The following is a 56,836-nucleotide window of genomic DNA, read 5'->3' as shown; positions in this document are numbered from 1 at the left end:
CAACGACGGGGTGGGCGGTGTCGCGCCCGCTGCCCGTGCTGGCTGGTCCAGCACTATCGCAGCGATCTCGGCCCACGGGACCAGCCGGTTGAGCCCGGCGACCCGCAGGTCCAGCCCGTCGGCGCCGATCCGGAACCGGAACGGCCGCAGCGACCGGGCGGTGGTCCAACCACCCATCAGCAGTGCGGCTCCGGCGAAGATCCAGACACCGGTCCCGGGTGATTCCTTGCCCAGCAGCAGCGACACCCCGAACGCGAGCAGCAGCACCCCGAGGGCCAGCGAACGCCGATTCCTGCGCAGCTCCACAGCGACACCTCGATCATCTGAGCGGCCGTGCAGAGCATGGCACGCCCACGCAACCGCCGCTGACCCCGCCCGCACCAGCCCACCGTCGATCGCTGACGCTCAGTCGGACGGGGCGCCCTGGCGGCGCTGGTCGGGTGGGTTGTCTTGGTGGCGTCGGTTGTCCAGCTCCGGCCAGCGGGCGATCAGGGCCGCGAGCTCGTCGAGTACCGCGTCCACAGCGGTGCGGTCGTAGCCCAGCTCACCTGTGGTCAACTCCGCCCGGGCCTCCTCGAAGCGCGCCCTGGCCCCCCAGCGCGGCAGCCACTCGTCGATGAGCAGCCCGTCCCGCCCCTGTCGGATCAACCCGTCCACCTGGGCCGGGTCGTAACCTCCCGGCCCGACTGCGAAGTCCAGCGCCTCGAAGCGTGCGTGACGGTGGTGGCGGACGTCGATGAAGCGGCTCCCGGCGAAGCGGGCAAGAGCCCCCGCCACCTCGTCCAACGACTGCTTGATGTCGGCGAGATCGAGCAGGACCAGCGCCGGCCGCCCGTCGATCGGGCTCTGCCCGTCGAACGGGCCGTCGATCGTCGAATCCGCCGCCGGCACCAGCAGCAGACCGGAGTAGGGGGGCTTCTTCACGTCGATCGTCGGCACGTCCTGGTCGAGGATGATCGCGTCGATCTCGGCCCACGGCACCGCCCGGTTGAGCCCGGCAACCCGGACGGCCAGCCCGTTCGGCCCGATGTCGAATTTGAACGGCCGGCGTTCGGCGAGGACGATCCCGCCGCCGATCAGCAGGGCGAGAAGGCCGATGATCCAGCCAAGTACGGTGAGCTCGAAGCAGCCCAGCAGGAATACGCCGGTCACGAAGAAGAACAGGCCGAGCACCAGCGGGCCACGGCTTCTCCGCAACTCCACATCGACCCCCTCGAATCAATGAGGCGTTGCGGAGAGCATCGCACGGGCCGACCGGTCGGAGTGTCCTCCCGGCGACTGTGATGCCCGGCGGGCCCGGCGGCCGGTCCCGGCGGGGCCGTCCCGAGGCCGTCCGGGGCGCCCGCAGCGGAGGCGGGTCAGGCCGCGCCGAAGTCGGGGATGGTGATGGTGCCGTCCGCGGCGATCGGGAAGCCCGGATTCCAGGCGATCTCCCAGAGGTGACCGTCCGGGTCGGTGAAGTAACCGGCGTACCCGCCGTAGGAGGTGTCGCGAGCCGGTTGGGTGACCACGGCACCGGCCTGGGCGGCGGCGGCCATCAGCTGATCCACCTCGGCGCGCTCGCGTACGTTGTGGGCCAGCGCGACCCCGGCGAACCCGCCCGCGCCCCGGTCCTCGACACCGGCGTCCTCGGCCAGCGACTGGCGCGACCACAGCACCACGGCGAGCCCGCCGGCCTGGAAGAACACGGTCTGTTCGACCTCCTGGCCCTGCCAGCCGAGCTGCCGGTAGAAGTCGCGGGACGCGGCCAGGTCGGCGACGCCGAGCGTGATCAGACTGAGTCGCTGTTCCATCGCAGCAAGGTAACCCGGATCTGCGACGGCTACCCGAGGGGGACCTGGACGGCGACGTCGTGTTTCGGGTAGAGCGAGGCGAACTGGTCGGCGCCGTACTTGTCGCGGAACATCGCCACGACGTGGTCGACCCGGTCGGCTTCGGTGATCGGGGTGGCGCTCGAACTCAACGCGGTGCCGTTGACCGCCAACTGGACCATCGGGGTCTGCCGGACGTTCTTGTACCACTGACTGTCCGAGCCGGTCACCGGCACCAGGAACACGTTGTCGTCCTCCTGCACGAACCACACCGGATGGGTGATCTGCCGCCCGGACCTGCGGCCGGTCACGGTCAGCTCGACTTCGCGTACGCCATCAAGTGCGTCACCTATCGCGTTGGTCATGGTTTCCCCCGCTGCTCGCCCCCGACGATGCCTCTGCTCGTCAGGCTAGGGACCGGCGTCGCTCCGCGTCGCCGGATCCGGCAGCTTCGCCGGGCGAAACAGAGAACTCCCGGTGCCGCGTCGCACGACACCGGGAGTTCCTGCTCAGGTCAGCTCAGCGGTGCGCCGCCGGGCTGGACCACGTTGTTCACCGTCAGGGTGTACGGCGCGTACTGGGTGACCTGCTCGGTCGGCTCGTCGTAGGCGACGATGGCGACCACCTTCGGGAAGGCGGTCAGCAGCGCCGTCTGGATCAGACCGAGGGTGAAGCCGGACTTGCCGTCGACCTCGACCTGGTAGGCCAGCTTGAGCTTCTCGTCGATGCCGACGAACCTGACGTTCCAGTTCGCCACCGGGGTCGGGTTGATCTCCGACGGCGAGTCGAACGGCTCAAGGCTCGAACCGTCGCTGACAAGCGTGCCGCCGACCGAGATGTCGTCGATCAGCAGACCGCCCTCGTTGACACCGCCGTCGCTTACGTACCGGAAGCTGACCAGCACGTCCTGACCCGCGTACGCGGACAGGTCGAACGAGTGCGGCTGGAAGCCGTCGGTGGTGCCGTTCAGCGCCGGGCCGAGCGGACCGGCGACGGTCTCCTCACCGGGGATGACGGTGTAGGTCTCGCCGCCGTCGGTGGAGACGCTGACGTAGCCGTAGTCGTAGCCGGCCTCGGCACCGTACTTCGCCAGGAAGGTGAGCGTCGGGTCGGCGGCCGGCACGCTCACCTCGGTGACCGCGGCGACGTCCAGGCTGTTGCCGTTGCCGGACCAGAGCACCGGGTTGCCGCTGCGGTCCGGGTCGTTGCTGACGATCTGCCAGGCCAGCGGGACCGCCGGTAGCGTCTTCGCGCCCTGGAACTTGATCGACCGCAGGTCACCCCGGCTCAGCGGCTTGCCGTTGGCCTTCTGCAAGGTGACGTAGTCGGCGCCGTTCGGTGCCGCGCCGCCGGCCGCGTACGAGGCCGGGTTGGCCAGGTTCACCGTGGCGTCGAGGCTGGCCGTGGTGACCCGGCGCTTGTCCACCCCGAGCATGACGCCCAGCTTGGAGTTCCCGACGATCCGGTCCACCAGGTTCATCGTCTGGTAGTCGTGGATCACCTTGTACATGTCCTTGACGCCCTCGGCCTTCAACGCCGCCTCAAGGCTGGCGAAGCCCTGAAGCTCACCGTCGCGGTGCAGCCGCGAGATGAAGTCCAGGCCGTAGCGGTCGTACAGGAACAGGACGAACGAGTAGACGTTGCCGTAGTCGGCGAGCACCCCACTTGAGGTACTGCCCTCGTTCCACAGGTTTATCGAGTTCTCCGGGCCGCCGCAGTCCCGTGGATTCGTGTTGTAGTCCGTCTGGACGATGCCGAAGCCCTGGAAACAGTGGATGTGGCTGTCCGTGCCCGGCTCGTCGACCCGGGCCGTGGCGTCGACATACCCGGCGAGCGTCTGCACGAAGTCGGAGAGACCCTCGTTCAGCCAGGTCGTCTCGAACGGGTCGGTGTAGTAGTGCGCCAGGTGCTGCCACTCGTGGATGAACGTGCCCTCGTACAGCTGCGGGCGGGCCGGGCGGCTGGTGCACAGGTCGTCGGTCGGCTCGTTCGGCGGGTTCGCGCCGGTGCGGTGCGCCCAGTCGAACGCGTCGACAGTCATGATGTTGCGGTCGAGCAGCTCGTTGAAGAGCGAGAAGTGGAACCCGGCAATGTAGCTCGGGGCGGCCGGGAAGTCGTAGAAGTTGTCGTCGCGGACGTTGTCGACGAGCGTGACGGTCCGGTTGCCGGCACCCGTGTAGTCCCCGTCGATCTGCGCGTTGCTGCCGTCCCGCTCCGGCGGGGTGCTGAACGCTGCGGTCGACTTCGGGTACATGTTCGTGTCGAACTCGTTGACCAGGCTCGCGACCTGCTCGTCGGTGACCACCGTCGAGTTCGGAACCTGCCGGCGGCAGTCACCCTCCGGGAACTCCGTGTCGTTGGCGACCCACACCTCGATGTTGTCGCCCACGCCGCGCAGCGTGTAGTCCTTCAGGTAGATGACGCCCTGGTAGTCGTCCAGGGCGAGCCACTGCCGGACCGTGCCGACCGGCGGCGTGTCGGCCGCTGCGGCCTTCGATCGGGCCTGGGTACGCGGCTGATACTGGGTCGGGGCCTCCAGACGCTGCCCGTTGAAGGTGAAGTCCTTGCGGGTCAGCTCACGGACATCGCTGGCGAGCCCGGTGGCCGGCGCCGGCACCGGCTTCACGGTCGCGGCCTCCGGGGTGGCCGAGGCCGGAGCCGGCTGAGCAATGACGAAAAACGGTAGGACGATGGCGCTGGCTGCTATCCCCGCGAAGCGGCGTCGTGCCACGAAACCTCCTCATAGGTGGAAGACCACCCGCCCCGGGGTGGCCCAGGCACCGGTGGATCTACGCACGCTGATCGAGCGTCTCCGTATCCTGTGCACGTCGTCACCGATCAGGCAACCCTTCACCGCCATCGATCAGCCGGAACGGGATGATCGACGAACATAATGCGAAGATCGAGGCCAGCTGTTCGAGGTACATCTGGTACAGCCGCAGACGGTCGCGTTCCGCGTCGGTCAGGTGGTCCCGGCCCAGGTAGCCGGGGAGCGGACCGGGCACCCCAGCCGGTTCGGCGAACACCGCGAGCGACACCAGCTCGGCGATAGGGTCACCGTAGAAGGCCCGCTCGCCGTCGATGATCCCCTCCACTGCGAAGCCGTCCCCGTCCGGCCGGACGAAGATGTCGCCTTGCAGATCTTCGCCGGTCGGCTGAGCCTGACCTGCCGTTCTGCAAGATCCCGTGGCACCTACGGCCGATGCCTCGGTGTTGATCTTTCCAGTTAACCTCTGCCGCACTGCCTGCTAGCTGGCAAGCAGAGCAGCTTCCTCGAAGCCCGTAACCCGGGTCGGTACGCAGACACCTTCATCGGTGTGGCGAACCACCCGCACCCGTACCCTTAGATCAGGAGCAAGTATGTCGCAGCCCGCAGTCTCCCCGCAGCAGCCGGTGCTCGTGCAAGTTCGCCAGAAGGAAACCGGCATCGCCTACCTGCTCTGGTTCCTGCTCGGCGTCTTCGGCGGCCACCAGTTCTACCTCGGCAAGGTCGGACGGGGTCTGCTCTACCTGTTCACCCTCGGCATCTTCGGCGTGGGCGTTCTGATCGACCTGTTCACGCTGCCGAGCCAGGTGCGTCAGGTCAACACGCAGCTCGCCGTCGGCACCCGCTGACCAACTCCGAGGCTGCTACCCGGCAGCGGTGAACGGTCCCGTGAGCTGCGGAGACGCACTCCGGGGCCGTTCTTGCCCGGGGCGGTCGAGCCCCGCCCGAGACCACCGGCCACCCGCGATGGCCAGTGGTCCACCCGAGGAGTAACCCATGACGGAACCATCCCCGCAGGCGATTGACAGCTGGGAGAGAGCTGAGCTGAACGCTGCCGCGTGGATGCGGCACTGGGGCTTTAGCGACGCACGCGTTACTAACGGTGGTGCCGATTCAGGCGTAGACGTCCGTTCACACGGAGCTCTAGCCCAAGTGAAATACGAGGCAGTCCAGGTTGGGCGGCCGGTGGTGCAGCGCTTGTTCGGCGCTTGGGGGCGTAGTGCCGAGAAGGCCTTGTTTGTCTTCTCTGGCGCTGGATTTTCCTCGCACGCTGTCAAGTACGCCAATGATGTGGACATCTGCTTGTTCAAGTACACGCTTACGGGCTCGATGAATGCCGAGAACCGCGCTGCTCGGGCTTTTCTGCAGCGGTTCGAGGCTCAGCGAGTTGCGGTCGAGCAGCAGCGCTTGGCCGTGCGGGCTGATGCCGAGCATGAGACTGCGGCGCAAGCGCGAATGCTGGCGCAGTTTGCCACCGGGCTGAGAGCCCTGGAGGCGAAACGAGTCTCCGCAGGCGTAAGTACGAGAGCAGGCGTGAGTACGAGAAAGGCCACCCCTCAGGGGCGGGTTCGTCTGGGGTGTGGCATCGCGTTGCTGCTGGCTTGGGTTTGTATGGCGGTTGCGCTTCAGTCACTCGGTGATGTGGTGGTCAGGACAGTCTGGATCGGCCTTTCAATCGTCTTGATCGTCTCGGGAATCGCTGCCTTGTCGCGCGGAACCGTCGAAGACTGAATGTCCACGAGACATGGCTGGGCAAGATGAGTAGGCAGAGCCGGAGCAAGAGCCTGACCTCAGCCGTTGATATCAGACTCGGGGCAGCCGCGTGTTCCTATGCGGAGCCTCTCAGCGCGCTCCGCCGGACAAGCAACTCACCTCATCGCCAACGTCAGGCGGCGATGGCGCGGGCAGCGGCGTACATGTCGGCGGGCAGCGGGTGCCGCAGCTCCCAGATGATCCGCATCGGACGGTCGCCGGTGTGCTCCTGGTACCTCATCGGCCCGGCGTACAGGTAGGCCGGCGCGCCCAGGTCACGCTCCGGAATCCTCGTCTCCCGCACGAAGAGGTGCACGGTGGAGCCGCGCGCGGCGTGGTGGATGTAGCGCTGGCCGGTCGCCGACGCCGACGACGTGGTGCTCTGGGACTCCCACTGGAACAGGGTGTCGGTGATGGCCCGGTCGGCGTACATCGTGGTGGGGGAGTAGTGCTGCTCGGACTTCACCAGGGTGACGAAGAAGATGTCAGCGTAGGCGTCCGGCAACCACTTCACCCCTTCCCGCAGCGACCCCGGCTTCGGCATGCCGAAGCCGGCGCACGCCTCGTTGCGGCTGTACCGGGCGTGCACGTTCAGCGGTAGCCCTTCGACCGGCACCGTGACCCGGTGGATGCGGTCCCGGAGCACCTCGGCCACTTGCCGCAGCTCCGCGCAGCGCGCCGGCTCGGCCCACAGCCGGGTCAGCCGCTCCTCCCGTTCGGTGAGCGGTGCGTTCGGCCCCCACAGGTCGAAGTGCAGCATGTCCCACAGCCGCCCGACCTCCGGCCGCTCGCCGGCCGCCACCCGGACCAACAGGTCCAGCCGGTCCGGGTCGTCCAGGTGCAGCATCCGCCCAATGGCCCGACCCAACTCGCGGTCGTCCCGGCCGCCCGGCGAGGCCTCCAGCCCGGCGAGCCGTCGCAGTCCGGTCCACCCGCCGACGCTCGCCGACCGGTAGACGTCCTCGATCTCCACGCCGGCCTCGTGCAGAAACACATCCAGGCCGACGTCGCCGAGCAGCCGTAGCTCCTTCGCCAGCCCGGTCTTCGAGGTCGGCATCGCCGAGCGCAGGTTGGCCAGCACAATGTCCTTGGCCACCCGGTCGAGCTGGATGTGGCAGCCGCTCGGCAGGGACGGGAAGTCGTCGCGTACCGCCTCGGTTATCGCGCGGCGGCTGACCCCGGTCAGAGCGCGCCAGCGTAGGTCGAAGCGGAAGTTGGCGTGCTGCCCGCCGATGAAGTCGAGCACGGTCAGGCACGGTTTGTCGTCGTCCAGGCGCAGCCCACGGCCGAGCTGCTGAAGGAAGATCGTGGCACTCTCGGTCGGCCGCAGCATCAGGATCGTGTCGACCATCGGCAGGTCGACACCCTCGTTGAACAGGTCGACGGTGAACAGCACCTGGACCGTGCCGTCCCTGAACTCCTTGAGTAGGGCCTGCCGACCGGCGGCGTCGACGCGGGACGTGATCGCCGCCGACGGCACACCGTGCCTGCTGAACCAGTCCGCCATGAACTCGGCGTGCCCGATGCTCACGCAGAACCCGAGCGCCCGCATCCGGTCCACGTCGACGCTGTCCCGTACCGCCCGCAGCACCATCCGCGCCCGCGCATCGTTGCCGGTGTAGACGCCGTCCAGCTCCGTCGGGTCGTACCCCTGCCCGCGCTTCCACCGCAGCTGCGACAGATCGACGTCGTCGTGCAGCCCGAAATACTGGAACGGCGCGAGCAGTTGCCGCTCCAACGCCTCCCACAGATGCAGCTCAACTGCGGCGCGACCCTCGAACCACCGCCGCACGTCGCCGCCGTCACTGCGGTCGGGCGTCGCCGTCAATCCCAGCAGTACGCGCGGCGTCAGCCGCTCCAGCAGCCGGGCGTACGTCGGCGCTTCCGCGTGATGGAACTCGTCGACAATCACCATGTCGTACGCCTCAGGGTCGATCTCCCGCCGGTGCAGCGACTGGATGGAGGCAAAGACGTGCCGCCAGTGCTGCGGCTCCCGGCCCCCGACGAGCGTCTCGCCGAAGCTACCGTCCCCCATGACCTGCCGGAATGTCGCCAGGCTCTGCCGCAGGATCTGCTCCTGATGCGCCACGAACAGCAACGAGTCGACGGCCTTCTCCCGGTGCAGCCGGCGGTAGTCGAGCGCCGCCACCACCGTCTTGCCGGTACCGGTGGCCATCACCACCAGGTTCCGCCACCGGCCGTGGACCTTCCGCTCGGCGTCCAGGTCGGCAAGCACCTCCGCCTGGTACGGGTACGGCCGTACGTCCAGGTTGGCGATCTCGGTCGACGCTTCGTCGCGCCGTTCCCAGCGCAGCGCGGTGCGCAGCCGCTCGGCGTCCCTGCCCGGTTGGTAATCCTCGAACGCCGGGTCGTGCCAGTAGTCCTCGAACGTGGCGGTGAACGTGTCGATGACGTACGGCTGTTCGACGTTGGAGATCCTGACGTTCCACTCCAACCCGTCGACAAGCGCCGCCTTCGACAGGTTCGACGAGCCGACGTAAGCGGTGGTCATGCCGTTGTTGCGGCGGAACAGCCAGGCTTTGGCGTGCAGCCGGGTGGTCCGGGTCTCGTAGGAGATCTTGATGTCAGCGCCGAGTTCGGCGAGGCGGTCGAGGGCGCGCTGGTCGGTCGCGCCGAGGTAGGTCGTGGTGATGACCCGGAGGCGGCCGCCGCGCTCGATCAGGTCGCGGATGGCCGGCTCGATGATGCGCAGGCCGTGCCACTTGATGAACGCGCAGAGCAGGTCGACCTGGTCTGCGGACGCCATCTCGTGCGTGACCTCGTGGCCGATCCGGGGTTGGTGACGGCCGTTGACCAGCAGCGCGCCGGTCGAAAGCGGGGTGGTGGGGCGCGGCGGAAAGACAGGCGCGGCCGGTGGGATGGGCGTGGCGGCGATGGCGTGTAGCAGGCGCTGAGCATCGGCGACCTGGTCATCGGCTCCGACTGCACGTGGCTCCAGCGAAGCGATGTACTCCGCAATGCGGTTGACGAAGTCGACCTGTCGGACGAGTTTGTCATCACCACCACCGACCGCCAGCAGCGCTCGACGGGCCAAAGCGGCAACGTGCATGGAGAGCAGGTCGTGCGCGTCGGCGGAGTCGAGTTTGGCATGCTGAGCCAGGCTCGCATCCACTTGCTGGAGCCGCCCGACCATGCCCTTAGTCAGTATGTGCTCGTAAATGCCGGGAGCATGATCAGCCACGGTGGGAGGCTAATCAGCTGCATCGGTTTGCGCTGTCCCCGATCAGTCACGACACGCGGGAGCATCAACGAAAGCTGACCATGGCTCCGGGGGTAGTGTGCCGCGACCGCTCGCCGTCGGGAGGCCACCGCATGCCGCCCCGCCACCACTGGCATGACGTGCCCGACAAGATCCGTCGCCAGGTCGAACAGCACGTCGGCGCAGTCCACGCTGCGTACTCAATCCCGACTGGAGCCTCCTGCCAGTTGTCCGCCGTCCTCGACACGGACACCGGACGGATCTTTTGCAAGGGCGGAACGAGTGACAGCCCTACCGCCTGGCTCTACCGCAACGAAGCCCGGGTCAATCCCTACCTGCCGGACGTGGTGCCGCGCCTCCGCTGGACGATCAACCAGGATGGTTGGCTGCTTCTCGGCTTCGACTACGCGGCCGGGCGACACCCGGATCTCGTGCCCGGATCGCCTGACCTACGTGTGGTGGCGGAGTTGCTGACCGCGCTGAGCCAGCAACTGACGCCCTCTCCGCTGATACCGGTTCAGCGGTTCGCCGACCGGTGGAAGGACCTCGTTGCACCCGAACTGGTCGACAGTCAGACGCTGCTGCACACCGATCTGACGCCGCGAAACTTCCTGCTCTTCGACCGTCTGCGGCTTGTCGACTGGTCCAGCCCGGCTTTGGGTGCGGCGTGGATCGACACGGCCTTCGTGCTGGTGCGTCTTATCCATGCCGGGCACACCCCGGCTGAAGCCGAGGCATGGGCTCGGCAAGTCCCGGCGTGGGCACACGCATCCGACAGCGCTGTCACCGGCTTCGCACACGGGTTGGTGCATATGTGGGAGCGGCGGCAGCGCTCCGATCCTGCTTCTCATCGCGGTCCGTTGCTTACTGCGGCACAGAGCTGGCTGAACCATCGGCATCAGGCGGACCGTTGGTAGTCGTTGGTCGCCTATCTCGGGACATTGAACTGGTCAGCAACCACTCGCCAGTTCAGCTCGGCCTCAAGTGGTTCCACGGCGACGCCTGCATCCCGTTGTACCCGCAGGTGTCTGTCGTAGCTTGGATGCCTGGCCAACGCCGGCTTGACGTTCGGAAGCGCGTGTACCGGGATTCCCGCACCTAGCGCCTCATTGAGGATGCCGAGTGCGAGGGTGTCGTTGATGCCCTGTGCCCACTTGTTGATGACGTTGAAGGTGGCGGGCACGACGGCGACGGCTGTTGCCGGGGGATGCGGCTCGGGCTCACCAGGCTTCCGCCATTCCGCCCGCACCGGGTACCCGGTCTGCTCGGCCAACGTCTCCCGGTCGATCCAGGTGGCGGCGGTCGGGGTTGCGGTAAGGCAGACCGTCCAGCCGTCTTCCTGTAGCAAGTCGATCAATTCGCCGATCCGTAGCACCGGAGGAGCTGCACAAACGACCAGGGCAAGGATCCGTCGGCTGCTCATATCAGGCGGTTTACCTCGCTAACATGCAGCCAGATATCGGTCGGCGGCGCTGAATAGGTCCCTTTCGATGCAAGCTCCGCTCGGAGACGACATCCCGGTCCGCCTTGGTGACGAGCACTTCGGGTGATTATTGCCGCACCTCTCCTGTCGCCCGCCGCGTGGCCGAGACCGCGAACGGCGGGTCACCGCGGTAAGCCCTCCGGCGATTCCTGTCCATTGGAAGGCAATGCGATGGTCAAGTTCCTGGTCAGGACCAGGAAATCCGGCGCATTCTCCCAGCTTGGCCGCAACCGGGCCTGCTGCGTCCAGCCCCACGAGCCGTACGCACGTCGGGCGATCGCGTTGTCGGGACGGACGAGCAGGGTGGCGCGCTGCTCGGTACGACCACTCAGTAGCTGGTCATGCAGTGCTCGCGCCACGCCTCGGCGCCGCCAGTCGGCCCGTACCAGCAGTTCGCTGATCGCGAAGGTCCGCCGGCCGTCCTCGTCGGTGAACCCAGCGGGTACATCCCCCGTGAGGCCCTCCCACCAGCGGGTCTGCGGCGGAAGCGGGAAGCCGTAGACGTAGCCGACCATCTCCCCGTCGACAACGGCGGTGACGAGCTGCCACCCGATGCGTTCCCGGTGTGCGCCGAGCTGGCGACGGTAGCGGTCCTCGCTGTAGAACTCACCCTCGTCGGCGTGCACCTCAAGGTAGAGCCCCACGAGTTCGTCGACGAGCTTCTCGGCCTCATCGGCGGCGTAGGTCTGTAGTACGAGGTTGGCGATCATCGTGTCACCTGCTGGTCGTATGCGCGTGTGAACTGTCGGACGGCGGCGGTCGGACGCTCCAGCCGGCCGAGGTTCGCCCTGACTCCGGCCAGGTGTCTCGCCACCCGCTGGGAACGCAGCTTGCTCACGGCGGGCAACGCGTCCAGCGCCATCCGGGCCGCCTGGTTGACGTCGCCCTGTTGCCGGGTCGCATCGATCAGGTGGACGGAGTAGAGGATCTGGTTGCGCCGGTGTGCCGGGGATGGATTCGTGGTGACCGCTCGAAAGGCGTCCGCTGCGCGACCTGGCTGGCCGAGGCACAGGTAGGAGAGCCCACGAATGCCCTGGACCTCCTGGTTGTTGACGAAGTGCACGAAACTCTGGTCGTCTTCGTGCGGGCCGCGGTCCAACTCGTGCCGGGCCTTGGCCATGGCCCGCTCGTAGCCACTCGCATCATTGAGCACAGCGAACGTGTGCGCCCGCCGGAGATGCAGGAGGCACCGCAGACGAGGGGTGGCCCAGCCGGCGGACGCCCGTAGCGCCGCCTCGGCGCAGTGCAGGGACTCGATCGGTTGTGCTTCGCGCATGAGCAACGCGAGGTGGGTCAGCGCGCGAACCTCGACCTGCGGGTCGTCGGCAATCCGTGCTCGGGTGATCGCCTCGTTGAGATATGGGCGGGCGGTGGCTCGTCGCTCCGAGTCGATCGCCAACCAAGCGGCCTCGACCGCGAGATCGGCGAGCGCGCTTTGCAACGCATCTCCCACCTCACGGCTGTACCGGGCCTTGGCGGCCCAGTTCAACAGGCGGGAGTGCACCTGGACGGCGACGTCGCAGAGCTCGTTGGCGCCTACGGCGGCGTCGGCCTGGCGAAGTTCGTTGACGAGGGCACAGGCAACGCGAACCTGTTCCATACCGATCGTGGAAGGCGGGTCGACGAACTCCGCCAACAACTCCAGGTGTGCCGCAGATGCCACACCGGCCAGAGCGGCAAGCGTGCTGAACTGTCGGCGGTCCGTGGTGACCACCTCCTCAGTCGGTGCTGCATTGACGAGATGGTTTAGCTCGTTCGGCCAAGACCCGACCACCGGTCCGGCAAGCGGCTGCCCCGCCGTGATCGATGAAGGCTCTGCGGCGACCCCGGTCTGCGGCGTCGTGGGTAGAGCGAACCATAAAAGTTTCGCCGGTAGGCGTAGCAGCTGTGCCCAATGTGTCAGACGATCAAGGTGCACCACGGGCGGGCCGTTCTCGATCCGGCTGAGCTGCGCCTGGGTGATGCCCAACCAATCCGCTACGGCGACCTGCGGCAGTGGGTTCCGACCGTGGTACGGGTGATGCCGGTACGCCCGGATCACCCGCCCGAGATGTCGTTGCGCCAGCGCGTCACGTACCGGCTCGTGCTCCCAGAATGACGACGGTACCGGCGGCGGCACGCTCAGCCTGTCGCGTTCGGCCGCGTGGCAGGGTGCGCAGCGTCCACTGTCGTTGTCCCGCGCCAGGCGGCTGCCACATCGAGGGCATTTCGCATGTCTCACCGGCGACCTCGCTGTTCGCGGTCGGCTGTGTCGATTGCGCTCAGTTGAGCCTATCTATTCAACCCGTCAGGACGGACTGCGATATGCGCGCTACGTATATCGATCATCTGAAGGCCGAGGGTCGCCGGAGTGCCGCAGCCGCGTCCGTCAGCGAGATGGCCATCAGTGAGACGTCACTGCTCGGTCTGGCAACCAGATGCGAAGTGTGCATGTCGGCTACTTCGCCCACGTCATACGGCTTGCCCTGCTGATCCACAACTCTGCCAGACATGGCCCGGGGCGGGTGCTGGGCTCCTGGCGGTGCCGACCCCCGACGGTCCGCCGTCCCCGCCCGCCCCGGTGCCGCAACCACAGCAGGGGAGGGACATGGATTCGATTGACGAGGTGCTCGGCGAGTTGCCGATGCCGCCGTACGTGACAGCAGAGGATGTCGGTTTCGCCGTGCGGGCGGTGACCGTACACGCTGCGGAGCAGTGGCCCGAGGGGCCGCGCTGCCGGAACGACCGCGCGCCACATCCGTGCCGGCTGCATCGGTGGGGGCGGCGGGTGCTGGACCGGCGCGGCCTCAGCGACCGGCAGGTGCAGGCGCTCATCGCCGAGCAGGAGGCACCGCGGCGATGATCTACCTGTCCGGGGAACGTCTGCAATCGCATCACGTACGCGCCGCCGAGTTCGACAGGCGCTGGCGGGGCCTGGACCCCGCCCAGGTGTACGACTATCTCGACCGGGTCGCCGACGAACTCACCCGGCTGCACCGAGAGTTGACCACCGCGAACACCGAGTCGGAGCGGATCCGGCAGGCGTTGCGGCAGTGGCAGTCCCGGCACACCGACTGCCGGCCGGCAACCCACGGCCACCCGACGGGGGAGCGGCGGTGAGCCGGGAGGCGGTGGCCCGTTGGCTGCGGCTGGTCGAGGCGGACGCGGAGCTGTCGGCGTACCTCATCGGGGTTGATCGGGACCGGCTCGCCGCGCACCTGGCTCGGCAGCTCGCGGCCGGCGGACAGGCGTTCGACGGCTGGCCGGGGTTGCCGGAGGCGCAGCGGCGGCGGGCCGCCGACTACCTGGCCGGGGTCCTCACCCCGGGTGATCAGGCGGTGATCAGCCAGGTTGCCGCGAGCTTCCGGGCCGGTCTGGAGGCGTCCTGCCCAGGGCTGCTGCCGGAGCGGGCGACGGCGCTCGTCGTTGCCGCGCTGGCCCGGCTGGTCGGCGGTGGTGGCGACCGGGCCGGGCGGTTGGCGCTGCTGGCGGTGCTCGGCCGGGTCCACCGCCGGTACCGGCTGCGCCCCGAGCACGGCCCACTTGTCGGTGCCGCGCTGGCACCTGTGGCACCACGACTCTGCCCGCCACAGGTCGGCTGGGAGCGACGGTGGCGGCGGGCCTGGGCGCTGATCGAGCGCGCCGCCGGGCGGGTGGGCGACGGGCCGGCGTTCTGGCCCGCCGAGGTGGTCGGCCGCGACCTGGCCGCCCAGGGCATCGTCATCCTGACCGTACGCCCGTCGCGGCGGCTACCGTTCCGACCCGGCCAGGCGGTGCCGGTGAGCCTGCCGCAGCATCCCGGCCGGTGGCGCTGGTACTGCCCGGCGAACGCGCCGCGCCCCGACGGCACCGTCGAGCTGCACGTCCGCGCGGTCCCCGCCGGCACCGTCTCCCGCACCCTCGTCCATGAGGTACGCCCCGACGACCTGCTCCACCTCGGCCCACCCGTCGACATCGGCCTGAGCCTGCCCACTGTCCCGGACCAGCCCCGGGATCTGTTGCTGGTGGCGGGTGGCACCGGGCTGGCCCCGCTGCGTGCCCTGGTCGAGCAGGTAGCCGCCGCGCCGGCCGGTCGGCGAGTCACCCTCGTCGTCGGCGTACGCACCATCGCCGACCTCTACGACGCCATCACCCTGGACAAGCTGGACCAGGCCCACTCCTGGCTGACAGTCGTCCCAGCCTTCTCCCACGATCCGTTCGTCACCCCCGCCGAACAGGGCGACGCGCTGAGCCTGGGGCTCTACCACCACCGCTGCGGCCAGCACCTCTACGTCTGCGGCCCGCCCGCGATGCTCGACCTCGCCCGGCAACTACTTCCCGCCACCGGGATACCCGCCGACCGGATTCACCTGCCCACGATTCATTGACGACCGCGCGTCCCCGGGGCTGTTACTCACATCGACAGATGTGAGACCTTGTATCGGTCAGTGACCGCCTCGATACAAGGGGTGATTGGCGTGGGGGTTGATGACGAGCCGTCGGGATGGTCAGTCGAGAAGTTCGGCCCTGACCTGGTCCGTGACCTGCGGGCGCGGATACCGAAGGCCCTCCAGCGGGCCGTCGAGCTGGCCCAGAGCGCACGGGAGGCGTCGGCGCTGGACACGGATCATGCCTTCGGCCCGACCCGCTGGAAGCAGCAGTACGAGTCGCTGCACGACCACCTGCGGGACCTGCCGGACGTGCAGGACGTGCATCCGCCCGGCGCACAGGTGCGCGTCACCATCTGCCGTAACCACCTGCTGTTGCCCTGGATGTACGCCAAGCGCCGCGGTCTCGACATGCGGCGCGTCCGGGGGCGGCTCAAGAACCAGCTTGTCCGTGACCTGCTGATCCTCTTCGGGCCGGAGCCTGGCTACGACGAGCCGACCCTGCCGGGCATGCCCGCGACGCCGGACGAGGCCCGTGACCGGACGCTGCTGCGCGAGGCCATCGAGGAACTCACCCCGCAGCCCAGGACGCTGCTCGTCGGCTTCGCCTGCAACTCGGACGAGGGGCTGCTCGGTGTCTCCTGGGGTGAAGCCGCTCTCGCTCCTGGTGGCGGGCTGGATTGGGGACCGGTCGAAGAGCTGTTCCGGCTCGCCTGACCGTTCTACGCGATGTGCTGGCCGCGCCGAGGCTGGCGACAGCTCACGCGTAGGTGTCGCCGTACTCGCGGATGTCGTTGACGTCGAGGGTGATCCGGCTGTTGTCGGCCCATTCGCCGGTGGCCTGCTGCCAGCTGCGGTCGTCGCGCTCGTCGATCGCCGACCAGTTCGGACGGTGGTGACGGAGGTAGATGGGTCCGGTCGACTCGCCGGGGTTCAGCTCCCCGCCGGTGAAGGTCAGCTCGATCCAGCCGGGGATCGGGGTGCCGGGCGGCGGGAAGACCGTCGGGGTGGGCGTCGGAGTCCGCGGCAGCGGCGACGTAGTCGTCGCGGGGAACATCGACGATCCCGAGGCGGGCGGCGATGGCGCAGCCGGCGGTGGCGAGACCAGTGTGCCCGGCGGGCCCGGCGGCAGGGGTGGTGGGAAGAACTGGATGTGGCGTTGCACGTTGGCGCAGCCGATCGCCGCCCAGTCGCAGTTGGTGGTCAGCGAGGTGTTCCCGCCCTCGAACGTCAGGTGGTAACGGACCCGCACGTCCGCCAGGTTCAGCGGGGCGGCGCCCGTGTTGATGACCTGGAGGACGTGCTGGATCTGGTTGTCCGTCGGCGACCAGCTCAGGTTCCGGTAGCTGACCCGTGCCTTTCCGTACGCGGTCCTGACCGGGGTCACCGGTGAGTCGAGGGAGTACCCGGCGTCGGTGTACGCCCAGACGGTGAGCCGGTATTCGGTGCCTGGGGCGAGGTCGGTGAGCGTGAGCTCGGTTCCGGTGGTGGTGCCGAGGCTGCGGTAGGTGTTGGGGCCGAGCCAGGCCCGCACCTCGTGCCGGACGGGCGTCGCGCCCGGCTCGCCGGTCCAGGTCGAAGGCGACCAGGTCAGGGTGAGCAGGTGCGGCTCGTTCGCCACCACCACCGGTGCGCCGGGAGTGGTCAGGACCGGATCGTCGGCCGCATGGGCGACGGCGGTCCCGGATAGCCCGAGCATGATGCCGAGGACTGCGACCAGGGTGACCCGACGAGCACGCATAGTGCGCATGCTAGAGGACAAAATCCACACTTATCAATCACTAGGGATTCTGGTGCGCCTGCCGCATCGCAAGGTCCACCGACAATCGGTCCTTGCGGAGGCGGGACTTCCCGCCGCCGGGATACCCGCCGTTCGGCTCCGACTCCCCATCTTTTGACGGTTTTGGATGCGAATTTGCATCGAGCAATTGCCTTGCCGGATGTAATTGAGGCAATTCGAGAATGGTGAGGAGCTGTCTTGGGGCGGGTTCTGGTGATCTGAGCTGGGTCTTTCCTAGTCTGGGATCGGGTGCCGGCACCCTCGAGGAGGAGGGTGGGTTCGTTCGTCCGGACTGTTGTCCGGCATCGAATGCCGCGCTGCGGGGGTCTCAGATGTCGATCAATAATCTTTCTCGTTCTCGTGCGCTATTCATAGCGATTGTCGCCGTGCTGGTTCTGGGGGTGACCGTGCCCGCGCCGGCTCTGGCCCGGCCAACGGAGCGAAACGCCGTAGGTGCGGAGTTGACGCGGTACCTCGCCGTCCATCCGGGCGGGACCGTGCTCAACGACAATGAGATCAGCTACCAGGACGGCGAACTGATCGTCACCCTCGATCCCCCGGTGGGCGTCCATGGAGTGGCCGACTGCCCCTCAGGTTGGTTCTGCTTCTACGAGTGGCCGCAGTACGGCTATCCGCGCGGCAAGCTCTCCTCCTGTGGCTGGCAGAACCTCGCCAATTGGAACTGGCAATTCCGGGTGGAGTCTGCGCACTACAACCTCGGCAACGGCTATGTCGCCTTCTACTACCACCAGAGCCAGGAGCTCTTTCGCGTCGGCGTGGGCAACCGGGTCCGCAGCGACGCCGCACCGCATCGGAACTGGGCGAACTACGTGTACCGGCATTGCTCGTAGGCGGGCCCCTACTCGCAGGGATCGTCCATGGTGTTCGTGCGCGTGTTGACGAGATACCGGTGCTGGCTGAGGAGTACGTCGTCGCGGCTGAGTTCGTAGCTGAGCAGCCGGCCGGTGGCGTCGAACAGCAGGGTGTCCTGTCTGCCCTCTCGATCCTCGGCCCGAAAGGCGGCCCCACGCTGCCCGGCCTCATCGACGTACCTGCCGACGAAGCCGATCCCCGGCGTCCTGGCGAGTTCTCGCAGGAGTGCCGACCGCTGCGTCGGATCGAGCGGATGGAACTGGTAGAACCGGACGACCAGCCGCATCATGCCGGCGGCGTCGCGTAACTCAGGTGGTTGCTTGCGGAACTCCCGCCGTAGCTGGTCGCGTAGCGCGTCCGGGCCGTCCGCCGGCATCGGCAAGACGTCGGTCATCCTCTTCTCGGAGAAGATGGAGGTGATGGTGCCGACCGGCGCATCCTCCTTGAACTCGGTCTCGATCCGCTTGCCAGACTGCTCGGGAGTGAACCACAACTCATACCGGTGGTGGCTGACCAGCTCGGGATTCTCCTGGTTGCCGTTCCACGACTTCACCTCGTAGTGCGCGCACGCGTACCTGCCCTGCGGCGAGTCCTCCGGCAGTGCGGCGACGTCGTCGGCGAGCTTCTGAAGGGTGTCGGGCAGCGGAGCGCTACGGGCGCCACTGTTCCGGGATGAGGCGGACGAGGGCGCCCGCGACGGGGAGATGGTCTGATGGGGAGCATCGACATTGTCGTTGCGCCGTTCAATCAGCGGAATCAGCCCTACGGCGCTGGCCACGCCCACCAGACTGGCGAGCGGGACCGCCAAGGTGCGGAGGTGGGGCAGGCGTAGCTTGCGGCGCGGCGGCTGGACGGGCCCTGCGGAGCGGTCATGGTGTGGTTGCCGAGGCTGCGGAGCGGGACTTCGGGGCGCGGCACGGCCGGGCAGAGCGCTCGACTCCGGTCCGGCGAGACCGGTGACGACCGGGGTCGCAGTGCCGGCACCTGCACCGACGGGGCTGGTCACCGGATTCGCCGGCCAGCGAGCGGAAGCGTCGTCCAAGGCCGGATGAGGGATCCCGAGGCTCTGGGGTGCCGGTTCGGGCGTCTGCCCTGCGGACGACGCGAGGGGAACTTCCGGCCGGGGGTCGTGGATCCAGAGTGGTCGGGGACCAATGGTCAACAACTGCTGGTCGAGCCCGCTCCCCGGTGTACTGCTGCCGTGTGGGCCGCTCCGGGCGGTGGGCGGTAAGAAGACCGGTAGTGCCGAGGCCGGCGGTGGGATCAGCGTCGCGTCCTCCGCCGGCAGAGTCTGTTGATACGCCTCCAGTGCCTCCACCGCCAGGTCCCAGCACCACCGGCGTCCCGGCTCACCGAGGCTGGTGAAGGTGAGACAGACCAGTGCATGGGCGACCAACGCCAGCGACCGCTGCTGGCGCCACTCCAGTCCGCAGTCCGCCTGCCAGGCATAGGCCAGTCCGACCTGGTGCACCCCCTCGATAAGTTGTGCTAGCCCTGGCAGTAGACCTCCCGCGGGCGTGCCGTCGGGTTCGATGAGGTAGCGGCGCAGGGCATCGGCCTGGTTCCGGGGCATCCTGTCGCCGGCTTCCCCATCGGCGGTACCCGGTGCGATCGTCCTGAGCAGGGTGGTCAGCAGTAGGAAGTACACGTCCCGGGTGAGCGCTCCGTTGTCCCGGTAGCCGCCACAGTCGACCAGAAGGAACTGCTCGTACTGCAATGTGCCGCCCTGGCGCGGCACGAGCACATTGCCGCCGTGGGCGTCCCCGTGCGTGTGGCCGGCGAAGTAGACCATTGGCCGTGCGCCCAGCGGCGAATCGGCGCAGGTGAGCAGGTGCAGTGGGTTCGGGCGACGTACGTCGCCGTGGTCGAGCCACGCGTCGGTGGTCGCCGACAATCCGAGTTCGCGGACCGCCGCCAGTACCGACTCCACTGTGGCGAGCGCGGTCACCTCCTGCCGAATGAACCCACCGACCGTGGTTTCGGCTGTCGGTACACCGGCTCCGTTCGGTCCCGCGTCGGCGGTGTTCCAGTCGTTGAGAAGCATCGCAGCGATCGTCGGGATTGCCGCCGACTGCTCGTCGTCGGTCAACTCCGCGAGACTCTTCACCTCATCGCCACCGTTGGCAACGCGTTGGATCAATAGGTAGCGATCGTCATCGACCCGGCAGCAGCCGACCTGCTCGACGATGTGGCGCTGAGCGAAGCCCGGGTGTGACCGCTGTGCACGGCGATGCCCGTCTGCCTGCTCACGCGCTGAGTCGGCCGGCACCACCTTGACGATCCGCTTCTGCATCAATGATCTGCCTCGGTCGGTACTGGTCAACGCAACGCAGAAGAGGAGGGCGTCGCTGTACTGCGGGCCGGGCCGGAACTCTCGGACGACTCGGACGTTGCTCGCGCCGGTGAAAGCTGCCACGGCCGAAGTGATGCGCTCATCCGGGAGCCGACGGCCGTCGGCGGGTCTCTTGCCCATGTCCCTCGTTGGACCTTCCAGGGGTGCAGGCGGGCGGGCCAGTGGGGGTTGCCCGTCCGGACAGCGACACGTGCCTGTGTGTCGGCTCAATCTAGCTGACTGTCGGACCAATCAGCACGTCACCCTCATCAGATCCCAAAACCTACTAAAAGGTAACTAGTCGATCACTTCTTGTGTCCCCTTGCCAACGATGGGTGACATTTAGCGCTCTGGATTTAGAATCGGTTACCGGACCCGGGAGGCCGCCGTGACCGACCCCGCCAAGTCCCTGCTCAATCGCCAGACCGAACCCGAGATGATGGCCTTGCTGCGGGCCATGTCCGTCTGCCATGCCCGGGCGCAACGGCTCGACAACCTCCGGATGATCCTCTCTATCCTGCTCGGCGTGGCCGGTGCCGTGGTAGCCCTCACCGGCGTGTCGTCCACGCTGGTCACCGCCGTCGGTGCCCTGTGGGCGTTGGCGAACGCGGTCGGCTTGGGCGTCTGGTCACGCGGTCAACTCGGCCGCGCCGCCGCGCTCCAGGAGATGTTCGACGTGCGCCTCTTCGCCCTGCCCTGGAATGCCGTGGCCGCAGGAGGCGAGGTGAGCGCCGCTGAGGTTAGCCGCCTGCACCGTGCCTACCGGGGCGACGAGACATACCTACGCGACTACTACGAGGTGCCGCCGCTACCCAACCCCTACGACGTGCTCGCATGTCAGCAGCAGAACCTCGGCTGGGGTGCCCGGGTTCGTCGCCGTTACGCGCACACGGTGCTCGGCGGCACGGCGGCGTGGGGCCTGCTCGGAGTTGTGTTCGGGGTGACTGCCGGGATCACCGTCTCGCAGCTGCTTCTCCAGTGGTACGTGCCGTCACTCGGCGCTCTGCTGCTCGGCCTGGAGATCTATCGCAACCAGCGGGACGTGGCGACCGAGCGAGAGCGCGCGCTGGCCGTGATGCAGGAGCAGATCGCCGCCACGGTCGAGCGAGGCGCTGACGCCTCCTCGATGGAACTGCTCACCCTGGCCCGGCAGGTCCAGGATCTGATCTTCCGAAGTCGGCAACGGCAAGCGCGCGTGCCCGATTGGTTCTTCCGGCGGTTCCACGCGGCGGATCGGCACGACTTCCAGGTGGCCATGGCCGCCCTCACCCGACTGCTCCAGGACGCCCGGCTCGTGGCGCCTGCTCGTACAGAGGGATCACTCACGTGATCCGACGACCGCCCGGGTGGCCGGAACATGTCCTTATCGGGACTCGATCCGGCCCAGCTCTCCCGGGGCCACCTGCGTCCAGGCCGGGTCACCCGGGATGAGCGCGCTGCGCAGGTACGCGGTGGTGGCGCGCTGGATCAGGGCGACCCGTTCCGGGCTCTCGTCGGTGGTCTCGGTGACGTGGTGGCCGGCGATGCCGCCAAGCGAGTGCTCCCCGCCGGACACGACGAGCAGGCTCTTCGGCCCGGGGCTCAGGAAGTACGGGTCGGTGAACCAGTCCGGTCCGCGTACCGACAGATGCGACTTGTCCTGGTCGCCCGCGACGATCAGGGTGGGCGTCGCCATCTCCGCGAACGTCGGGCTCATGAACGGGAAGTGCTCGGCCGCGAACGGGGTGAGGTCGGCACCGCCGGTGCCGGTGGTGGCGAGCAGGACGCCTGCCTTCACCCGAGGATCGGACATGTCCTCGCCCGGGGTGCCGTCGGCGCCGAGCACCCGGGCGCCGAGCAGCATGCTGGCCGTCTGACCGCCCCACGAGTGGCCGGCCACCGCGACCCGATCGCGGTCGAGTCGCCCGGCGAGTCCGGGGACGGCTGCCTCGATCACGTCCAGTGAATCCAGGACCTGGCCGAGATCCGCGACCCGGAAGCGCCAGATCTCCGGGTATCGAGGGTCGTCCGGTCCGACGGCCAGGGTCCGGGAGTCGAGGTGGGTCGGCTGGAGCACCGCGAAACCGTGGGCCGCCCAGTGCTCGACAAGCGGCGCGTACATGTCCATGTTTCCGCCGAAGCCGTGCGCGAACACGACGATCGGCAGCCCGGTCCCGGTCAGTGGGGCGGTGACCCGGACCTGGAGGTCGGTGCCCCGGTTCGGTGCCGGCAGCACTACCGGTCGTACCGAGACCACCGGGGTGGGCTGTTGCTCTGGGATCCTCATTACTGTTGCTCCTCAGCAGGAGAGACGATAGAAATGGAACCTCGTTCCGCTTAAACGATACGGAACCAGGTTCCGTTTACCAGTCATCGTGACGGAGGCCACAGGACCGTGCCGGCCCGCGACACCGAAACACCGGCTCCCCGGAAGAGGGCCGACGCCGAGCGCAACAAGCAGGCCCTGCTTGAGGCCGCCGCCGCGGCCTTCGTTGACTTCGGCGTCAATGCCCCCGTCCGTGACATCGCCGTCCGGGCCGGCGTCGGCGTGGGTACGATCTACCGCCACTTCCCGGCCCGCGCCGACCTGATCGTCGCCGTCTACCGGCACCAGGTGCAGTCCTGTGCCCAGGCCGCACCCGCACTGCTGGCGAGCAGCCCGACCCCGCACGACGCGCTCACCGCGTGGATCGACCTGTTCGTCGACTTCCTGATCACCAAGCACGGCCTGGCCGAGGCGATGCACTCCGACGCCGCCGCCTTCGAGCCGCTGCACGCCTACTTCCTCGACCACCTGCTCCCGGCGGTCACGCTGCTCCTGGACGCCGCTGTCGACGCCGGCCAGATCAACCCGATCGACCCGCTGAACCTGTTGCAGGGCGTCGGCAACCTCTGCATCGGCGCCTCAGCCAACTCCCGCTACAACCCCCGCCACCTGGCCGCCGTCCTGGTCAGGGGCCTCCGAGCCATACCCGACTGACCACCCCGCGGACACCCCCCACCGCCGCCCTAACCACCCCCCCCAACGACCACCCCCCGCCCGACCTCGTCGATCATGCAGTTGTGGCTCCCGATGGATGGCGTTATGCCCCTTTTATGCAGTGCCACAACTGCATGATCGACGTGAGGGCACGGGTTCGGCGTGAGCGCATGGGGATTGGCGGGGCGTGCTCTGGGGTGAACCCGGAGGAGGGTGGTGGTGATCCCGGATTGCCGAGTCAGTCGATGTGATCAGCCTCGATCGGGCAACGAGTTGACCGGGCACAGATGGCCGTCGAGCTGGGCCGCGACGGGCCGGCGGGCCGGCAGCTGCTCACCTACTCGCAGTCGGCCAACCCGAACTCGCCCTGGTACGCCGACCAGACCCGGCTCTACTCGGCCAAGGGGTGGGACACCATCAAGTTCACCCAGAAGCAGCTACGGGCCGACCCGAACCTGGTCACGTACCGGGTGGGGGAGCGCCGCCGCTGACCGACGACCCGACCCGGCGGGCTGGGCGGCGAGGCGCCGTCCGGCCCGACCCACGTCACGGAGCTGGTGGCTGGTAGGTGACCGGCAGCCGGACGGCGGCGTCGATCTCCTCCGTGGTCAGCAGCGGCACGATCCGGGCGTCGACGCCGCCCGCCGCCCGCACGGCGATGCCGAGTGCGGCGGCGGTCAGGTTGTCCGGCACCTCGCAGAGCACGTACAGGTCGACCTCGCCGAACGCGTAGTACACGGCCTCCACCTGCCCACCGGCATTCTCGATCAGGGCCCTGACCACCTCGGCCCGTGCCGTCCCGCCGTCCTTGGCCAGCCCGGCCATTCCCTGGATCGTGTAGGTCGCCGTGACCAGGAACTTCGCCACGCTGGCACCACCTTCCCACCTCCGCCCGACCCTGCCGCGCGTGCCGCGCCTACCCGTTTCCCGCCCGGCCACGCCTCGCGGCACAGAGTCACCGTGGCCGTGCTCACAGAAGGCTCTGCTGGTCGCTAAACGGGCGGCGAAGTGTCGTTGGCGGGAGCTACTGTGCCGTGCGGGCTTCACCACCGCCGTCGCGCCGGTCAACGGGTGCCACGTCGGCCACCACCGCTCGTCCTTCGGACAGTTCCGACAACAGGAGACCTCGTGACACAGCAATCTGTCGCGGCACCGCAGCCTGTCCCGACCTCGGACAAGCTCGACGCCGCGGTGCTCAAGGTGGCCGGCGTCGTCGTGCTCGGTGCGCTCATGTCGATCCTCGACGTGACGGTGGTAAGCGTCGCCCTGCCGACGTTCCAGAGCGAGTTCGACGCCTCGTACGCCCGCGTCGCCTGGACGATGACCGGCTACACGCTCGCCCTGGCCACGGTCATTCCGCTCAGCGGATGGGCCGCCGACCGGTTCGGCACCAAACGCCTCTACATGATGGCCCTGGCGCTGTTCACCATCGGCTCCGGCCTGTGCGCCACCGCCGACACGATCGGCGAGTTGATCACCTACCGGGTGTTGCAGGGTCTCGGCGGCGGCATGCTCATGCCGATCGGCATGGCGATCATGACCCGGGCGGCCGGGCCGAACCGGATCGGCCGGCTGATGGCCGTGCTCGGCATCCCGATGTTGCTCGGCCCGATCGGCGGCCCGATCCTGGGCGGTTGGCTGATCGACGTGGCGAGCTGGCACTGGATCTTCCTGATCAACCTGCCGATCGGCGTCGTCGCCCTGGTCTACGCCCAGCTGGCCCTGCCGAAGGACAGCCCGCAGCCCTCCGAGTCGTTCGACTTCCTCGGCATGCTGATGCTCTCGCCGGGTCTCGCCCTGTTCCTGTACGGCGTCTCCACGCTGCCCGAGGCCGGCACCTTCGCCGACTCTGAGGTGTGGGGACCGATGCTGATCGGTGCCGTACTCGTGGTGGCGTTCGTCCTCTACTCGTTCAAGCCCCAGCATCCGCTGCTCGACCTGCGACTGTTCCGCAACCGCAGGCTGACCATCGCGGCGCTGACCATGTTCGTCTTCATCATCGCCTTCATGGGCGCCGGGCTGCTGTTCCCGAGCTACTTCCTCCAGGTGCGCGGTGAGTCGACGCTGCACGCCGGCCTGCTGATGGCCCCGCAGGGCATCGGCGCCATGGTCACCATGCCGATCGCCGGCATGCTCGCCGACAAGGTGCCGGTCGGCCGGACGGTGCCGTTCGCGCTGCTGCTCATCCTCGCCGGGTTCTTCACCTTCACCCAGCTCGACGCGGACACCTCCTACGTGCTGCTCTGCGGCTCACTGTTCGTGATGGGCCTGGGCATGGGCGGCACGATGATGCCGATCATGACCTCGGCGCTGAAGACGCTCACCGGGCACGAGGTGGCCCGAGGGTCCACGCTTGTGAACATCCTCCAGCAGATCGGCGGTTCCGTCGGAGCTGCGGTGATGTCGGTGATCCTCACCAACGAGCTGAACGGCTCCCGGCCGATCCCCGGCCTCACCGACGAGAGCGGCAACCCGGTCACCGAGGCCGGCCTGGCGATCGCCGCCCAGCAGCGGCCGGAGCTGGCGCAGCAGCTTCCCGACCCCGGGCTCATCGAGCGTGGGCTGGACTTCGCCGCCAACTCCTTCGCCACCACCTTCTGGGTGGCGTTCGCCCTGGTGGCGGCGACGTTCATCCCGGCTGCGTTCCTGCCCAGGCGGCGGGAACGGTCGCACCTGCTCGACGATCAGCCCGGAGACCAGCCGGGCGACCAGCCGAAGACCCCGGTCATCGTCCACTGACCGCTCCGCCGCGTCTCGGCGTCGCCGGCCCACTCGGGCCTGCTCCGCCCAGGCTCCGGCGTGCTCCGCTTCGGCGTCGGCGTGCTCCTTCTCGCCGTTGCTGCCCGCACCTTGCGGCATGTCGGGGCCTCCCGTGCCCGGGAAAGCCCGACATGCTGTATCTCGTGTCGGGTGGCAGCTGCTGTTGGGCGCGGGCGTGCCGTTGCGGGTGAGCCTGTGCGAGGGGGACCGGGGTCGAGGGGGACAGGCTCTCCGCGTCGCGGATTGCGGGATGTCGGGGCTTCCCGAAAGCCGGAAGGCCCGACATGCCGCATCCGACGGTCGCGGACCGACGGCGGCGGCGTCCCGGGGAGAACATCAGCCGTAGCGGTCGTGGGTACGCAGCACCGCCGGGTGGGGGGTGGCGACCCGGGCCGGGCTGGCCGGTGTCCGTCGCCGGGAGGCAGACGTGAGGGCGGGCGCGCGTGAGGGCGGGCGCGGAACGAGGCAGCTGGCGGTAGGGTGCGGCCGGTGGGGCAGATGGGATTGATGCCGGAGCTGGCGGTGACCCCGGAACTGGCGCTGACGCCGGAGCTGGCGGTGCCGCCGGCGGTCGAGGCCGAGCGCGTGATCACCGGCGTGCTGGCCGACCTGTGTTCGGGCGAGCACCGGGGCGTGGTGGTCGACTCGCCGCCGGGGGCCGGCAAGTCGACCCTGGTGGTACGGGCCGCCATCGAGCTGGCGGGTACCGGCGAGCCGCTGATGATCATTGCGCAGACCAACGAGCAGGTCGACGACCTGATCGACCGGCTCGCCACGAAGGCTCCGCAGCTGAATCTCGGTCGGCTCTCCGCGGGCGACTACCAGGCGTCGCCCCGGGTGCGGGCGCACCCACAGGTCCGGGTCGCCGCGAAGGTCAGCGACCTGGCCGCCTCGGCCGTGGTCATCGGTACGGCCGCCAAGTGGGCCACTGTCGCCGAGGGCTGCTGGCCGTGGGCGATCGTGGACGAGGCGTACCAGATGCGCTCGGACGCCCTGCTGCGCGTGGCCGGCAGGTTCGAACGGGCCCTGTTCGTGGGTGATCCGGGGCAGCTCGACCCGTTTTCCACTGTGGACACCGGCCGGTGGGCGGGGTTGACCTGGGATCCGATGCAGTCGGCGGTGGCGGTGCTGCTGCGGCACAACCCGCACCTGCCGGTGCACCGGCTACCGGTCTCCTGGCGGCTGCCGGCCTCGGCGGCCCCGGTCGTGTCCCGGGCGTTCTACCCGTTCACCGGCTTCCGCGCCGGCACCGGCCCGGTCGACCGGGCCCTGCACCTCACCGGTTCCGGGCCGGGTGACGCCGTCGACCGGGCTGTGGAGTCGGCCGTCGCCACCGGCTGGGCGCTGTACGAGCTGCCGGCCCGGCACACCCTGCGTACCGACGGGGAGGCCGCCGCCGCGTGTGCCGCGCTCGCGCTGCGGGTGCTGCGGCGCGGTGCGGTCGCGGTCTGCGAGCAGGCGCCCGGCGGCGCGCCGGTCACCGCGGACCGGATCGCCGTCGGTGCCGCCCACCGCGACCAGGTCGCGGTGATCCGCGCGCAACTCGGCGAGGCCGGCGCGGACGTCACCGTCGACACCGCCAACCGCCTTCAGGGCCGGGAGTACGACGTGACGATCGTGCTGCACCCGCTCTCCGGTCGACGGGACGCCACCGCCTTCCACCTGGAGTCGGGGCGGCTCTGCGTGCTCACCTCCCGACACCGGCAGGCCTGCCTGGTGGTGGCCCGCGCCGGCATCGGCGAACTGCTGGACGCCCACCCCTCGACCGAGGCACCGCAACTGGACGTGCCGGTGCGGTTCCCCGACGGCTGGGAGGCCAACCAGGCCATCCTCGCCCACCTCGCCACGGTGGCCCAGCCGCTGCGTTGACCAGTACCGACGGCATGCAGGATGAACGAATTCACGCCGTCGTCGATCACCGGGATTCATGTCGGCGTCCCGATACAAGGGCGATTCAGATGATCTGTCGCCGTCTATAGCGTGGGATGCCTGAGGCCGTCGGAGAAAGGCGGACCATGTCATCCCCATCTGTTTCGTTGTCCCGGCGCGGGCTGCTCGCCGGCACCGCGGTCGCCTCGGCCGCAGCCGTGACCGCAACCGTCGCCACCTCACCCGCCGCAGCGGCCGTCCCGGTCCAGGCGGCAGCATCGGCGGTCACCCACGACGGGATCGCCACCGCACGACTGGCCGCCCCGGCGGCCCTGCAACCGGACCTGCACGAGCGGCTGGGCGCCTGGTTGGCGTTCTGGTCGGCGAATTCGCCGCGTCGGTGGAGCGTCCCCACCGAGGTGGTCGGCGTGGCCGACTCCGCCGGGACGGCGTTCACCCTGCGGGCCGTCCGGGTCGTGGTGGACGACCGGCCACTTGACGCGTTCCTCGCCGGCCGCGCCGACCACGCGCACCTGGGCACCCTGGCCAGCCTGCATCACCACTTCGGGCAGGTGACGGTCGCCGCCGACGGCGGGCTGCGCGTGGTCGACGGCGCGGCCGGGTTCACCGGGTCACCCGAGCAGGTCGCGTTCGCGGTGGCGGCGTGCCGCGAGCTGTGGGGCGTGCGTACCGCTGGTGCCACCACGTGGCGTCATCAGGTGGGCCGTCCCGATGCCGCCTCCCGGTCCGGCTGGGCGGCCTTCACCAGGGCGGCCCTGCGGCGTGGGCTGCGTACCGACACCTACTGAACGAACCGGAGGAAACACCATGGCACGCCACGAGTTCCGTTTCGTGGTCGACGGCGTCGACCTCACAACCGAGCAGCAGAGCCAGATCGCCGCCGAGATCCAGAAGGCCGGCCTGGCCGCGCTCTCGGTCGCCGGCACCAAGCTCAGCAACCCGATCGCCCTCGGCCACGCCAACCTGCGGTTGCGGCCCGAGTGGTACGGCCTGTGGGTGATCGACGGCCCGTTCGCCCAGGACCTCGGCCAGAAGATCAACGACATCGGCTTCTGGTTGCAGAAGTGATCCGACCGTCGGAGGGACCGGCCGCGACGCGGCGGCCGGTCGTGCCGGAGGAGCCGGCCCGGCCACCAGGTCCGGCGCCGGCCCCTGCGGGCGAGGAGCCGGTCCCGTCGTCAGGGCCAGCCACGTCGTCGGGGCCGGCGGAGCGGATGTGCCCGAGTACGCCCGCGTCCAACGCCACCGTCTTCCTCGGCATGATCACTCCGGCGGGCCGGGTCGCGTACGTGACCCCGGCGCTGCCCGCCGAGGTGGCCGTCGCCGCGGCGGCGGAGGCGGACGCCCCGGTGGAGGCGCGCTACCGACTCGCCGGACCCTGCGTCACCAGCCGGTGCGGCTTCTGGACCGGTGAGCACTGCGGGCTCGGTGAACGCCTCGTCGCGTCGTACGCGCAGACCCTCGGCGAACCGGAGGTGGAACTGCCCCGCTGCGCCATCAGGCGCACCTGCCGCTGGTTCGCCGAGCAGGGTCCGGCTGCCTGCGCCGCCTGCGCTCACGTGGTCACCGACGCCCGCTGAGCCGCGACGGCACGGCGTGTCGGCCCGGTCGGCTACCGTCGGTTGCCATGAGGGCGCAGGCGGGCGGATTCATGATCGGGCGGGATCATCCGGCCGGTCTGTTGCGGGCCGAGGTCGACCGGGCCACCGCCAGCCACGGCGGCCTGGTCCTGGTCGCCGGGGAACCCGGCATCGGCAAGACGACACTTGTGACCGCCGCCGCCGACGAGGCCCGCCGGCACGGCGCGCTGGTGCTCGGCGGTGCCTGCTGGGACTCGGCGAGCGCCCCTGGCTACTGGCCCTGGACGCAGGTGCTGCGCCGGCTGCGCCGGTCGCCGGAGGACTGGGCGGTGGCTCGGGAGTCCGCCGAGCCGGCGCTCGCCCTGCTGCTCGGCGAGGCGAGTTCGCTGGTGCCGGCCGCCGTCCACGGTGAGGGCAGCGTCCTGACGCCGGGCCTTGGCGAGAGCGACGCGGCCGAGCAGGAGGCGTTCGCCCTGTACGACGCCGTCACCACCGCTCTGGTCGCCGTCTCGCAGCGCCGGCCGGTCATGGTGATCCTCGACGACCTGCACTGGGCCGACGCGGCGTCGATGCGGCTGCTGCGGTTCGCCGCCCAGCACACCTGGTTCGAGCGGCTGCTGCTCGTCGGCACGTACCGCGACGCCGAGGTGGAAGCCGCCGACCACCCGCTGCGGCCGCTGCTGATGTCGCTGGTGGCCAAGGCCACCACGATCAGCCTCACCGGCCTGGCCCGGGACGAGGTCGGCGCGCTGATGGCCCGCACCGCCGGGCGGGAACCGGATGCGAACTGCGTCGACGATGTGCACCGGCGCACCGGCGGCAACCCCTTCTTCGTGGAGCAGACCGCCCGGCTGTGGCACGCCGACGGCGCGCTCGCCACCATCCCGCCAGGTGTACGGGAGGTGGTGCGGCGGCGGCTGGACCACCTGCCCGCCATGGTGACCGATTCACTCACCCTCGCCGCCGTGCTGGGGCGGGAGTTCCACGGTGAGGTTCTGGCGGCAAGTGTCGGTCTGCCGCCGACCCGGGTCGGTGAGTTGCTGGACGTCGCGGTCACCGCGCGACTGCTGCTCAGCCTGGGCGACGGTCGGTACGCCTTCGTGCATGATCTGGTCCGCGAGACGCTCTACGACGCGCTGACCGATGACGACCGCAGCGCTCGGCACGCCGCCGTGGTGCGGGCCGTCGACGAGCACGAGACCCTGGACCAGTTGCTGATCCCCGCCGACGTGGCCCGCCACGCCTGGCTGGCCGGCGCGCATCTGGACGCGTCCCGCGTCACCGAGTTGCTGATCGAGGCCGCGCGGGACGCCAGGTGCCGGCTGGCGCTTGAGGAGTCCACCGTGCATCTCCGGCGGGCGCTGGAGGTGGTGCGGGACGACCTCCAACAGGTCAAGATCATGACGGCGTTGACCGATCAGCTCTTCCACTGTGGTGACCGGGAGGAGGCGCGCCAGCTGCTCAGCGACGCTACGGCGCTGGCCCTGACCGTGGACGACCATGCGACGCTGGCCCGGTTCGCGCTCAACGTGCGTCGCCACTGGCAGCTCGAACCGGTACCCGGCATCGACGGGGAGGCGCTGCTGCGAGAGGCGTACCGACGGCTCATCGGCGAACCCGACGACAGCGTCGGACCGGCAGTCCTCGAAGCGGACCTGATGACCGCCACCGAGACGCTCGCCCGGTCGACGCGGGACGACGAGGCGCTCACCTTCAGCCTGTGGGCACGCCACGATTCGACCTGGGGGCTGGGCACCGCCCCCGAACGGGCCGCCCTCACCGGCGAGATCCGCGACGTCGCGCGCCGCAACGGCGACCGGGAGACAGAGCTGTGGTCCACCTCCCTGCGCTGGGTCGCGCTGCTGGAACTCGGTGACCCGCACTACCTCGACGAACTCACCGCCTTCGTCAGAGGTGGACGCCAGACCGGCAAGCCCCGGCACCGGATGGCGGCGGCCATCGACGGCGGCATCATCGGCGCCTTCCGAGGCGACTTCGCCGGTGCTGATGCCTCCTACCGCGAGCTTGGTGAGCTGGACGAGTGGGAACACTCGGACCACGCCTTCCTCGGCCACCACCTGCGGTGGGCGTTGCTGCTGCTGCGGGGCCAGCTTGACGACGCGGACGCACTGCTCGACGGGCTCACCACTGCCGATCATCCGCATCTCGACCTGCTGCGGGCGATCACCGCCGCCGAACACGGTGACCACCGCACCGCGACAGATCTCGTCGCGGAACTGGAAGCCAGGGGTACCCGGTTCGCCGGGTCGATCTCGCCGATGTGGCTGCGGGCGCGTGCCCAGGCTACGGTCGCCGACCCGAGCCGCTGCGCCGAAGCTCGTCAGGCCCTGCTGCCGTACCGGGGTCAGTGGCTCGTGTCGCTGTACGGCTGTGACCTCAGTGGCCCGGTGGACCATTGGCTCGCCGTGATCGACGCCGCCGAGCAGCGCTGGGACGACGCCGTCGCCGGTTACTCGGCCGCCCGCGCCGCCGCTGACCGGATGGGTGCCCGCCCCTGGTCGCTGATCGCCCGGGCCGCGCTCGCCGACGCCCTGACCGCCCGGGGCGGCCCAGGCGACGCTACGAGCGCCGCCGCCCTGTGTGCCGATGTCGAGCGGGAGGCCAGGGAACTCGACATGCCGCAGGTCCTGGCCCGGCTCGCCGCCGGCGGATCGGCCCTGTCGGTCACCGAGGCACCCGAGCGGTCGGTCGGGGCAAGCCCGGCGGGTTCGACCCTGGCCGGCGGGGCGACGACCGGCACAGGGCCGGCGGGCCCAGCGGCGGCTGGCGGGGTGGCAGCTGCCTCTGCGGCAGCCGGCTCGTGGGCTGCGGGCTCTGCGGCGGCTGGTGCGGAGGCGGGCGCGGCGACGAGTACCGCGGCGGCGGGTTCGGCGGCTGGCTCCGCGGCGGCTGACTGGGGGGCGGCAGGCTCTGCGGCGGCTGGTGCGGAGGCGGATGCGGCTGCGGGGTCGGCGGCTGGCTCCGCGGTGGCCGGCTCGGGGGCGGTGGGCTCTGCGGCGGCGGGCTTGGCTGGTGAGGCGGCGGGAGCGGTCACAGCCGGGCGGGTGTCGGGCGCGTCGGCGGCGGCCGGGAACGGTGGGGCGGTGGGACCGGCGTACGAGTTCCGGCGCGACGGTGCCGTCTGGCGACTCACCTTCGACGGCAGCACAGTTCATCTGCCCGACGCCAAGGGGCTGCACGACCTGCGCCTGCTGCTCGGCCGCCCCGGAGTCGACGTGCCCGTGGTCGAACTGCTCGACCCGGCCGCCGGGCCGGAGCTCGTCGCCGCCCGTCGGATGGGCGGTGACCAGGTGCTCGACGACGAGGCGAAGAACCGCTACCGGCGCCACCTGGAACGGCTTGACGACGAGATCGATCTGGCGGCCGGACGCGGCGACGAGGCCAGAGTGTCGGCGCTGGACACCGAACGGCAGGCGCTTATCGACCAGTTGCGGGCCGCTGCCGGGCTGGCCGGACGTACCCGTCGACTCGGTGACGAAGCGGAACGGGCCCGCAAGACGGTCACCGCCCGCATTCGCGACACCCTGCGACGCCTCGATCAGCGGCACCCTCCGCTCGCCGCCCACCTGCGCGGCACGGTCTCCACCGGCGCCGCCTGCCGCTACCTCCCACCCACCCCCCTCCCCTGGCACCTCTAACCCAACCCCACCCAACCCCCGCTCCCGGATTGGTTGATCATGAGGTTAGCGGCGTATTCGATCTCTATAAGTGCCGCTAACCTCATGATCAACGGGGTGGGGACGGGGTGGGTTAGCGGCGGTTGTAGCGGTGCATGGTCAGCGTGCCGAAGACGACGATGAAGGCGGCGCTCCAGAGCACGATCCACATCATCGCCGAGGCGTCCGTCGTGCCGGCCATCGCGGCGCGTACCGATGACACCAGGTGCGTGATCGGGTTGGCCTTGACGAACGCCTGGAGCCAGCCGGGCATTGTGGACGGGTCGACGAAGACGTTGCTCAGGAAGGTCAGCGGGAACAGCACCATCATGCTGACCCCCATCACCGACTTCTCACTGCGCAGGATCAGCCCGAAGAACGTCCAGACCCAGGAGAACGCGAAGGAGAAGACCACAAGCAGGCCGATGCCGGCGAGGACGCCGAGCACGCCGCCGTCGGGGCGGAAGCCGAGCACCAGCCCGACGGTCAGGATCACCACCGCGGCCAGGACGTAGCGCAGCACGTCGCCGACGATCATGCCGACCAGCGCGGCGGGTCGCCACACCGGCAGCGTCCGGAACCTGTCGAAGACGCCCTTCTCGATGTCGGTGTTCAACCCGACACCCGTGTACATGGTGATCATCACGACGCTTGTCACCATGATGCCCGGCAGGAAGAACTGCAGGTAGTCACGAGGACTGTCGGCGAGCGCGCCACCGAACAGGTACGTGAACATCAGCACCATGATGATCGGGAACGCGGTCACGTCGAACAGCTGCTCCGGCACATGCTTGATCTTCAGCAGGGCACGCCAGCTGAAGGTCAGTGACGCCGACAGCGGGCTCGGCCGGGGCGGTCGCGCGCCCGGTGCGAGGACCGTCGCGAGCGCTTCGGACGAGGGTACGAAGACGGTCGGTGCCCGGCCGGTCGAGGTGGCGGTGTCGCTGCTCATCGGGCTGCCTCCAGCTCGTCGTCCCGCTCGTCGGTGGCCGGTACGGCGGGGTGGTCGGTCAGGGCCAGGAAGACCTCGTCCAGGCTCGGCTGGCCGAGGGAGAAGTCGTCGACCACGATCCCGGCCCGGGACAGCTCGCCAAGTGCCCGGGCGGCCTGCGCGCTGGCGTCCAGTTCACTGCCGTCGCCGCCGACGCGGGCGGTGATCGCCACCGGGTCGGCCTCCAACTGCACCGGCACGCTCAGCGTGGCCTGCAACACCCGCTCGGCCTCGGGCCGCTGCTCCGCGTCGCGCAGCCGCAGGTGGACCGTGCCGGAACCGACCGACGACTTCAACTCGCCCGGGGTGCCCTCCGCGATCACCCGGCCGTGGTCGACCACCGCGATCCGGCTGGCCAGCTTGTCGGCCTCGTCGAGGTACTGCGTGGTCAGCAGCACTGTCGTGCCGTGCGCGACCACCGCCCGGACGATCTCCCACACCTGGTTACGGCTGCGCGGATCCAACCCCGTCGTCGGTTCGTCGAGGAACAGCAGGTCGGGGGTGTTGAGAATGCTCGCCGCGATGTCGATGCGTCGCCGCATGCCACCCGAGTACTTCTTCACCTGCCGTCCCGCCGCCTCGGTCAGCCCGAACGCGGCCAGCAGCTGCTCCGCCCGTTGCCGGGCGGCGGCCTTGGGTAGCCCGAGCAGCCGACCCAGCAGGATGAGGTTCTCCGTGCCGGTCAGGTCCTCGTCAACCGAGGCGTACTGGCCGGTCAGGCTGACCCGGGAGCGGACCGCGTCGGCCTCGGTGACCACGTCGTGACCGAACACCCGGGCCTGCCCGCCGTCCGGGCGCAGCAGCGTGGCCAGTACGCGTACCGCTGTGGTCTTGCCGGCGCCGTTCGGACCGAGCAGCCCGTACACGGCGCCGGCCGGAACCTGGAGGTCGAGGCCGGCGAGTGCGCGGGTCTCCCCGAACGACCGGGTCAGACCCTCGGCCTCGATGGCGAGGCCGGTGGTGCGTCTACTCATGATTGCGAAGTGTCCTTCCATTCGTCACGCCTGTGAGCCGGGCCGCCGCGACCCGGCGCCCCACCACATCCCACGGGTACGACAGAATGCGCCCTTCCCGTGGCCACCCGCCAGCTTCAACGACGACGGCGGGCGGGAGTGGTCGGCTCACCTCACAGGCGCGAGACGGCGGACAGCCGCCGCTAGATCAGATCTAGCGGCGGCTGTCCCGACACCATCCTGTCGGCAGTGATCCGGGCCGTGGCCGGCCCGGCACGCTGCCGGCCCCCGTCACCAGGCGGTGTCGAGCCGGTGCCGTTGCTCGGGCGTCAGCTCCAGGTCCACGGCGGCGAGGCTCTCGTCCAACTGCGCCACCGAGGAGACTCCCACCAGCGGGATGGTGGGGATCTCACCGTCGATCAGCCAGGCCAGCACCACCTGGTTGACAGTCGCTCCGGTCTGCTCCGCGACCTCCCGCAGCGCGGCCAGCCGCACCGGCACGCTCGGCAGGTCGTGATCGGGTCCCAGGGGCTTGTCCGGCCGGACGTAGGCGCCCCACAGCAGTGACCCGTACGACACCAGGGTCAGGCCGGGCTCGGCCCGCAGGTAGCTGGTCAGCTCGCCGCCGACCGCGCCCACGTTGCCGTCGGGGTCGAGGTCGGTCGGCCCGTCCAGGCGGGCCGGCAGGTAGCTGCGGTGGTACTGGAGCACCTCGTACCCGGGCAGGCCGGTCGCGGCGGCCAGCGCTCGGGCCCGCTCCACCCGCCAGGTGCGGTGGTTGCTCGCGCCGAGCAGCCCGACCGTGCCCTCGGCGACCAGTTCGGCGAAGCCCTCCACGGTCTCCCGGACCGGCACCTCGTGGTCCTCGATGTGGGCGTAGAGCAGGTCCAGCCGGTCCACGCCGAGGCGTTCCCGGCTGCGTTCCGCGGACTCCCGGATCACCTTGGCCGACAGCCCCTCGCGATTGTCGACATAGCTGGTGCCGGGGGCCAGCGGTCGCGCGCCGAGCTTCGTGGCGATGACGATCTCGTCGCCGATGCCCCGGCTGCGCCGCCACCGGCCGAGCAGGTTCTCGCTGTCGCCGCCCTGCCCGCCGGTCATCCAGAACGCGTAGTTGTTCGACGTGTCGATGAAGGTGCCGCCGGCCTCGACGAACCGGTCCAGGATCGCGTACGAGGTGGCCTCGTCGGTCTTCGTGCCGAACAGCATCGCGCCGAGGCTGAGCACGCTGACCTCGCGCCGAGTACGCGGGTCACTGCCGATCGTGCGGTACCGCATGGAAACTCCTCTCCTGCGTCCGAACGACGTGGACGCGGCACCAGCCTGCGTCTTCGAGCGCACTCGAGGTCAACCCCGGAGGACGCGGTCGATCCGGGACCACCGTGCGGTCCGATCCGCGACCCGGGTGACCTGTCTCACTCGTCCGAAGGTCCATCGCCTGCGGCACCTGAGCCCGGTGCGGGCCGGCAGTCCCACCCATACGGTGTGTTCCTGTCCGCTCTCACTGAGTAGAGGAGTCGCCTCGTGCCACAGCTGCCGGACCTGCCCTTCGGCGTGGAGTACGCGGCAGTCGGGGTCTTCCTGTTGGCGGTGCTCGTCGCGGTGATCCAGCAGTTCTTCGCCGACTGGGTCAAAGCCCTGCTGGCCCGGCTCTGGGGCCTCGTCGCCGGCCGGCGACGAAGCATCCGGGCCGACGAGTGGCGCCGCTACCGTGCCTGGGTCGCCCGCACCTACAACCGGATGGAACTCGGCTTTCTCCAGGATGTCTCGGTCACGCTTGACGAGGTGTACGTGCCGTTGGAGTACGAGCAGGACGGCCGGCGGGTCGACATCTACCGCGACGTCCAGGGCCGCCGCCGCACGGTGATCCTCGGCGCGGCGGGGGCGGGCAAGTCGATGCTGCTGCGGCACTCGATGGTGCGCTGGGCGGCGGCGCCCGAGCGGTTCGACCGGGTACCGGTGCTCGTCGAACTCGCCCGGTCCAACCGGGACGGACGTACGATCCGGCAACTTATCGCGGAGGCCCTCGGCCGGCTCGACGACGAACCGGAGAGTCGCCGCCGCCGGCCCCGCCCCGCCCCTCCGCTCGTCGCCGACGCGGAGCAGGTCGTCGAGGTGGCGCTGGCCCGTGGCCGGCTCTGTGTCTTCCTCGACGGGCTCGACGAGGTGGTCACCGAACGACGGGGCGCTGTCGCCGAGGACATCAAGGAGTTCGCCGAGCGTCATCCGACCACGCAGATCGTGGTGACCTGCCGCGACGCGGTCTACGACGGTGACCTGCGGCCGGTCTTCGACCGGGAGATCCGGGTGGCCGGCTTCGACGACGCCGGTATCCGGCACTTCCTGCGGCTCTGGTTCACCCGCCGCCCGGGCGCGGAGCAGCACACGCCCGGGCGGGAGCGCGACGAGGTGTCCGCCGATTCCCGGCACATCGTCGAGCAACTTCTGGCGGAACTGCGGTCGAGCCCGACGGTGATGAGGCTGGCTCGTAGCCCCCTGATGCTCACCATGATTAGCACGTTGTACGAGGCGGACGCCGGTGCCGGTCCGATGTTGACCAACTCGCGGGCGGAGTTCTACCAGCAGGCCGTCGAGCACCTGCTGCGCCGGGACCGGGATCTGGGCCGACACCGCAATCTGGCCCGCTACCAGGCCGGCCACAAGCTGATGGCGCTGCGGGCGGTCGCGCTGGCCGCCCAGGGCGGCCGGTCCCAGGGCACCGACCGCCGGGTGATCGGCGAGGCGGAGGTGTACGCCGAACTCGCCCGTATCCTGCCCCGGTTCCGCCTGGCCGAGGAGCACCTGCCGCGCATGGTCGACGAGATAGTGGAGCGCAGCGGGCTGTTGATCCGCATCGACGACAACAACCTGCTGTACGAGTTCGCCCACCTGACCTTGCAGGAGTACCTGGCGGCGGTGGAACTCGCGGACGACCCCGACCGGCTGCTCGGGCTCTACCGCGAGAACCCGGGCAGGTGGCGGGAAACGGTGAAGCTCTGGTGCGCCGGGGCCAACCGCGACGCCTCCGGTGTGGTCCGGCAGATCTTCGCCGGCGACAGCCGGGACCGGTTGCTCGCCCTGGAGTGCGTCGCCGAGGCCCGGCAGATCGACGAGAGCCTCGCCGCGGAGATCGTGGACAGCCACGTCCGGCTGCTCGGCACGCCGGTCCCCGACAAGCATCTGGTACTGGCGGCACTCGGCACGGTGGCCGGCAATCCGGGGCCGTTCGGCCAGCGGCTGTTCGGCAACCTGTCGCAGCAGGCACGGTCCGGCGGCCCGGTGGCCGAGGACGCCGTGGTGGTCCTCGCGGAGTCCCGCCGTCGCGAGGCGATCGAGTTGTTGAGCGAGATGGCGCTGCGGATAACGGCGGCCCGTACGGCGTTGCGGGCCACAGGTGAGCTGGCCATCCCGACCCTCGCGGCCCGGGCCGGTGCCGGCTCGGTGGCCGCCGTCGACGACCTGGCCGCCGTCGGCACTCCCGCCGCCGCGGTGGCCCTGGCGGAACTGCTGTGGGCGGACGACATGCAGGTCGCCGTACGGGCGGCGTGGCGACTGGCCGTCCTGGTCGGCGCGCCGGACGTGGAGAACGAACTCCGCACGTTCGACCCGGAGTCCGTTGAGGCCGCTGCGCTGGCGGCCAGGGTGGCGCGGTTGGCCGAGCGGCGGCCGGGACGGCTACCGGGCGCGGAGTGGTACGACTGGCTGTGGGCGCCCTTCGAGCCGGGTACCCCGATGGCCCGGACGATGGGTCGCCTCGGCTGGCTGATCCTCGAGTCGACGGAGGGCGCTCCGAGTGATCTCGGCGCGGTCGACGTGCGTCTCGCGGTCGGCCTCGTGGCGCGGCCCGGCGCGTTCGTCGCCGGCAAAGCGCCGAAGGAACTGACCGACGAGCTCAATCGCAAGGCGCACAACTTCGGCTACAAGCGGCTGCTCTCCGGTGCCTTCGGCACGTACGAGATCCGCGACATGCTCGACCTGGTGGCCCGGCGGGAGCCCGAGGCCGCGCGCGACCTGGCGGTGCAGGCGTTGCGGCCACGGGTGTCCGGTTGGCGGGCCGCGTTGCTGGCCCGGCTGCCCATGCCGGTGCTGACGGAGCTGGCCGGTCGACTGTGGACCGGTGGCGTGCTCGATGCCGACCTGCGGGACTGGCGGACGCTCAACGAGCGGCCCGAGGCACCCACGGTCCTGACCTTCCTACGCAACGTCGCCGTGACGCTCGGGGTGCTGGCCGGTGTGGCCCTGGTCGGCATCGCGATCACCCGATCAGTCGGCACGTGGATCGGCTGGTGGACGTGGGGGGCGAAGGACCTGGCTGCCCTCGTGCTGGTGTGCGCGATCGTCTTCGCCATCTCCTTCCTGGTCGCACTGTTCATGCCGGCCGACCACGACCTGCTGTGGGTGCCTGCCGTCGTCCTGATGCTCAGCGGGGCCGGGCTGGCGGGCACGGGAGCGCCTGTCGCGTTCGCCACGGTGGCCGGTTGGCTGGGCGTCAGCTACACGGTCGTGTCGGGTGTAGCGCTTGTGGGCGCGATCGTCCTGCTGGTGCGCTGGACCAGCCACCGGGAACGGGCGTTGCGCAACCCGTACCGGGCCCTGCTCGACCGGGCACCGACCGCCCGCACGGCCGAGCAGACCGTGATCGGCCGTCAGGCCACCGGTGGCAGCGGCCAGCCACGCCAGGCGGTGCGGACCGGCGGCTGAGCTGTGCCGGATCAGCGGCGGCGCAGCGCGGTGGAGGTGAGGCGGTAGCCGATGGTGTGCTCGACCAGCCGCTCGACCAGGTCCGCCTTGCGCAACCCACCGACGCCGCGCAACCCCAGCTCCGCGGCCAGCTCCCGCAGGTCGCGGAGCGGCCAGGGGGAGAGGTACGCGGTGCCGTCGGCGCGGCTGGTCATCGTCGCCAACTGCTCGACGGCACCGGTCGCGACGTCCCGGCTGCTCATGTCGGCCCTCCGCTTCGCTGCGGGCCGCCATGAGGCACCAACGCGCTGAGTTGATGATTCGCTCGCTGTCGCTCGCTCATGTCGGCTGTCGGTCCGGTTGAAGGTGGTCGAGGAACTCGGTGGCGAGGCGGCGCAGTTCGTCGCGTACGGCAGGCACCGTGACACGGTCGCGCAGCACCACCGGCACGCCGCGCGGGGTATTGGTCGCGTAGAGGGTGACGTTCTCCCGCAACGCGGTGGGAAAGACCGGCAGGCCCAGGTTGCGGACCTGGTCCATGTAGCTCTGGTGGGTGGCGATGGGTTGCTGCGACAGCAACTGGATCATGGTGAAGACCACGCCGGCCACGCCGGGGGCGACCTTCTGGTGCCGGCGTACGGTGGCGAACCGGCGGGCGTCGGCGTTGTACTGCTCGACCAGTTCCCGCACGTTGCCGTGCAGGTAGTCGATGCCCAGGGTGCTCAGGTAGTCGGCCCGGGCCGGGATGACCAGGTGGTCGCTGGCGATGATTGCCGACTGGGTGACCACGTTGAAGTTCGGCGGGCAGTCGATGAGGACCATGTCGTACGGGTCGAGCCCGTCGGCGAGCAGTCCCTCGGCGAGGGAACCACGGACCCGGAACAGTTCGGCGTCGTACTCCTCGCCACCGGCGACGCTGCGGGCCAAAGCCAGGTCGATGTCCACAAGTTGCAGATGTGACGCGATCAGGTCGAGGCGCCCGGCGCCGGTGAGCCGGGCGTTCGCCGGGCCGGGCGACACCACGAGGTCACCGAGCGTGACCGATGGGCTGCCGTCGCGCAGGCCGTCGTACCAGCGTTTCACAGTCCGGCTGTCGCGCAGCCGCTCCCGCCAGTCGTCCGGGTCGTAGAAGCCGAAGGTCAGGCTTGCCTGCGGGTCGAGGTCGATGAGCAGCACCTTCATCCCTCGGTTGGCCAGTTCGGCGCCGAGGTTGGCGGTCACCGTGGTCTTGCCGACCCCACCTTTGTAGTTGATCACGGACACGACGTACATCGACGTACCTCCCCAAGACGACTGACGGTAGCGGGCCGTCCCGCGGAAAGTCGATCATCCCGGGTTTGCACGTAACTACGTAAGTTCGTATTATCGAGGAATGGCGAACGTGGAGGAGCGGTTGGCGGCGCTGGAGGCGCAGGTCGCCGGGTTGGTCGAACGGCTCGCCGACGCGGACGAACCGACGCCGCCGCCGGAGGGGGTCCTCTGGGCGCTCGACGGGCTCAAGCAGCGGCTGCCCGCCGAAGGCTCCGGTGCCGTGCTCTACACCGGCACCGTCCGCCTCGCCGGGCAGCACTACGACTGGCAGTACGGCCGAGGCGTCGAGGACCTGCTGGCCGACGACTGGGCCGAGCTGCCGGCCGTCCTGTCCGCCCTGGCCCACCCGGTCCGCCTGCGGCTGCTGCGCGAGATCCTCGGCGGCCGGCAGGGCACCGCCGAGCTGGCCGGCATCGAGGACCTCGGCACCACCGGTCAACTGCACCACCACCTGCGTCAGCTCACCGCCGCCGGCTGGCTGCGCAGCGCCGGCCGGGGCCGGTACGCCATCCCCGCCGAACGGGTGGTGCCGTTGCTGGCGATCCTCACCGCCGCCGGTCGTTGACCACACCCCACCAACCGGCCGCGCCGGGTCACCACCGTGGCCAGCACGACGGCCGCCGTCGGCCCGGCAGGAACGGAAGGAGCACGTCATGCGTAAGACGCCAGTCATCGTCCTGGTCGCCGGGGTGGTCGCCGGCCTGGCCGGGCTCGGCATCATGCCCCGGGAACCCCGGCTGACCGCGCAGACCACCGGCGACGCCGACCTCGCCGCCGCCACCCGGGCCTCGGTGGACGACCCGGGCGGCTACCGGGGCCTCGCCGTCGCCCTGATCGACGGAGGCCAGATCCGCACCGCCGGCCTCGGTGACCGCGACCGGGCCGGCCACCCGGTCGAGTCGGACACCCCGTTCGAGATCGGATCGGTGCCCAAGGTGCTCACCGGCATGCTGCTGGCCCACCAGGCCGGTGCCGGCGCGGTACGCCCCGACGACACCCTCGGCGCGACCTGGCCGGCGGTCACCGGCGCCGCCCGCGAGGTGACCCTTGCCGAACTGGCCAGCCACCGTTCCGGGCTGCCCCGGGTCGTGCTCAGCTCGGTCAGCGACTGGGCTCGCACGATCTGGGCCAACTACGCGGCCGGCAACCCGTACGCCGGTCAGGACGTCGACCGGGTCCGCGCCGCCGCAAACGACCTGGCACCCGGCGACGGCCGGGGTGAGGTCGGCTACTCGAACCTCGGCATGGCGCTGCTCGGCCAGGCCCTCGCGGCCGAGGCCGGCCTCGGCTATCCCGAGCTGCTCGACCGGGAACTGCTGACCCCGCTGGGCATGACCGCGACCAGCCAGGTCACCGGCCCGGACGCGCTGCCCAGCGAGCGTGCGGAGGGCGCTGGTGGCAGTGGTCGTACCCCCGACCCGTGGGTCGGCACCGGATACGCCCCCGCGGGCATCGGTTACTGGTCCACGGCAGAGGATCTCGCGCGACTCGTCGCGGCCACCGCCGCCGGTACCGCACCCGGCGCCGACGCCCGCGACCCGCGCTTCGACGACACCGAGCGCACCCGCATCGGGTACGGCTGGTTCACCACCCGCTACGGCGACCGCGAGATCACCTGGCACAACGGTGCCACCAGTGGGTTCCACTCGTACGTCGGCTTCGACCGGGCCACCGGCCGCGGGGTGGTGGTGCTCGGCAACACCGACCGGGGTGTCGAGCCCATCGGATTGCGGCTGCTCGGAGTGCCCCGCGAGGAGGCCGGCACCGCCTCGCCGGGGCAGCCCACCTGGGTCGGAATCGGGATCGCGCTGCTGTTCACCTTCATCGGTGGCCTGTCCCTGCTCGGTACCGCGCTGCGCGCCGCGTCGGACCGGCTGACCGTCCTGTCAGGCGCCGTGTGGGCGCTTGTCTACCCGGCCCTCGGTCACCAACTCGGTGACTGGTCCGCCGTGCCCGGCTGGCTCTGGCCACTCGGAATCGCGGCCTCCGGTGCGGGGCTGGCCCTGGCCGCGTACCGCTGGCGAGCCCTGCCGGTGAACGGTGCGACCCGGCCGTGGCTGCGGGTGGCGGCGACGGCCGGCTCGTTGGCCGTCGCCGCGGCACTGACCGCCGCCCTGCTGTCCTGAGCGGCGACACGGGCCGGATCCCGCCGGGTCACGTATCGACGGGCGTAACGACCGAATGTCGCCGCGTATCGGCTGATCAGGCCCTGTGCGGTGGCATCGAGATGTATCAGGATGGCGGGACGTCCGGCGCACGGGGGTAGGGGAGCCGGACATCCATAGAGGAAGGACGTGGCACATCGTGGTGCCTTTCTCCGGCAGGAAAGTGCTCGCCGCCATCGCAGCCGGCACGCTCCTGGGCACGACAGCGCTGGTAAGCCCGGCGTTGGCCAGCCCGAACAACAACTCGGCCAGCAAGCTGACAAAGGCGGTGACGGTCAAGGGGGTGCTCAAGCACCTCGACACCTTCCAGGCCATCGCCGACGCCAACGCCGGCACCCGCGCCTCCGGCACCCCGGGTTACGACGCCAGCGCCGACTACGTGGCCAAGCTGTTGAAGAAGGCCGGCTACCAGGTGACCCGGCAGCAGTTCGACTTCGCCTTCTACGAGGAGTTCGGCTCGTCGTTCGCCCAGGTGGCACCGAGCCCGACCACGTACACCGACGGCGTCGACTACGAGCTGATGGACTACTCCGGTGACGGCACGGCGGAGGGAGCGGTCGTCCCGGTCGACCTCGCCCTCGACCCGCCGCGCGCCTCGTCCTCCGGCTGCGAGGCGAGCGACTTCGCCGGCGTCGACGTGGCCGGCAAGGTCGCGCTGATGCAGCGGGGCACCTGCGCGTTCGGTGACAAGGTGGTAAACGCCGAGGCCGCCGGTGCCGTCGGCGCGATCATCATGAACCAGGGCAACGGTACGCCGGAGGCCAACGCGGATCGCTACGACCTGTTCGCCGGCACCCTCGGCACACCTGTCGGCATCCCGGCCGTCTCCGTGTCGTACTACAGCGGTGAGCAGTTCGCGGCCACCGCCGGCCTGGTGGTGCGGATCGAGGCCGACACCACCTCGGAGATCCGCAGCACCGAGAACGTCTTCGCGCAGACCCGGCACGGCCGCACCGACAACGTGGTCATGGCCGGCGCGCACCTCGACTCGGACCCGGCCGGGCCGGGTTACAACGACAACGCCACCGGCAGCGCGGCGCTGCTTGAGGTGGCGTTGCAGATGGCGAAGGTGAAGCCGAAGAACGCCGTCCGCTTCGCCTGGTGGGGCGCGGAGGAGGCGGGCCTGGTCGGCTCGCAGTACTACGTGGACAGTCTGACCGAGCAGCAGATCGCCGACATCGCCCTCTACCTCAACTTCGACATGGTCGGCTCGCCGAACTACGTGTTCGGGGTGTACGACGGTGACGACTCCGCCGAGCAGGGCGCGGGCCCGGGCCCGGAGGGTTCGGCGGAGATCGAGAAGGTGTTCGAGAAGTTCTTCGCCTCCCGCAAGCTGCCCACCGTGCCGTCGGACTTCACCGGTCGCTCGGACTACGGGCCGTTCATCGCCGCCGGTGTCGACATCCCGGCCGGCGGCCTGTTCACCGGTGCCGAAGGCGTCAAGACGGAAGCCGAGGTCGCGCTCTTCGGTGGGCTGGCCGGGGTCTCCTACGACCCCTGCTACCACCAGGCCTGCGACAGCCGTACGCCGGTCGCCGACGGCGCCGATGCCGCCACCTACAAGGCGTTGGGCAAGAAGTACCGGCTTCAGGGCAACGTGAACGTCTTCGCGCTCGACGTCAACGCCGACGCCATCGCCACCGCCGTGATCACGTTCGCGTACGACACCTCGAAGGTGAACGGCGTGACGACCCCCGGCAAGGGCAAGCACGGCCACGGCCACAAGCACGGCCACGGTCACAAGCACGGCCACGGCCACCACTGGAGGTAGCCGACCAGCAGCCTCGCCGGGCCGGACCCCCTGTCTGGGGTTCGGCCCGGCCGGGTCAGTCGGGCAGCGCGGCGCGGCGGGTCAGTCGGAAATGCTGTCGCTTGCCGTCGTCGCGGACCACCACCCCGTAGCGGGCCAGTTCCGCCCGCAGGTCGCGGGCCTCAGCGCTCCGGTCGTGCTCCAACGCCTCCCGCCGGGCCCGCAGCAGCGCGTCCGCACCGGCCGGCAAGCCGGGCAGGTCAGGCACCCAGAGCCGGTACGCCGCGCGATGCGGATCCGCCTCCGCCCACGGCCAGCCGTGCTCCCGGAAGGCCTCGGCCAGTTCCGTGGCCGGCAGGTCGCTGGACTGCCGGGCCAGCTCGGCGTCGTCCGCGTCGAGGAGCACCAGGTGCTTGCCGTCCACGTACACCGCCCGGGTGTCCCGCCTGTCGATCTCCCGATCGGAGTTGCCGTCACGCAACCGGACCCCGGTGCCGGACACCGTCACGCGTACCCGTTCGGCGGTGCCGATGGCGGCGATCACCAGCCCGACCAGGATGCCGACCCCGACCCCGCCGGGTAGCGCGTACCGGTCGGGCAGGCCGTCGACCGCTCGGAACAGGCCCTGCGCCGGAGCCCAGGGCAGGTCGGCCACCCAGCCCGCCCCGGCCACCAGCAACCCACCGAGCACGCCGCCGACCAGCGGGATCCCGCCCCAGAGCACGACCAGTTCGGTGACGCCGCCGCTGACCACTGTCGGCGTCCCGTACGCCCTCACGCCACCTCCCGTCGCATGGTGCGGACCATGCCGGCGACCAGTGGCACCACCAACCAGACCAGCAGCGACACCGCGAGGCGTTGCCACTGCCCGGCGGTCACCTCGGCGGTGAACAGCGGCTCCATGGTCCGCCCGGTGTCCAGCCACTCGGCCGCGCGGTTCAGCGGCCGGACCAGTTCCCCCACGATCGACCAGATGATCGGCAGCACCAGGTAGGTCACGATGGCCAGCGGAGTGTTCAGCAGCAGCAGCCCGAACCCCGCGCCCATCAGCACGCTCGCCACCTGGAACACCACCGAGTGCGCCACCAGGGCTCCCTCGATCCGCCAGGTGCCCGCGCCACCCGTGGCACCGGCGATCGCCGTGCCGGCGGCGGCGAACGCCAGGCTGCTCAGCACCGCCCCGAGCGCCGCGAGCACCACCGCGCCGAGCTTGGCGGTGATCACCCGCTCCCGCCGGGGCACCAGGGCGAACGTGGTGAGCGCGGTCCGCTGCGACCACTCACTGGTGATCGACAGGATGCCGAGCACCGGAAGGAGCACGCCGACCGGCAGCAGGGCGGTGGTGAAGAAGACTGTGAAGTTCTGCTCCGGCGCTTCGGCGTACACCAGCAGGAGCGCGACGATCACGGCGCTGACCAGGCCGATGGTGATCAGCAGCCAGCGGCCGGCCCGGGTGTCGACGAGTTTGCGCAGCTCCACCGCGGTCAGCCGGACCAGCGACGGCCGGTGTTCGCCCGAGCGGTGACCCGGGGTGACCTCTGGTGCGGTGCTGACGGTGGTCATCGGACGACCTCCCCGGTCGGTTCGGCGATTGTGGTGGCGGGCACGACAGGGCCCGACGCGGTGGCGGTCAGGGTGAGGAACAGCTGTTCCAGGCCACCGCCGCCGGCCGGACGCAGCTCGGTGAGGGCCACCCCGGCGGTCAGGGCGACCTCACCGACCGCGTCGGTGTCGGCACCGACCAACAGCCCCTCGGAACCCTCGCTGACCGTCAGGCCGGCCCGGTGCAGCGCGGCCCGCAACGCCGCACCGTCGCGGGCCCGCACCACGGTGCCGGCACCGGCCAGCAGTTCGTCCTTGCCTCCCTGGGCCACGATCCGGCCGCCCCCGATAACCACCAGCCGGTCCGCGACCGCCTCCACCTCGCGCAGCAGGTGGGAGGAGAGCAGCACGGTGCCGCCCCGGTCGGCGAAGTCCCGGAGCAGGCCACGCATCCAGAAGATGCCTTCCGGGTCCAGCCCGTTGGCCGGCTCGTCCAGGACCAGTACCCGGGGGTCGCCCAGCAGCGCGTTGGCCAGGCCGAGCCGCTGCCGCATGCCCAGCGAGTACGCCCGGACCCGCCGCCGGGCCGCGGCCGTGCCCAGCCCCACCCGGTCGAGCACCTCGCCGACCCGGCGCCGGTCGACGCCCATCGTCGAGGCGGCCACGGTCAGCGCCTCCCGGCCGGTCCGCCCGGCATGCTGGGCGGAGGCGTCCAGGAGCACACCGACGGTCCGGCCCGGATTGGGCAGTTGCCGGTACGGGCGCCCGTCGACGGTTGACGCACCGGAGGTCGGCGGGGTCAGCCCGCAGATCATTCGCATCGTGGTGGACTTGCCGGCCCCGTTGGGGCCAAGAAAACCGGTGACGGTGCCGGGCTCGCAGTGGAACGACACGTCCTCGACGGCGGTGTGCCGCCCGTACCGTTTGGTGAGCTGATGTACGGCGATCATGGTGCCAGCGTGTCCGAGCCGGCCGGCCATCCGCAGCGGCCATCGGTCTGCCGCTGCACAGACCAAGGTCGACGCCGAGGTCTCGACTTTGGTAGCTGGTCCGGTACCCGATGGGCTGCCTACCATTGCGCCTGTGACCAGCGCCGTCGTCCTCGATCACCCGGGTCTGCTGCCCGGGGCGCTGGACCCTGGGGTGGGCCGCCGGCCGCGGCGCACCACCCGCGACTGGCTCATCGACAGCCTCGCGTTCCTGGTCTCCCTGACCTGGGTGGTGCTGGCCAGCTTCGACGCCGCCTCCCCGAGTCCGACGTTCGCCGATCGGCTGCCGCACGAGTGGATGATCGTCGCGGACGGGTTCTTCGGCCTGGCCTGCACGGCGGCGCTCTGGTTGCGGCGTCGTTGGCCGGTGGGGGTGGCCCTGGCGACGCTGCCGTTGGCGATGTTCTCCATAGCCTCCAGCATCGCCCTGTTGATCATCTACTTCACGGTGGTGGTGCACCGTCGGACGGCTGTCGCTCTGGCCGTCACCGCCGCCGGGCTCTTCACCAACTTCTTCTTCGCCCTGCTGCGTCCCGATCCCGGCAGCCCGTACTGGATATCCACCCTCTGGGGTGTGGTGATCACCCTGCTGGTGCTGGCCTGGGGGATGTTCGTGCGGGCCCGTCGGCAGCTGGTGCTGTCACTGCGGGAGCGCGCCGAGCGGGCCGAGGCCGAGCAGCAGCTACGGGTCGCCCAGGCCCGGCAGTTGGAGCGCACCCGCATCGCCCGGGAGATGCACGACGTGCTCGCCCACCGCATCTCGCTGCTCAGCCTGCACGCCGGTGCACTTGAATTCCGCCCCGACGCGCCAGCTCAGGAGGTGGCCCGGGCCGCCGGGGTGATCCGGGGCAGCGCCCACGCCGCCCTCCAGGACCTGCGCGAGGTGATCGGCGTCCTGCGCGCCGAGACCTCGCTCTCCGACGACCCGGAACGCCCCCAGCCGACCCTCGACGACCTGCCCGCCCTGATCGCCGAGTCCCGGGCCGCCGGGACCCGCGTCGAGTTGCGGGAGCTTGTCTCCGCGCCGGACCGGCTGCCGGTGGCCGTGGGCCGCAGCGTCTACCGCATCGTGCAGGAGGGCCTCACCAACGCCCGCAAGCACGCCCACGGTGCCGCCGTCACCGTCGGCCTCAGCGGGGCGCCGGGGGACGGGCTACGCGTGGAGATCCGCAACCGTAGGCCGGTGGGAGAGCTGCCCGGGACGGTCATCCCAGGCTCCGGCACCGGCCTGGTCGGCATCGCCGAACGGGTCAGCCTCGCCGGTGGCCGGTTGGAGCACGGCTCTGACGAGCAGGGCGACTTCCGGCTGGCCGCGTGGCTGCCGTGGCCGGCGACGTGACCCCGGCCGCAGCCGAGGAGGATGGTGCGGCGCCGGCGGCAGCCGAGGAGGGCCGTACGGCGCCGACGGCAGCTGGCCCGGCCGAGGGGAGTGGTGCGGTGCCCGCGCCTGACGCGGGACGTGGCCCGGCGTCGGCGGCGGGCGAGGAGCGGTCGGTGCGGATCCTGATCGTGGACGACGACGCGCTGGTTCGCGCCGGACTGTCGATGATCCTCGGCGGTACGCCCGATCTTGAGGTGGTCGGTGAGGCGGCCGACGGCACCGAGGTTGTCCGGGCGGTCGCCGCGTGCCGGCCGGACGTGGTGCTGATGGACATCCGGATGCCCCGGATGGACGGGCTGGCCGCCACCGAGGCGTTGCGTGCGCTGCCTCAGCCGCCGGAGGTGCTCGTGCTGACCACCTTCGACGCCGACGAGCACGTACTGCGGGCGCTGCGGGCCGGTGCCGGTGGGTTCCTGCTGAAGGACACCCCGCCGGTGGAGATCGTGCGGGCGGTGCGCCGGGTGGCGGCCGGCGAGGCGACGCTGTCGCCGACGGTCACCCGGACCCTCATCGAGCACGTCACGGCGGGCCCGGTGGCGGACCCGCGTCGGGACCGGGCCGCGCGGTTGATCGAGGGTCTGACGGAGCGGGAACGGGCCGTCGCCGTGGCCCTGGGCATGGGGCGCACAAACGCCGAGATCGCCGCCGAGCTGTACATGAGCGTGGCCACCGTCAAGGCGTACGTCTCCCGACTGCTGACCCGTCTCGGACTCAACAACCGGGTGCAGGTGGCCCTGCTCGTACACGACGCCGGGCTCGTCTGAAACCGGTTTGAACCATCCCGCTTCGGTGGCCGTACCACTGCCCGAGGTGCGGTGCTCAAGCGCACCGCTACCGGAGCTGCGGGAGGTCTGCCGTGCGAGTTGATGAGCAGTCGACGGATCCCATCGATCAGATTCTGGGCGAGTTGCCGGTCCCGACGCCGTTGACCCCTGAGGACGTCCGGCTGGCCGTCCGGGCGGTGGTCGTGCACGCGGCCGAGGAGTGGCCGTCCGGGGCGCTGTGCCGCAACGATGGTGCCCGGTTCCCCTGCCGGCTGCATCGGTGGGGTCGGCGGGTACTGCTGAACCACGGGCTCAACGAGCGACAGCTCGACGCCCTGATCCGGCACGGAAATCCGTTCGTGCACGTGCCGTTCCCGTTCCTGATCAACGGGCCGTCGGCGGGACGTACTCCCGCCGCGCGTCCGGCGGGCACCGACCGCGCCGCCGGTTACCCGCCCCGGGCCCCCGGTCATCCGACCCGACCCGACCGCGCTGCCGGGTACCCGGCTCGTGGCCCGGCACCCCGGGTGGCCGCCCCGGCTGCGCGTACCGGCGTCCGGGCACCCGGCTCCGGCCGGCCGGTGGCACCCCCCGCCACCGCGCCGCGCTGGCCGCGGGCGAGCTGAGAGGGGTTCGCCCGCCGGCGGTACGACGCCGGCCCGGAGCGCGAGGTCATTCCCCGCCCGCGCCCGGGCCGGCGTCGCGATGCGCCGTGCGCTCAGCGGTTTCCGGCGGGGATTCCGCAGGCTGGTGCCGCCCAGTAGGTGTGGTTCGTACTGCGGTCCTGGTTGTTCTCCCGCCGCGAGTCCACGTGGACGTGGCTGTTGTGGCCGGAGACGCCGGGCCCGATGATGCCGCTGAAGCCGTGGTTACGTGCCTGGCGGGCGACCTGGCACAGCGACTTGTCGTTCGAGATGAGGTCGGCGGCGTTGCCGTAGAGGTGCTGGCTGTCCGACGCACCGCCGACCCGGCTGTTGCAGCTGCGGCTGCGGAACCCGCTGGTCACGATCAGCGGGTCGTCGCCGAGGCTCTTGCGCAGCGCCTCCAACTTCCACATGGTGCGGAGCGCGTTCTGGCGGGTCTGCGTGGTGCTCAGCGGGCCGCCGTCCCACCCGCTGCCGCCGCAGCCGTCGTCCATCTCGCTGTAGCTGAAGTGCCGGGGCGTGCAGTTGTCGTCCTGGATCTGGTAGAGCTTCCGGAAGGTCTGGGGTCCGGCGATCCCGTCGACTCTGATGCCGTAGGCGGCCTGGAAGCGGCGCACCGCGGCGGCGGTCTTCGGCCCGTACCGTCCGTCGAGTTCCACGACGTTGTTGTTGCCGGCCCAGCCGGCGATTCGTAGTTGCAGCTCACGTACGTCGCTGCCGGAGCGCCCCTGATAGAGGGTGCGGTTCCAGGTGTAGCAGCCGTCGGCATGGGCCGCTGGCGCGGCGACCACCGAGGCGATCGCAGCGCCCGGCAGGGCCAGGGCGAGGGCGACGACTGCCCGTTTCAAGGTGTGTACGCGCACAGAAGTCCTCCCGATAGGAGAGTGAATGGGGTGGCAGCCGGGACTTCGACCGGGTCGTCCCGTGGATCCACCCTCGCACCGGAGCAGCCGATTGGAGGGGATTAACGAGAATTGTCCTCACAATTCGCCATGCCTGAGCATTGCCTGGGAATTAGGGCTGTTTGCGAAACAGGCAATCGGTGCTGCGGCGTCGTAGCGAAGCCAATTCGGCGCGGAAGGTCGCAACCGGTGCCACGGAGGGTGATGTTCTCCGAGCCGACGGGCCCGGTAACGTCAGCGCCGGCGACGACGGGGAGGTGGGCGTGGCGCGCGGTGGCATCTTCTGTGTCGAGGGGCAGTGGCACCGCGATCTCAACGAGCGCGGATCCGTGCTGCCCACCCTGGAACTCCTCGAACGGCTGGGCAAGGTCCGCTTCATCCACAAGGACGCGGCCACCCGGGACGAGTTGTTCTACTTCATCGACCGCTGGCTGCTGAAGCAGTACGCCGACCACCGGCTCGGCTTCTTCGCCATGCACGGCGAGCCGAACCGGCTGTGCCTCACCGACTGGCACTCGGTGGAACTCACCGAGGTGGCCGAGCTGATGGCCGGGCGCTGCGAGGGGCGACGCCTCTACTTCGGCAGCTGTTCGGTTCTGCGCGCTCCCGAGACCGTGCTGCGGGACTTTCTCGACGTCACAGGTGCCGCGTTGATCTGCGGCTTCACCCGCGAGGTGGACTGGGTCGAGTCGGCGGCGTTCGAGACCGTCCTGCTCGACGTGCTCGCCAACGGCCGCCGGCACAACGCCGCCGAGCTGCGGATGGGATCGGCGCACTGGGCGCCGCTCGCGTCCTACCTGGGCTTCCGGATCATCTACGCCAACGGCCGGGCCTGGCGACCGTCGATGCGCCCCCGGGTGCCCAGCCAGCCGTCCGCCGGTCAGCACGCCTGAGTGCTGATAGAAACGAGCGATGTCACCCACGATCGCTCGTAACACCCGGGTAGACCGGGACGAACTTCTCGACTTCCTCCGCCCCCGGCACCGGGTGGTGCTGATGACCACCCGCGCCGACGGCCGGCCGCAGTCCTCACCGGTCACCGCCGGGGTGGACGCCGAGGGGCGGTTGGTGATCTCCAGCTACCCGGAGCGCGCCAAGGTCGCCAACATCCGCCGCGACCCCCGGGTGTCGGCCTGTGTGCTCTCCGACGACTGGAACGGCCCGTGGGTGCAAATCGACGGGGACGCCGAGGTGCTCGACCTGCCCGAAGCCCTCGAACCACTTGTCGAGTACTTCCGGGGCATCTCCGGTGAGCACCCGGACTGGGACGAGTACCGGCAGGCGATGCGGCGCCAGGGCAAGTCGCTGATCAGGATCACCATCACCGGGTGGGGCCCGATCGCGACCGGGGGCTTCCCGGCCCGACTGGCCGAGTGACGCGGGCGGGGCGCGGCGAACTGCCGCGCCCCGCCGACGATCAGCGCCGGGCCGTCGCGTACGTGGCGCAGCCGATCAGTTCCATCGACACCTGGAGCCGTTCCAGGCTGATGTTCTTGGCGATGGTGTCCTCCGGGCTGTGGTACGGCGGCTCCAGCAGCGCCGGTGACTCCTCACCACGCCAGGAGAAGTTCGCGCTGGCGATGCCGACCTCCTGGAACGACTGGTGGTCGCTGGCACCGCGCTGGGTGACCGGTGAGATCTGGGGCTCGTAGCCGAGCCGCCGGGCGGCGGCCGCGACCTCGTCGGTGGCCCGGTTGCTCTCCCCGGTGAACGACAACAGCCAGTAACGGGTCGCCGGGTCCCAACTGGTGGCGACCATGTCGTTCTGGTAGACGGCGAGGATCCGGTCCCGCTCCGGCTGCGGCAGCTGGGCCACGTAGTAGCGGGAACCGATGAGCCCCTGTTCCTCCGAGCCCCACAGGGCGAACCGCACCGTGGCGTTGATCGGCACCGCCTTCAGCACCCGGGCCAGTTCCAGGCAGAGCACGGTGCCCGAGCCGTCGTCGTTGGCCCCCGGTGCGCCGATGACCGAGTCGTAGTGGGCGCTGACCATGACGACCGGGCCGTCGGCACCCGCCCGACCACGCCGTTCAGCCAACACGTTGTGCGAGGTCAACCCCCGGTGTGCGGTGGTGGCGATGGTCAGGGTGAGCGGGCCGGCGGCCAGCAACGCGCGCAGCCGGTGCTTCTGTGCCTGGGCCACCCCGACGACCGGGATCGGCAGCGGCGCGGCGGCGGAACCGGGCAGCGTGGGGGAGAACGCCGACGCCCGACGGGGCTCCACCAGGTCGGCCGGCAGGAAGACCACTGCCGCCGCCCCGGCCGCCACGGCGGTCGCGGCGAGCTGCTCGCGCTGGGCCGCGACATAGTCGACGAGCACGATCCGGCCGCTGACGTCGGCCGGGTAGTCGCCGGGCGTACCCGCACCGACGTCGACCACGGATGCGGTGATCCTGGTGTCCAGCGCGGCCTGCCCGCTCGCCCCGGCCTGCCAGTTCAGGTCCCGGGGCAGCCCGGACGGCGAGCTGAGCTGGGCGAGGAACTTGTCGGCCACCGGGAAGGGTTGCAGGGTGGTGTCGTAGCACAGCTTGTCGAGCTGGCCGGCGATGTAGTGCGCCGCCCGGCGCTCCGAGTCGGTGCCGCCGATACGGGGGCCGATGTCCTCGGAGAGCACCTTCAGATGTTGCAGGGCGCGCTTCGCCGACAGTTGGGCCACGACGACCCGGTCCTGCGGGGTGAGGGCCGGGGGCCGGTGCGCGCCCGGGCGCTGGCCGTCGGCCGCCCAGGCCGGGGCGGGCAGCGCCACGGTGGCGGCGCCACCGAGTGCGACGGTCAACATCCGTCGCCGGTTGAGCAAGCCTGATCCAGTGGAGCGGGACGATTCGTGCGGGGATGTCACGGTGTCGTCGAGCGAAGCCAAGACGGCGCCCTCCTGATTCGAGGTCCGACCCGCGCGTCAGGGGTGTGACGCCCGGATCACAGAGACTCGAATCTATCCGGTGAGCTGCCGTTACTCAAGATCAGAGATCAGTACGCGGCGGTGAAGCGCATGTTCCGGAAGCGCCCGTTCTCGATCTCGTCGACCACCGCGACCGCCAGATCCTCGTAGCTGAGGACGCTGCGGCCCTGCGCGTCGGTCACCGGCTCGTCGGTGCCGGTGCGGTACCGGCCGGTGCGCTCGCCCGGGTGAAACTCCAGTGGCGGTGGCGAGAGATACGTCCAGGTCACCCCGTCGGCCGAGGAGCGGTAGAGGTCCAGGGCCTCCGCCTGCCCCAGCGCGGCGTCGCGGTACTCGGCGGGAAAGTCCGGGTCGTCCAGCAGTCGGGTACCCGCCGGGCTGAGCAGGGTGGCACCGCCGCCGACGTGGATCACCCGGGGGGCCGCCGGCATCCCGCGCAACGCGTCGAGCACGGCCCGCGCCGCGTCGGGCCACAGCGAACGGCTGCCGCCGCCGATCGCCAGAACCAGCGCGTCCGCCTCCGGTGCCAGCTCCCGCACGCTGCGCTCACTTGTCGCGTCCCCGGTGACGACCCGAACCCCGGCCGGCAGGTACGGCGCGTCCGCCTCGGGGCGACGTACCGCGGCCACCACCCGGTGACCACGGTCGAACGCTTCCCTGACGATCCGCGAACCCGCGGTGCCGCCCGCACCGAACACGACGACGTTTACCACGCCTCCCAGGCTAGGCAGGAGAAGTCGTGAGCGTCGGCGGAACCGGTCAGTCGACGAGCGCCGAGTAGACAAGTTGGCGCAGCTGCGGCCGGATGGGCCAGGTGCTCGACGGCATCAGCTGGGTGAAGAACATGGCGGTGATCTCCTCGACCGGGTCGACCCAGAACGCGGTGCTGGCCACGCCGCCCCAGTAGTACTCACCGACGCTGCTCGGTACCCGGCTCGGTACGGGGTCGTCGACGACCGCGAAGCCGAGGCCGAACCCGATGCCGTCGAGGTTGGTCTCGGCGAACCCGCCGGTGGACAGGGTGCCCAGGTCCTGCCCGCCGGGCAGGTGGTTGCGAGCCATGAACCGCACCGTGCGGGGACCGAGCAGCCGCGTGCCGTCCAGCTCGCCGCCACGCAGCAGCAGTTGGGTGAAACGGTGGTAGTCGGCGGCCGACGAGATCAGCCCACCGCCGCCGGAGAGCAGCACCGGCTTCTCATACGCCAGCGCGCCGAGCGCGTCGTGACGCACCGCGCGACCGGACGCCGGGTCCGGCACGTACAGGGCGGCCAGCCGCTCGGCGTCGGCGCCCTCGACGTGCCAGCGGGTGTCGGCCATACCCAGCGGGCGCAGGATCCGTTCGGTCAGGAAGGTGTCCAGGCTCTGTCCGGAGACCACCTCGATCAGCCGGCCGAGCACGTCGGTGGCGACCGAGTAGCCCCAGGCGGTGCCGGGCTGGAACAGCAGCGGCAGCTCACCGAAGACCCGGCAGGCCTCGGCCAGGTCGACCTCGGCCGGCGGGTAGAGGTCGTACCCGGCGGCCCGGTACAGCCCGTCGACCACCGAGGTCTGCATGAAGCCGTAGGTCAGCCCGGCGGTGTGGGTGAGCAGGTGCCAGATCCGGATCGGTTCGATCGCCGGCACGGTGTACGGCTTGAGCGTCGAACCCTTCGAGTAGACCCGCATGTCGGCGAACTCGGGCAGCCAGCGCCCGATCTCGTCGGTCAGCTCGAAGCGGCCCTGCTCCCAGAGCATCATCGCCGCGACCGAGGTGATCGGTTTGGTCATGGAGTAGATCCGCCAGAGGGTGTCCGGCTGCACCGGCGTGCCGGCCTCGCGGTCCCGCAGCCCGTACGTCGAACTGTGCGCGATCTCGCCGCGCCGGGTGACCACCGCCTGCCAGCCGGCCAACCGGCCGGCGTCGACGTAACCGGCGAAGTGTTCGTCGATCCGGGCCAGCCGCGCCGGGTCGAATCCGACCTGCTTCGCCTCGATGCTGGGTGCCATGCTCACCACTGGGAACCTACCGGCCGGTACGCGAGGCGGGGAAGGTGTGTTGTCGGGGTCACTGGTTAGCCTCAGGGCATGCCGGAGCCGACCGAGGACGCCACCTTCCGCGACGAGGACTGGTACGCCGAGGATCTGGCCGACCGGCACTTCGTCAACTGCACCTTCCACCGGGTGGATCTCACCGAGGCGACCAGCCGGGGTGCCGTCTTCGAGGGCTGCACCTTCGGCGACGTGGCGTTCAACGTGTCCCGGCACACCGACTCGGCCTTCACCCGGTGCGTCTTCACCAGGTGCAACCTCTTCGAGGCGGAGTTCACCGGCTGCAAGCTGGTGGGCAGCACCTTCGACCGTTGCGACCTGCGGCCGCTGACGGTGGCCGGGGGCGACTGGTCGTTTCTCACACTCGCCGGTGGCGACCTGCGCGGAGCCCGGTTCACCGGCGTACGCATGCGCGAGACCGACCTGTCCGGGGCCGACCTGACGGGTGCGGCGCTGACCGGGTGCGACCTGTCCGACGTGCAGTGGCGCGAAGCCCGGCTGTCCGGTGCGGACCTGCGCGGCAGCGACCTGGCCGGGCTGGATCCGACCACTGTGCACCGCGCCGGGGCGGTCATCGACATGATGCAGGCGACGACCCTCGCCCGGG

General features: G+C 70.2%; 52 protein-coding genes and 3 pseudogenes (2 of these 55 only partly in view). 29 read left to right on the top strand and 26 right to left on the bottom strand.

Annotation, left to right across the window (positions count from 1 at the left end; translation table 11 throughout):
• The 6 genes from AB0I71_RS22140 to AB0I71_RS22115 form a co-directional block, all read right to left on the bottom strand.
• Nucleotides 1-306: the start of a DivIVA domain-containing protein gene (locus AB0I71_RS22140; protein ID WP_357587468.1), read on the bottom strand. The gene continues 489 nt to the left of window position 1, outside the view; only the first 306 of its 795 coding nucleotides appear in the window; it begins with the start codon at nt 304-306; its stop codon lies beyond the left edge, outside the window.
• A gap of 99 nt (nt 307-405) precedes the next feature.
• Nucleotides 406-1,203 (bottom strand): hypothetical protein, encoded by a 798-nt coding sequence (locus AB0I71_RS22135; RefSeq protein ID WP_357587466.1) that lies wholly within the window; start codon nt 1,201-1,203, stop codon nt 406-408.
• 155 nt (nt 1,204-1,358) lie between these two features.
• Entirely contained in the window at nt 1,359-1,793 is a 435-nt protein-coding gene (locus tag AB0I71_RS22130; protein WP_357587464.1) for a VOC family protein, read from the bottom strand.
• 29 nt (nt 1,794-1,822) lie between these two features.
• On the bottom strand, nt 1,823-2,176 hold the full coding sequence (locus AB0I71_RS22125) for a nitroreductase/quinone reductase family protein (protein WP_357587461.1): 354 nt from the start codon (nt 2,174-2,176) through the stop codon (nt 1,823-1,825).
• Between the two features lie 149 nt (nt 2,177-2,325).
• Nucleotides 2,326-4,542 carry a choice-of-anchor J domain-containing protein gene (locus AB0I71_RS22120; RefSeq protein WP_357587459.1) on the bottom strand — a complete coding sequence of 739 codons (2,217 nt, stop codon included), beginning with the start codon at nt 4,540-4,542 and terminating at the stop codon, nt 2,326-2,328.
• A 100-nt stretch (nt 4,543-4,642) separates the two neighbouring features.
• Nucleotides 4,643-4,906 (bottom strand): hypothetical protein, encoded by a 264-nt coding sequence (locus tag AB0I71_RS22115; protein WP_357587457.1) that lies wholly within the window; start codon nt 4,904-4,906, stop codon nt 4,643-4,645.
• A gap of 265 nt (nt 4,907-5,171) precedes the next feature.
• Between AB0I71_RS22115 and AB0I71_RS22110 the strand changes: the two genes are divergently transcribed.
• A complete protein-coding gene (locus AB0I71_RS22110; protein ID WP_357587455.1) occupies nt 5,172-5,426 on the top strand; it encodes a TM2 domain-containing protein in 255 nt (84 codons plus the stop codon).
• Nucleotides 5,427-5,574: 148 nt separating this feature from the next.
• On the top strand, nt 5,575-6,309 hold the full coding sequence (locus tag AB0I71_RS22105; protein WP_357587453.1) for a restriction endonuclease: 735 nt from the start codon (nt 5,575-5,577) through the stop codon (nt 6,307-6,309).
• A 154-nt stretch (nt 6,310-6,463) separates the two neighbouring features.
• On the opposite strand, the gene AB0I71_RS22100 is transcribed toward AB0I71_RS22105, so the two are convergent.
• Complete coding sequence (locus AB0I71_RS22100) at nt 6,464-9,532, bottom strand: DUF3427 domain-containing protein (RefSeq protein WP_357587451.1); 3,069 nt, start codon at nt 9,530-9,532, stop codon at nt 6,464-6,466.
• 158 nt (nt 9,533-9,690) lie between these two features.
• Here AB0I71_RS22100 and AB0I71_RS22095 point away from each other — a divergent pair, with 158 nt between their 5' ends.
• A complete protein-coding gene (locus AB0I71_RS22095) occupies nt 9,691-10,467 on the top strand; it encodes a hypothetical protein (RefSeq protein ID WP_357587449.1) in 777 nt (258 codons plus the stop codon).
• 11 nt (nt 10,468-10,478) lie between these two features.
• Here AB0I71_RS22095 and AB0I71_RS22090 read toward each other — a convergent pair whose 3' ends face one another.
• From AB0I71_RS22090 to AB0I71_RS22080, 3 genes are all read right to left on the bottom strand, one after another.
• Nucleotides 10,479-10,973, bottom strand: a complete 495-nt coding sequence (locus AB0I71_RS22090; protein WP_357587447.1) for a flavoprotein — start codon at nt 10,971-10,973, stop codon at nt 10,479-10,481.
• A gap of 182 nt (nt 10,974-11,155) precedes the next feature.
• Complete coding sequence (locus AB0I71_RS22085) at nt 11,156-11,743, bottom strand: GNAT family N-acetyltransferase (protein WP_357587445.1); 588 nt, start codon at nt 11,741-11,743, stop codon at nt 11,156-11,158.
• A complete protein-coding gene (locus tag AB0I71_RS22080; RefSeq protein WP_357587443.1) occupies nt 11,740-12,747 on the bottom strand; it encodes a hypothetical protein in 1,008 nt (335 codons plus the stop codon). Before AB0I71_RS22080 ends, AB0I71_RS22085 begins: the two co-directional genes overlap by 4 nt.
• Before the next feature lie 180 nt (nt 12,748-12,927).
• On the opposite strand from AB0I71_RS22080, the gene AB0I71_RS22075 reads away from it, so the two are divergent.
• The 5 genes from AB0I71_RS22075 (at nt 12,928) to AB0I71_RS22055 (ending at nt 16,096) form a co-directional block, all read left to right on the top strand.
• The gene (locus AB0I71_RS22075; RefSeq protein ID WP_357587441.1) at nt 12,928-13,131 is read left to right on the top strand and encodes a hypothetical protein; all 204 of its coding nucleotides are present in this window, start codon (nt 12,928-12,930) and stop codon (nt 13,129-13,131) included.
• Between the two features lie 489 nt (nt 13,132-13,620).
• Nucleotides 13,621-13,875 carry a hypothetical protein gene (locus tag AB0I71_RS22070; protein WP_164449974.1) on the top strand — a complete coding sequence of 85 codons (255 nt, stop codon included), beginning with the start codon at nt 13,621-13,623 and terminating at the stop codon, nt 13,873-13,875.
• A complete protein-coding gene (locus AB0I71_RS22065; RefSeq protein WP_357587438.1) occupies nt 13,872-14,132 on the top strand; it encodes a DivIVA domain-containing protein in 261 nt (86 codons plus the stop codon). Before AB0I71_RS22070 ends, AB0I71_RS22065 begins: the two co-directional genes overlap by 4 nt.
• Nucleotides 14,129-15,379: an FAD-binding oxidoreductase gene (locus tag AB0I71_RS22060; protein WP_357587436.1), complete on the top strand. Its 1,251-nt coding sequence runs from the start codon at nt 14,129-14,131 to the stop codon at nt 15,377-15,379. Before AB0I71_RS22065 ends, AB0I71_RS22060 begins: the two co-directional genes overlap by 4 nt.
• 90 nt (nt 15,380-15,469) lie before the next feature.
• On the top strand, nt 15,470-16,096 hold the full coding sequence (locus AB0I71_RS22055; RefSeq protein ID WP_357587434.1) for a hypothetical protein: 627 nt from the start codon (nt 15,470-15,472) through the stop codon (nt 16,094-16,096).
• A gap of 43 nt (nt 16,097-16,139) precedes the next feature.
• Here AB0I71_RS22055 and AB0I71_RS22050 read toward each other — a convergent pair whose 3' ends face one another.
• Nucleotides 16,140-17,120, bottom strand: coding sequence for a cellulose binding domain-containing protein (locus tag AB0I71_RS22050; RefSeq protein WP_357587432.1), 981 nt, complete (start codon nt 17,118-17,120; stop codon nt 16,140-16,142).
• Nucleotides 17,121-17,491: 371 nt separating this feature from the next.
• Between AB0I71_RS22050 and AB0I71_RS22045 the strand changes: the two genes are divergently transcribed.
• Entirely contained in the window at nt 17,492-18,010 is a 519-nt protein-coding gene (locus tag AB0I71_RS22045) for a peptidase inhibitor family I36 protein (RefSeq protein ID WP_357587431.1), read from the top strand.
• An 8-nt stretch (nt 18,011-18,018) separates the two neighbouring features.
• On the opposite strand, the gene AB0I71_RS22040 is transcribed toward AB0I71_RS22045, so the two are convergent.
• On the bottom strand, nt 18,019-20,139 hold the full coding sequence (locus tag AB0I71_RS22040; RefSeq protein ID WP_357587429.1) for a hypothetical protein: 2,121 nt from the start codon (nt 20,137-20,139) through the stop codon (nt 18,019-18,021).
• 613 nt (nt 20,140-20,752) lie between these two features.
• On the opposite strand from AB0I71_RS22040, the gene AB0I71_RS22035 reads away from it, so the two are divergent.
• A complete protein-coding gene (locus AB0I71_RS22035; protein WP_357587427.1) occupies nt 20,753-21,694 on the top strand; it encodes an S-4TM family putative pore-forming effector in 942 nt (313 codons plus the stop codon).
• 33 nt (nt 21,695-21,727) lie between these two features.
• On the opposite strand, the gene AB0I71_RS22030 is transcribed toward AB0I71_RS22035, so the two are convergent.
• Nucleotides 21,728-22,630 (bottom strand): alpha/beta fold hydrolase, encoded by a 903-nt coding sequence (locus tag AB0I71_RS22030; RefSeq protein WP_357587424.1) that lies wholly within the window; start codon nt 22,628-22,630, stop codon nt 21,728-21,730.
• Between the two features lie 108 nt (nt 22,631-22,738).
• Between AB0I71_RS22030 and AB0I71_RS22025 the strand changes: the two genes are divergently transcribed.
• Nucleotides 22,739-23,323 (top strand): TetR/AcrR family transcriptional regulator, encoded by a 585-nt coding sequence (locus AB0I71_RS22025; RefSeq protein WP_357587419.1) that lies wholly within the window; start codon nt 22,739-22,741, stop codon nt 23,321-23,323.
• 287 nt (nt 23,324-23,610) lie between these two features.
• Nucleotides 23,611-23,814, top strand: a pseudogene (locus AB0I71_RS22020) (penicillin acylase family protein); the annotation flags it as partial.
• Nucleotides 23,815-23,869: 55 nt separating this feature from the next.
• Here AB0I71_RS22020 and AB0I71_RS22015 read toward each other — a convergent pair.
• Nucleotides 23,870-24,190, bottom strand: coding sequence for a GYD domain-containing protein (locus AB0I71_RS22015; RefSeq protein WP_357587417.1), 321 nt, complete (start codon nt 24,188-24,190; stop codon nt 23,870-23,872).
• Between the two features lie 261 nt (nt 24,191-24,451).
• Between AB0I71_RS22015 and AB0I71_RS22010 the strand changes: the two genes are divergently transcribed.
• From AB0I71_RS22010 to AB0I71_RS21985, 6 genes are all read left to right on the top strand, one after another.
• Nucleotides 24,452-26,062: a DHA2 family efflux MFS transporter permease subunit gene (locus AB0I71_RS22010; RefSeq protein WP_357587415.1), complete on the top strand. Its 1,611-nt coding sequence runs from the start codon at nt 24,452-24,454 to the stop codon at nt 26,060-26,062.
• Between the two features lie 528 nt (nt 26,063-26,590).
• On the top strand, nt 26,591-27,952 hold the full coding sequence (locus AB0I71_RS22005) for an AAA domain-containing protein (RefSeq protein ID WP_357587502.1): 1,362 nt from the start codon (nt 26,591-26,593) through the stop codon (nt 27,950-27,952).
• Nucleotides 27,953-28,098: 146 nt separating this feature from the next.
• A complete protein-coding gene (locus tag AB0I71_RS22000; RefSeq protein ID WP_357587413.1) occupies nt 28,099-28,761 on the top strand; it encodes a hypothetical protein in 663 nt (220 codons plus the stop codon).
• A gap of 19 nt (nt 28,762-28,780) precedes the next feature.
• The gene (locus tag AB0I71_RS21995; RefSeq protein WP_357587411.1) at nt 28,781-29,041 is read left to right on the top strand and encodes a hypothetical protein; all 261 of its coding nucleotides are present in this window, start codon (nt 28,781-28,783) and stop codon (nt 29,039-29,041) included.
• 146 nt (nt 29,042-29,187) lie between these two features.
• Nucleotides 29,188-29,553, top strand: coding sequence for a hypothetical protein (locus AB0I71_RS21990; RefSeq protein WP_357587409.1), 366 nt, complete (start codon nt 29,188-29,190; stop codon nt 29,551-29,553).
• Between the two features lie 47 nt (nt 29,554-29,600).
• The gene (locus AB0I71_RS21985) at nt 29,601-33,212 is read left to right on the top strand and encodes an AAA family ATPase (protein ID WP_357587407.1); all 3,612 of its coding nucleotides are present in this window, start codon (nt 29,601-29,603) and stop codon (nt 33,210-33,212) included.
• 112 nt (nt 33,213-33,324) lie between these two features.
• Here AB0I71_RS21985 and AB0I71_RS21980 read toward each other — a convergent pair whose 3' ends face one another.
• From AB0I71_RS21980 to AB0I71_RS21970, 3 genes are all read right to left on the bottom strand, one after another.
• Nucleotides 33,325-34,182: an ABC transporter permease gene (locus AB0I71_RS21980; protein ID WP_357587405.1), complete on the bottom strand. Its 858-nt coding sequence runs from the start codon at nt 34,180-34,182 to the stop codon at nt 33,325-33,327.
• Nucleotides 34,179-35,195, bottom strand: a complete 1,017-nt coding sequence (locus tag AB0I71_RS21975; protein ID WP_357587403.1) for an ATP-binding cassette domain-containing protein — start codon at nt 35,193-35,195, stop codon at nt 34,179-34,181. Before AB0I71_RS21975 ends, AB0I71_RS21980 begins: the two co-directional genes overlap by 4 nt.
• Nucleotides 35,196-35,465: 270 nt before the next feature.
• Nucleotides 35,466-36,452 carry an aldo/keto reductase gene (locus tag AB0I71_RS21970; protein WP_357587401.1) on the bottom strand — a complete coding sequence of 329 codons (987 nt, stop codon included), beginning with the start codon at nt 36,450-36,452 and terminating at the stop codon, nt 35,466-35,468.
• Between the two features lie 246 nt (nt 36,453-36,698).
• On the opposite strand from AB0I71_RS21970, the gene AB0I71_RS21965 reads away from it, so the two are divergent.
• Nucleotides 36,699-39,875 carry an NACHT domain-containing protein gene (locus AB0I71_RS21965; RefSeq protein WP_357587399.1) on the top strand — a complete coding sequence of 1,059 codons (3,177 nt, stop codon included), beginning with the start codon at nt 36,699-36,701 and terminating at the stop codon, nt 39,873-39,875.
• A gap of 11 nt (nt 39,876-39,886) precedes the next feature.
• Here AB0I71_RS21965 and AB0I71_RS21960 read toward each other — a convergent pair whose 3' ends face one another.
• The gene (locus tag AB0I71_RS21960) at nt 39,887-40,117 is read right to left on the bottom strand and encodes a Rho termination factor N-terminal domain-containing protein (RefSeq protein ID WP_357587397.1); all 231 of its coding nucleotides are present in this window, start codon (nt 40,115-40,117) and stop codon (nt 39,887-39,889) included.
• A 76-nt stretch (nt 40,118-40,193) separates the two neighbouring features.
• Entirely contained in the window at nt 40,194-41,126 is a 933-nt protein-coding gene (locus AB0I71_RS21955; RefSeq protein ID WP_357587395.1) for an AAA family ATPase, read from the bottom strand.
• A gap of 100 nt (nt 41,127-41,226) precedes the next feature.
• Here AB0I71_RS21955 and AB0I71_RS21950 point away from each other — a divergent pair, with 100 nt between their 5' ends.
• The 4 genes and pseudogenes from AB0I71_RS21950 to AB0I71_RS21935 all read left to right on the top strand — a co-directional run.
• The gene (locus tag AB0I71_RS21950; RefSeq protein WP_357587393.1) at nt 41,227-41,730 is read left to right on the top strand and encodes a helix-turn-helix domain-containing protein; all 504 of its coding nucleotides are present in this window, start codon (nt 41,227-41,229) and stop codon (nt 41,728-41,730) included.
• An 88-nt stretch (nt 41,731-41,818) separates the two neighbouring features.
• Complete coding sequence (locus AB0I71_RS21945) at nt 41,819-43,291, top strand: serine hydrolase domain-containing protein (RefSeq protein WP_357587391.1); 1,473 nt, start codon at nt 41,819-41,821, stop codon at nt 43,289-43,291.
• A 559-nt stretch (nt 43,292-43,850) separates the two neighbouring features.
• Nucleotides 43,851-44,171 (top strand): annotated as a pseudogene (locus AB0I71_RS21940) (PA domain-containing protein); the annotation flags it as partial.
• Nucleotides 44,160-44,969 (top strand): annotated as a pseudogene (locus AB0I71_RS21935) (M20/M25/M40 family metallo-hydrolase); the annotation flags it as partial. The pseudogenes AB0I71_RS21940 and AB0I71_RS21935, both read left to right, overlap by 12 nt.
• A 187-nt stretch (nt 44,970-45,156) precedes the next feature.
• On the opposite strand, the gene AB0I71_RS21930 reads toward AB0I71_RS21935, so the two are convergent.
• The 3 genes from AB0I71_RS21930 to AB0I71_RS21920 are packed head-to-tail and all read right to left on the bottom strand — an operon-like array spanning nt 45,157 to nt 47,572.
• Entirely contained in the window at nt 45,157-45,858 is a 702-nt protein-coding gene (locus tag AB0I71_RS21930) for a hypothetical protein (RefSeq protein WP_357587389.1), read from the bottom strand.
• On the bottom strand, nt 45,855-46,643 hold the full coding sequence (locus AB0I71_RS21925) for an ABC transporter permease (RefSeq protein WP_357587387.1): 789 nt from the start codon (nt 46,641-46,643) through the stop codon (nt 45,855-45,857). The genes AB0I71_RS21930 and AB0I71_RS21925 overlap by 4 nt, the downstream gene beginning before the upstream one ends.
• Nucleotides 46,640-47,572: an ATP-binding cassette domain-containing protein gene (locus tag AB0I71_RS21920; protein ID WP_357587385.1), complete on the bottom strand. Its 933-nt coding sequence runs from the start codon at nt 47,570-47,572 to the stop codon at nt 46,640-46,642. Before AB0I71_RS21920 ends, AB0I71_RS21925 begins: the two co-directional genes overlap by 4 nt.
• A 133-nt stretch (nt 47,573-47,705) precedes the next feature.
• On the opposite strand from AB0I71_RS21920, the gene AB0I71_RS21915 reads away from it, so the two are divergent.
• The 3 genes from AB0I71_RS21915 to AB0I71_RS21905 all read left to right on the top strand — a co-directional run bounded on the left by AB0I71_RS21915 (nt 47,706) and on the right by AB0I71_RS21905 (nt 50,382).
• Nucleotides 47,706-48,950, top strand: a complete 1,245-nt coding sequence (locus tag AB0I71_RS21915; RefSeq protein WP_357587383.1) for a histidine kinase — start codon at nt 47,706-47,708, stop codon at nt 48,948-48,950.
• 98 nt (nt 48,951-49,048) lie between these two features.
• Nucleotides 49,049-49,756, top strand: a complete 708-nt coding sequence (locus tag AB0I71_RS21910; RefSeq protein ID WP_357587500.1) for a response regulator transcription factor — start codon at nt 49,049-49,051, stop codon at nt 49,754-49,756.
• Between the two features lie 92 nt (nt 49,757-49,848).
• The gene (locus tag AB0I71_RS21905) at nt 49,849-50,382 is read left to right on the top strand and encodes a hypothetical protein (protein WP_357587381.1); all 534 of its coding nucleotides are present in this window, start codon (nt 49,849-49,851) and stop codon (nt 50,380-50,382) included.
• A gap of 92 nt (nt 50,383-50,474) precedes the next feature.
• Here the strand turns inward: AB0I71_RS21905 and AB0I71_RS21900 are convergent, their stop codons facing one another.
• Complete coding sequence (locus AB0I71_RS21900) at nt 50,475-51,263, bottom strand: D-Ala-D-Ala carboxypeptidase family metallohydrolase (RefSeq protein WP_357587379.1); 789 nt, start codon at nt 51,261-51,263, stop codon at nt 50,475-50,477.
• 302 nt (nt 51,264-51,565) lie between these two features.
• Between AB0I71_RS21900 and AB0I71_RS21895 the strand changes: the two genes are divergently transcribed.
• Nucleotides 51,566-52,195 carry a hypothetical protein gene (locus AB0I71_RS21895; RefSeq protein ID WP_357587376.1) on the top strand — a complete coding sequence of 210 codons (630 nt, stop codon included), beginning with the start codon at nt 51,566-51,568 and terminating at the stop codon, nt 52,193-52,195.
• Nucleotides 52,196-52,214: 19 nt separating this feature from the next.
• Nucleotides 52,215-52,679: a PPOX class F420-dependent oxidoreductase gene (locus tag AB0I71_RS21890; protein WP_357587374.1), complete on the top strand. Its 465-nt coding sequence runs from the start codon at nt 52,215-52,217 to the stop codon at nt 52,677-52,679.
• Between the two features lie 40 nt (nt 52,680-52,719).
• Here AB0I71_RS21890 and AB0I71_RS21885 read toward each other — a convergent pair whose 3' ends face one another.
• From AB0I71_RS21885 to AB0I71_RS21875, 3 genes are all read right to left on the bottom strand, one after another.
• Complete coding sequence (locus AB0I71_RS21885) at nt 52,720-54,081, bottom strand: M20/M25/M40 family metallo-hydrolase (RefSeq protein ID WP_357587372.1); 1,362 nt, start codon at nt 54,079-54,081, stop codon at nt 52,720-52,722.
• Between the two features lie 188 nt (nt 54,082-54,269).
• Nucleotides 54,270-54,914: an NAD(P)H-binding protein gene (locus AB0I71_RS21880; RefSeq protein WP_357587370.1), complete on the bottom strand. Its 645-nt coding sequence runs from the start codon at nt 54,912-54,914 to the stop codon at nt 54,270-54,272.
• A 46-nt stretch (nt 54,915-54,960) separates the two neighbouring features.
• Entirely contained in the window at nt 54,961-56,193 is a 1,233-nt protein-coding gene (locus tag AB0I71_RS21875; protein ID WP_357587368.1) for a serine hydrolase domain-containing protein, read from the bottom strand.
• A 72-nt stretch (nt 56,194-56,265) separates the two neighbouring features.
• Between AB0I71_RS21875 and AB0I71_RS21870 the strand changes: the two genes are divergently transcribed.
• Nucleotides 56,266-56,836 carry the 5' portion of a pentapeptide repeat-containing protein gene (locus tag AB0I71_RS21870; RefSeq protein WP_357587366.1) on the top strand. It continues 26 nt past the right edge of the window, so 571 of the gene's 597 nt are visible here — the first part of the coding sequence; it begins with the start codon at nt 56,266-56,268; the stop codon falls past the right edge of the window.

Source organism: Micromonospora sp. NPDC049891 (assembly GCF_040660295.1).
In the GTDB taxonomy this organism is placed as follows: domain Bacteria; phylum Actinomycetota; class Actinomycetes; order Mycobacteriales; family Micromonosporaceae; genus Micromonospora.
The sequence above is the reverse complement of the archived record's forward strand: the minus strand, read 5'-3'. Positions and strand labels throughout refer to the sequence as shown.

What these genes read in the sequence shown, in the direction of transcription:
- AB0I71_RS22130 (WP_357587464.1), bottom strand. Translation starts at nt 1,793, where the DNA reads ATGGAACAGCGACTCAGTCTGATCACGCTCGGCGTCGCCGACCTGGCC.
- AB0I71_RS22125 (WP_357587461.1), bottom strand. Translation starts at nt 2,176, where the DNA reads ATGACCAACGCGATAGGTGACGCACTTGATGGCGTACGCGAAGTCGAG.
- AB0I71_RS22110 (WP_357587455.1), top strand. Translation starts at nt 5,172, where the DNA reads ATGTCGCAGCCCGCAGTCTCCCCGCAGCAGCCGGTGCTCGTGCAAGTT.
- AB0I71_RS22105 (WP_357587453.1), top strand. Translation starts at nt 5,575, where the DNA reads ATGACGGAACCATCCCCGCAGGCGATTGACAGCTGGGAGAGAGCTGAG.
- AB0I71_RS22090 (WP_357587447.1), bottom strand. Translation starts at nt 10,973, where the DNA reads ATGAGCAGCCGACGGATCCTTGCCCTGGTCGTTTGTGCAGCTCCTCCG.
- AB0I71_RS22085 (WP_357587445.1), bottom strand. Translation starts at nt 11,743, where the DNA reads ATGATCGCCAACCTCGTACTACAGACCTACGCCGCCGATGAGGCCGAG.
- AB0I71_RS22075 (WP_357587441.1), top strand. Translation starts at nt 12,928, where the DNA reads ATGTGTCAGACGATCAAGGTGCACCACGGGCGGGCCGTTCTCGATCCG.
- AB0I71_RS22070 (WP_164449974.1), top strand. Translation starts at nt 13,621, where the DNA reads ATGGATTCGATTGACGAGGTGCTCGGCGAGTTGCCGATGCCGCCGTAC.
- AB0I71_RS22065 (WP_357587438.1), top strand. Translation starts at nt 13,872, where the DNA reads ATGATCTACCTGTCCGGGGAACGTCTGCAATCGCATCACGTACGCGCC.
- AB0I71_RS22050 (WP_357587432.1), bottom strand. Translation starts at nt 17,120, where the DNA reads ATGCGTGCTCGTCGGGTCACCCTGGTCGCAGTCCTCGGCATCATGCTC.
- AB0I71_RS22045 (WP_357587431.1), top strand. Translation starts at nt 17,492, where the DNA reads ATGTCGATCAATAATCTTTCTCGTTCTCGTGCGCTATTCATAGCGATT.
- AB0I71_RS22030 (WP_357587424.1), bottom strand. Translation starts at nt 22,630, where the DNA reads ATGAGGATCCCAGAGCAACAGCCCACCCCGGTGGTCTCGGTACGACCG.
- AB0I71_RS22005 (WP_357587502.1), top strand. Translation starts at nt 26,591, where the DNA reads ATGCCGGAGCTGGCGGTGACCCCGGAACTGGCGCTGACGCCGGAGCTG.
- AB0I71_RS22000 (WP_357587413.1), top strand. Translation starts at nt 28,099, where the DNA reads ATGTCATCCCCATCTGTTTCGTTGTCCCGGCGCGGGCTGCTCGCCGGC.
- AB0I71_RS21995 (WP_357587411.1), top strand. Translation starts at nt 28,781, where the DNA reads ATGGCACGCCACGAGTTCCGTTTCGTGGTCGACGGCGTCGACCTCACA.
- AB0I71_RS21990 (WP_357587409.1), top strand. Translation starts at nt 29,188, where the DNA reads ATGTGCCCGAGTACGCCCGCGTCCAACGCCACCGTCTTCCTCGGCATG.
- AB0I71_RS21985 (WP_357587407.1), top strand. Translation starts at nt 29,601, where the DNA reads ATGAGGGCGCAGGCGGGCGGATTCATGATCGGGCGGGATCATCCGGCC.
- AB0I71_RS21980 (WP_357587405.1), bottom strand. Translation starts at nt 34,182, where the DNA reads ATGAGCAGCGACACCGCCACCTCGACCGGCCGGGCACCGACCGTCTTC.
- AB0I71_RS21975 (WP_357587403.1), bottom strand. Translation starts at nt 35,195, where the DNA reads ATGAGTAGACGCACCACCGGCCTCGCCATCGAGGCCGAGGGTCTGACC.
- AB0I71_RS21970 (WP_357587401.1), bottom strand. Translation starts at nt 36,452, where the DNA reads ATGCGGTACCGCACGATCGGCAGTGACCCGCGTACTCGGCGCGAGGTC.
- AB0I71_RS21960 (WP_357587397.1), bottom strand. Translation starts at nt 40,117, where the DNA reads ATGAGCAGCCGGGACGTCGCGACCGGTGCCGTCGAGCAGTTGGCGACG.
- AB0I71_RS21955 (WP_357587395.1), bottom strand. Translation starts at nt 41,126, where the DNA reads ATGTACGTCGTGTCCGTGATCAACTACAAAGGTGGGGTCGGCAAGACC.
- AB0I71_RS21950 (WP_357587393.1), top strand. Translation starts at nt 41,227, where the DNA reads ATGGCGAACGTGGAGGAGCGGTTGGCGGCGCTGGAGGCGCAGGTCGCC.
- AB0I71_RS21945 (WP_357587391.1), top strand. Translation starts at nt 41,819, where the DNA reads ATGCGTAAGACGCCAGTCATCGTCCTGGTCGCCGGGGTGGTCGCCGGC.
- AB0I71_RS21925 (WP_357587387.1), bottom strand. Translation starts at nt 46,643, where the DNA reads ATGACCACCGTCAGCACCGCACCAGAGGTCACCCCGGGTCACCGCTCG.
- AB0I71_RS21920 (WP_357587385.1), bottom strand. Translation starts at nt 47,572, where the DNA reads ATGATCGCCGTACATCAGCTCACCAAACGGTACGGGCGGCACACCGCC.
- AB0I71_RS21890 (WP_357587374.1), top strand. Translation starts at nt 52,215, where the DNA reads ATGTCACCCACGATCGCTCGTAACACCCGGGTAGACCGGGACGAACTT.
- AB0I71_RS21885 (WP_357587372.1), bottom strand. Translation starts at nt 54,081, where the DNA reads ATGTTGACCGTCGCACTCGGTGGCGCCGCCACCGTGGCGCTGCCCGCC.